The following is a 57671-nucleotide window of genomic DNA, read 5'->3' as shown; positions in this document are numbered from 1 at the left end:
GGGTACGACGTCGTGGCAGTCACCTGCATCGGGCGAACGCGGCCCACAAGGTGCATGGATGAATTGTCAACACAAGGCAATGAGTGGCTTTCGCCGCTTGAAACCTCGGCGCCAAGCGGACACTGGAGAAATAAAATGAGGTCGACACGTTCCTACGTTGCTACGAAACTGAGCGTTCTCGGTCTCCTGAGCATCGGCATCTGGGCCTGTGGTGAGGCCAATGACGGTGGTACGTCCTCGACCGGCGGAGGCGGCCCCGACGGGACCACCACCAGCAGCGCGGAGACCACGGTCGGCACGGGCGACATGGCCACCAGCGGTGCCGGAGGCGCAGCAGCCGGGAGCACCGCGAGCAGCAGCAGCAGCAGCAGCAGCAGCAGCAATGCAAGCACCGCGCAGGCCAGCAGCTCGGCCAGCGGAGGAGAAACGGTCGGCACGGGCGGTGAACCGGGCGAGTGCGTCAAGGGCCAGACCAAGGGAAATCAGGTCGCGGTCATCGGAGAATCGTTCATCGCCGCGACTCACGGCATCACGCAGCAGATCGAAAAGCAGGCCAAGGCCAACGGCTCCCTCGCCGAGAACGACCGCTATATCGACAACTCGGTCAGCGGCACGACGCTGGCCAACGATCAGATCCCCAGCCAGTACCGCAAAGCCGCGGAGAACGGCATGATCAAGTACGTGCTGATGGATGGCGGCGGGAACGACTGCTTGCTGAGAGGGGACGGCGACGCGGCCCTCGCGGCGGCGGAGTCGCTGTTCGAGACCATGGAGAAGGACAACGTCGAGAAGGTGGTCTATTTCTTCTATCCAGACCCCATCGGCAACCAGTTCGCGTCCCTCAAGACCTGCCTCGATACGCTCCGACCGAAGATGAAGGCATTGTGCGACGGGCTCACGGCGCCGAAGTGCTACTGGCTGGACCTTCGTCCGACCTGGAACGGACACAACGAGTATACGCAAGACGGAATCCACCCCACCTCTGCCGGTAGCATCGCCACCGGAGATGCAGTCTGGGAAGTGATGAAGACGAGCTGCGTCGCGCAGTAACGAGAGATCGATCTACGGGCGACCCCACCGGCCGCAGCGCTTGCTCATGCCGTCCCCGCGCGGAGCGCCGAGAGGTACCTGCGCGCGACCATGCCGTCGAAGGCGTGGACGCCGTCTTCCACCATGGCGTAGGTCGACGGCGTGTAGCCGGGCGCGCGGATCCCGCGCTGCTGCCGCTCGCAGATGGCGCGGTCTTCCCGGTTCACCGCGTCCCAGAAGGTGAACACGTCGCCCGGATCGAAGCCTTTCGTGAACGCCGCGGGGTGGAAGTACGTGTCGGCGATCACGAGCGTCCGGTCGGGCGCGCGCGGGGCGAGCCGGTATGTGAGCAGGTAGTCGGGCTGGAGGCTCGTGAGCAGGCCCGGGAAGAGCATGGCGTCGCGCACGCGCCGCCGCTCCGCCTCGGGGACGATGAGCGGCCGCGCGCCTGGCGCCGCGCTCGTCGAGACGGTGTCGGCGCCGGGCGCGAGGTCCATGACGCCGCCGAGCCACGGGCCCCCCCGACCCCAGGACACGGCGTCGTCGCACGGGGTCAGCCGCTCCAGCGCGGGGTGCACGCGCGGGAAATGGTGAGACTCCTGGAAGTTCTCCGCGCAGAGCTTCCAGTTCGCGGCGACCTCGTACTCCACCCGCCTGCCCCGCCGGAGCGAGCGCAGCCCGGGGCGCGAGAGCCAGGGCGGCGCCTCGCCGATCGCGCTCTCGAGCGGCGGCGCGCCGGGATCGAGCGTCACGAAGAGGAAGCCGAAGAGGGCGCCGGCGCGCGCCGGGAGGAGCCCGTGCGCGCCGCGGTCGAAGCCGGGCGGCGCGTGGGGCGCGGCGCGCAGCGCGCCGGAGAGCTCGTAGGTCCAGCCGTGGTACGGGCACTCGAGGTGCGCGAGGCGGCCGCACGGGCCGTCGAGCAGCGTCGCCGCCCGGTGGCGGCAGACGTTGTGGAACGCGCGGATCTCCAGATCGGCGCCGCGGAGGACGACGACGCCCGCCGGCGTGAGGGGGGCGAGCAGCCACTCTCCTGGGCGGGCGATCTCGTCCTCGCGGCCGACGCAGAGCCAGGAGCGCCCGAAGATCTCGGCCTGCTCGAAGGCAAAGACGTCCTCGTCCCAGTACACGCGCGCGGGCAGCGGCCGGGCGCTGGGGAGCGGCGCCAGCACCGCGTCGAGATCGGCGGGGGTGAGAGGGAGCTTCGGCAAGGCGGGCGATGCTACCAGAACGAGGGCGCGGATCGCGCCGCCCGGGATCGGCTCAGGGGGCCGGCTGCGGATCAGCACCCGAGGATGCTGGCGTTGCCGCACGAGTAATAACACTCGTCGCAGTTCACGCATGTGTCGTAGTCGAGATAGAGCCGCGCCCCATCCGGATGTCTGTCCATGCACGCGGTGAAGCAGGCGTCGTCCCCGTCCTCGCAGGTCACGGCGCACTGAGCGAACAGGATGCAGTCGTCGTTGAGGGTGCACGTATCGAGCTCATCGGCGCAGCTCCCCTGGACCGCGCATCCGATGCACCCGCTCGTGTCGCTGCCGCACTCGTCGAGGTCGTCGCAGGCCAGGGTGGCGTTGCAATCGGCGAGGTCCGTGCCCTCCTCGCAGAGACCGGTGCCTTCGGGCTCGTCGCACTCGCCGTTGTTCGTGGAAGCGCACGGCGCGCCTACCGCGCAGTCCGCGACGTCCGTGCCCTCCGCGCAGAGCCCGGTGCCCTCGGGCTCGTCGCAGACGCCGTCCTGCACGCGGTCGCACGGCGCGAGCTTGCAGTCGTCGACGTCCGTGCCCGCCGGACACCGGCCCGTGCCCTGGGGCTCGTCGCAGGTGCCGTTGCCGGTCAAGGGACAGGAAGAGAGGCAGTCGGCGGGGTCGGTCCCGGCCGGGCATTTGCCGGTGCCCTGGGGCTCGTCGCAGATGCCATCACCCGCGCTGGGACAGTGGCCCGTGGGATCGAGACAGCCCTGGAGGGCCGCCGCATGGACGTTGCAGACCTCCGCCAGGTGATGACCGTCCACGCACCGGCCCTCCAGCCGGACACAGTCGATGTACGCCGTGTGCTCTTCCTTGCAGCGCTCCTCGGCTCGCTTGGCGATGGCTTCCTCCTCGGCCTCGCACAGGCCCTCTTTGTCGCCAGAGCAGTCCTCGCAGGCGCAGCGGGCCTCGCAGACCGTCCCGTAGACCGGCTGCTCGGTCTTGCCACCATCGCTCCCCGAGCTGGCGCAGGCCGCGAATAGACCGGCGATCGCTGCTGTGATCATCACGTGTCGGACACGCATGGGGTCTCCTCATCCTCTGGCTGAAATGAGAGGTCGTCCGCGGAGGCGCAGGGCGCCGACGCGACGCGGCAAGGGCAAGACGACATGGCTGGCACTCGAAGCACCAGGGCACCCTTCACCTGCGCACACCGCGCTCGACCGCCTTTTGTCTCGGCTATGACTGGAAAAATTCAACCCAAAGAAAACGGCTACCTATACCAGCTCCGACAGCGGCCGGTCAATCATCGCGAGGCGACGCTCGGGTCGACAGCGGGCGGGGCAGCGGCCGCCGCTGCGCTCGTGGCGACAGGGGCGGAATGGCCAAAGCTTCACGGAACTCAGGAGGTGCGCTCGATGCGCTCGGGTTTGCCAACGAGCTGAGGAGCGGACGCCCGAAACCTCACGGACATCGGGAGGTGCGCTCCGGCTCGGGAAGGTGCTGAGGAGAAGAGAAACGCTCAGGTCGGCAAGGACGGCTCGCCGGACGGGTGGAACGGGTGAAAACGAGTGGAGAAGAGAGCGTCGCGACCTCCAAAACGCGCTCCACCAACGTGGAGCGGACGCGACAATCGCGCGCGCTCGGCCGTCGAAAAGCTGCTTCGTTCGTGGTTGGCCCGGGGCGAGGATGAACGTGGACGAGGTAGGACGCGGACAGCGCGGGCGCCCTCCGCCCGAAAGCGCCGTGAGGGAGTAAAGAGGCGTTGGCATCCGCGCCGTTTCGACAGAAGATGCGTGCGCGCGTATCGCGCTGCGGCTCCTCGCCTCCGACGGCCGGCGCCGCGTCACTGGACCCCTACCGGCTGGAGAACAGCGGATGAAGATGCGATCTTTGGTGTGTCTCTTCGTTCTTGGACTGATGACGACGGCGTGCGGCGATGACGACGCGACGGTCATCGGGACTGGGGGCGGCGGGGGTGCGGGCAGCGGCACCGGCGGCGAAGGCGCCACCTCGGCCAGCAGCACGACAGGAAACGGCGGCGGCGACACGGGCGGCGGCGGCACCGGCGGCACCGGCGGCGGCGACACGGGCGGCGGCGGTGCGGGCGGCACCGGCGGCACCGGCGGCACCGGCGGCGGCGACACGGGCGGCGGCGGTGCGGGCGGCACCGGCGGCACCGGCGGCGGCGACACGGGCGGCGGCGGTGCGGGCGGCACCGGCGGCACCGGCGGCGGCGACACGGGCGGCGGCGGTGCGGGCGGCGGCACCACCTCGAGCTCGGCCTCATCGAGCAGCGCCTCTTCGACCTCGGCCGCGGCCACCACCGGCGCTGGCGGCGACGGCGGCGGCAGCGCCTCGTCGACCTCGGCCGTGGCCACCACGGGCGCTGGCGGCGACGGCGGCGGCAGCGCCTCGTCGACCTCGGCCGTGGCCACCACGGGCGCTGGCGGCGACGGCGGCGGCAGCGTCACCTCCACGACCTCGGTCACCACGGGCGCTGGCGGCGACGGCGGCGGCAGCGTCACCTCCACGACCTCGGTCGCCACCGGCGTCGGCGGCGGCGGCGTCACCTCCACGACGGCGGTCACCACCACCGGCGCCGGCGGCGGCGAGCTCGGTGGCCCTGGCGCTGCCTGCGCCAGCGATGCGATGTGCGCGAGCGACATCTGCCTCGAGGAGAGCGAGAGTGGCTTGCCTTCCGGCTACTGTACCGCCGGCTGTGCGTCGGACGACGACTGTGGCGACGGCATCTGCATCTCGGTGGACGATACACTCGCCATCTGCATGGCCGCGTGCGCGACATCGGCGGACTGCCGCAGCGGCTATACGTGCGACGACGGGGTCTGCTGGATGGGCTGCACCAGCGATGATCAGTGCACGGAGGTGGGCTCGTGCCACGAGGCGTCGGGCGGCTGCTACCTCCCGGACGGCAGCGCTTGCGAGACGGACGCCCAGTGCGGTGGCTACCTCTGCGCCACCGAGGCCGTGGACGGCTATCCGGGCGGCTTCTGCACGGGTCTCTGCGAGGATGACAGCGACTGCGACGGCGGCACCTGCATCGCCGCAGGCTACTGCCTCGTCGAGTGCGACACGGACGCCGACTGCCGCGACGGCTATCGGTGCGACGAGGGGCTCTGCGCTCCGGCCTGCACCAGCGACGCTCAGTGCACGGGCGAGGGTGCAACCTGCGTTGTGGAGGTGGGTCGCTGCGCCCCGCCGCCCGGCGAGGGCGCCGACGGTGACCCTTGCACGGCGGACACCGACTGCGCCGGCCTCTACTGCGTCCCCGAGTCGTCGGACTGGCCCGGCGGCTACTGCACGGGCTACTGTGACGCATCGAGTCCCTGCGCCGGCGGCGGGGTCTGCGCATCGGACGACACCTGCAACAGCGCGTGCGAGACGGACACCGACTGCCGCGAGGGCTATATGTGCACGCCGGAGGGCTGCCTCCCGGCGCCCCCAGCGCCGGCCGATAGCGCCGACGGCGACGCTTGCACCGCCGACAGCGAGTGCATCAGCGGCATGTGCTACGACGGCTGGCCTGGCGGTTCCTGCACGGGCGACTGCGAGACGGACGCCGACTGCGCCGAGGGCGGCATCTGCGCCGCAGTGGACAACACCTGCAACCACGCGTGCGAGACGGACGCCGACTGCCGCGAGGGCTATGAGTGCATGGCGGAGAACGGCTGCGTCCCGCAATGATGACCCGATGACCGGCAGGCTCGCAGGCTGGTCCGTACGACCTGACGACGGACCCCTGCGGCTCCCCTGAAGCGATGAACCTCCGCGTCGCCGTGAGGCGACGACGAGGCCTCTCCCACGAAGCGCGGCGCGGCTGCTCCACCACTCCTGGCGCAGCCGGCGCGCGCCCCCTCCCCGCTCCACCAGCTCTCCACGAGGCGCCGCTCGGCGCTCAGCCCTTCCCGTGCCCGCGCGAGCGGCGGCGCAGGCCCGCGAGCGCGACCAGCGCGAGCGCTGCCGCTGCCCCGGGGCCCTGGCCGGCGGCGATCCGGCAGCCGCAGCCGCCGGCGCTCCCGGGCGCGACCCCGCCCGAGCTGGCCGCTGCCTCGGCGCTGCCCGTCGCCGCCGCGCTCCCGCTCGATACGGCCGTGGCGCCGCTCCCCCCCTCGCCTTCGCTCGCGGCGCCGCCCGCCGCCGCCGTGCTCCCGCTCGATACGGCCGTGGCGCCACCTCCGGTCGCGCCGCCTCCCGTGGCGCCCCCTCCCGCTGCGGCCGCGCTCCCGGCGCTGCTCGCCGACGACGCGGTCGACGAGCCCTCCTCGCGGACCAGCGCGATGTACGCCTCGGCGAAGCGGTCGCCGAGGAGCTGGTACGCGGCGGAGTCGAAGTGATACGCGTCGTCGGGCGATCGCGCGGTGAAGTCGTCCGTGTCGACCCATGCGACCCGCGGGTCCTCCTCGGCCACGGTCACCTGCGCCGCGCGCACGGCGTCGATGTTCGCCTCCTTGCCGGCGGCGATGGGCCCGCCGTTCGCGGGATAGAGGTTGTCGCTGACCCTGCCGAGCACGACCGGGAGCCCGGGGACGCCGAGGTCCGCGCGGATCGCCGCGATGAAGCCGCGCAGCGTGTCGCCGTAGGAGAACGCGGCCGACCACCCCGCCTCGTTCTCGCCCTGCATCCAGACGAGCGCGGCGATCTCGTACGGGTGCCCCTCCGACTCGATCCTCGCCAGGGCGCCGTCGAGCCGCGTCACCTCCTCGGGATAACGGAGGGCGCGGTCGCCCTCGTACGTCGCGGAGTCCAGCCTGCCGAGGAGCGCGTGGTAGAGCTGCGATTTGTAGAGCACCTCGGGATCCGGCGCGAGGCCGCGCCCCCAGTGATCGACGAGGTTGGTGCCCCCCTGCGCCATCTTCACGATCGCGATCCGGTCCTCCGGGTACGCCGCGGCGATCGCGCGGCCGAACGTGATCTCGGGCCCGTAGCGGCGGGCTTCGCCCTTCGGCTCGAGCGGCCCCCAGTCGGCGCTCGTCGCCGCGGCGTACGGCCCTCCCTCGCGCGCGTCGGGGTTGTAGTGGTCGTACCAGACGTCCGGCTGGCTCTGGAGCTCGACCGGGAGCTGGCGGCCCACGCCGTAGCCGACCATGTTCGACTGGCCCGCGAGGACGAACACCTTCACCGGCTGCGCGATCGCGGGAGCGGAGAGGGACAGCGCGAAAGCCGCCAGGGCGATGCAAGACCGCTTCATGGCGCTGTGTATCCCCCGCGCGCGGTGGACCGTCAACGCGGCGGGATCGCGATCGACCGGAGGGAGCGCGCGGCGCCTCGGCGCCGAGCTGATCGAGGAGCGCGCGCGGAGAGACCACGACGCACGAGGATGGGAGCCTCGTTTGTCACGCGCTCACCTCGCGTCCTCGGGGCGCGTATCGGGCGCTTGTGTGCCTGACAGGCGCGCGGTCCCGTCGAGCTCGCCTCGCGATCACGTCGCTTCGGGCGTCGACTGGTAGGCCGCGCTCGACGCCGCGTAGACCCCGTTGGTCGCATACGAGTAGCGGTGCGGCCGGACGTGGTGCTCCGAGTGGCGCGCGCACCAGAGCGCTGCGCCGCCCGTCTCTTGCCGGTGCCTCACGCACTCCGGGCAGGGCGGCTCGATCTCGGGGACCCGGCCGGCGGTCGCGTGATCCTTCGGCCGGACGATCCACACCGGGCAGCGCGCGAGCCGGGAGACGCGCTCGGCGACCGAGCCGAGGAGCAGCCGCTCGAGCCCGCGGTACCCGTGCGAGCCGACGACCACGAGGTCGGCGTCCAGGTCGGCGGCGAGCTGGGCGATGTTCTCGGCCGCATCTCCGCGGCGGAAGTGGACGACGACGCGCTTCAGCCGCCCCCCGTCGAGCTTGTTGCCCATGGCGCTCACGCGCTCGCTCGCGCGCTGCTGGAGCTGCTGGAGCGCCACGTCGGGCTTGGTGGCCACCATGGGCGCCCGCGAGAGCCCGATGCCGACCCAGCTCTCGGGCTCGACGTAGACCCCGTGCACCTCGGCGTTCTCGCGACAGCAAGCGGACTCGAGCGCCTGATCAAGCGCACGGTTGCTCGGCTCCGAGAAGTCGATCCCGACGACGACGATGAACCGATTCGTTGCGTTTGCGCTCGACATGACAGCCTCCTCAGCCTCCATGCGAGGCCCCGACCAGCAGTCGCCTCGCTCTGCCCATCTGCCCATCTGCCCCTCTGCCCCTCTGCCCAACACTCAGCACGCCGCATGCCAGGCGTTCCGGGGGCCGGAGAGGAGGGTTTCGCGCGCGCTGGCTCCCTCGCGCGAGCGGGGCTCTTCCCGCGACCTGGACGCTTTGCGCGAGCCGAGAGCGAGCTCCTCTCGCCGCGAGCGCTGGGGGCGGGCGCCTCGCGAGGCAGCCCGCAGCCGTTTGCGCCGCGGCGCAAACGGCGCGCGGGGGCGCAGACGCGACCGCGGCGTACCAGGGCCGCCGCCGCACGCCGGGGATCTCGCGGGCGTGGCACGAACGGTGCTCATCCCACAGCGCACCTCGAGCGAAGGACGCAGAGGCGAACGGGAGACGACGATGACAACCCCTGGACCTACCGGCGGAGAGCACCAGCTCCGGCACCACACGATCCGCAGCGCGCACATCGTTGGAGACGACGGCGAGGAATCGGTCGTGGCGACCGTCTACTGTCCGTTGCGGGAGCGCTCGATGGCGGCGCGAGAGTGCGAGTCGTGCAGTCGCTTCCATGCGCTGCACTTCGACAAGAGCTCGCGCACGACGTCGGTCGTCTGCCATGCCAGCCACGCGGCGCCGGGCACGGAGGAAGCGGCTCCGCTGCGCGGCGTGGGCGTCGACGTGGCCGTGAATCCGGAGGCGCCGCTCGCCGAGATCATGACCAAGAACGTCATCTGCATCCGATCGGAGGTCTCCCTCGACGACATCACGGCCCTGCTCGTCCGCCACGAGATCAGCGGGATGCCGGTCGTGGACGCGGCGGGCAGGCCGGTCGGCATGGTGTCGCGGGCCGACGTGCTCCGTGCGGCAGAGGAGCGCGGCGACACCGAGGAGTCGCGTCAGGTGGCCTCGCGGTCGGGCGAGGTCGCGCCGCTCGAGATGAGTCAGGGCTTCCATGTCTACGAGCCCGTCAGGGTCACCGCGCGCGACGTGATGACGCCCGTCGTGGTGCAGCTGCACGAGAGCGCCAGCATCCGGCAGGCCGCGTCGCTCATGGCCTACGAGGGCGTGCACCGGCTGCCGGTCGTCTCGGACGACGGCAAGGTCGTCGGCATCCTGTCGTCGCTCGACGTGCTGCGGTGGTTCGGGCGGTGCTGCGGGTACCTGATCCCGCCGGCGCGCAAGCGGGCCTGAGGGGGAGCGCCTGTCTCCAGGACAGGCATTCAGGGCCTCTCCACGAGCCTCCGCGCCAGAAACCTAAGCTCCAGCTCCTTGGGCAGGCACGGCTGAAATTTCGACAGCGGCTCTCGAGCGCACGAGGCATGCTCGTCAGCCATCTCCCTCTCCGCCCGGGCGCGGGCCCCCGAGATCGAGCACGATGTCCTCCGGGCCCTTCACCACCCCCGCCGCCGCGGCTTCCTCGGCCGTCATCTCCGCAGTGCGCGGAGCCGGGCTTGATCGTGGGTCGAACTACAGAACTGCCTGCGGTGTGAGGCACCTCCCTGCGCGGGCAAGGCTCGATCACGGCGCGCGGCGGAGCGCTCCGCGCTGCCATACGTACCGGCCACGGGAGCTGCAGATACGCCGGTAGTCGGCACGCATGCGCTGCCTCGAGGCGATGTTCCCGTCGGTGGCGCCCGGAAGGGGCTTGTTCGATGCGATCCACGGGTGATCGCACGCGGAGGTCGCCCCCGCCGCATCCTCGAACTGGATCGCGTCCCCGTCGACGCGGACGTCGAGCGCCACCCGGCAGGGGATCGGGGCGCCCGGCACGCAGTCGTCGAGGATCGCGCCGGTGGGCACGTCGAGCACAGCCCGGAGCGCGCCGCCTCGCGACGCATAGAGGACCGTGTGCGTCACGGCGGGCGTCCCCTCGGATTCCGGCTCGCGTGCGCGCGAGCACACCATGAGATCGACCTCAGGAAGGCTGAGCGCCTCGTGGCATGAGCACACGTTGAGGCGCTGAGGCGGGCTCGTCGCGAGCCTCGACCAGCACGACGCGTCGGGGCGCCACGTGACACCGCGGGCAGCCAGCCAGGCATCCTGGTCGAACGGCCTGCCAGCGGGCGCGCGCGGGCCAGTGGCCGACCCCGGGGAGGGCAATACCGCTCCTGCGTCGGCGGCCGACGGCGGCGATCCCACCCGCGGAGCCCCGGCGGTACCTGAGCCGACAGGCTGGAGACCGTTCAGCTCCCCCCCGCCCGCCAAGGCGCTCCCGGCAGGCGCTGCCGCCGCTGGCGCGCTCGCCGTACTTGTCGAGGAAGCCAGCACGCCGGTCGAGGCGTCGCCTTGGGGCAGGCGCTCTCGGTGACACCCAGGCGATCCGGCCGCGAGGGCCGCCGCGAGCGAAGCGGGGACGAGCGACCGGACGGGGCGCCTCAAAACAGGGAGTCCTGCAGGAACTGTTGAAGAAAGGTCAGGGCGAAGGGACCGGGGAGGGCAACATGGCCGCCGAAGACCGCGAATTGATGCCAGAAGCCGGGTGCCTCGCGCACTTCGGGGTGGTGGGCGGTCACGTGGTCCCAGAGCGGGTTGCTGCCGGCCTGATAGGCCTTCTGGTCCGGAGGCGTCGCCGTGACCCGCGATACAGGGCCGCCGGCGAGCTTCTCGATGCTGACCCGGATCCCCTCGTTCGCCGCGAGCTGGAAGCCGCCGCTCATCCGCAGCACCGTGTCGCTCCGCGCGTTGAACCACTGGATCGCGGCGCCCGCGTTGGCCGGCGTGCCCCGCGCGTCGAGCGCGTACACCTCGGAGACCCGTTGCTTGTTGCTGGCGAGGGCGGCCCACATGGACAGCCCGCCGGCGCTGTAGCCCATGATGCCGAGGCGGCCGAGGTGGATCCCGCCGCGGCTCCTCGCGAGTCGCTGCTCGGCCCAGAGCAGCCGGAGCGCGCCGCCGGCGAGGGCGGGGAGCGACGGGCCGGTCGCGGCGCCGAAGTCGGATCCGCTCGGCCAGGGGTGAAGGAGGACCACGGGTTTCTGGCTCCGGGCGAGCGCGTCCTCGAAGCCGGCGCGCAGCCACGCATAAGGGCTGTTGCCCTCGCCGGGGTCCGGGAGGAACTGGTCGCGCTTCCAGATACCAGCCGTCGGATCGTCCACCGGCTTGAGCAGATACCGGTTGAGCCCGAACATCGAGTGACTGGCCTCGTCGACCCGCGAGTAAGCGTAGTTCTCGGGCCGGAAGAACACGAGGCAGCCGACCCCGGGCGCCGGCGGCGCGGCGCATGCGGCCGGGACGGAGGCAAACCAGAGGAGCGGCTTGCCGCCGGTGTAGCCGAGGGCGACGAGCGCGGGGTCGCCAGGCCGGTGATCGACGACGTACTCGGACGCGTACGCGGCGTACGCCATCCAGAACGGCGTGACGTTCACGAACTCCGTCCGGATCTGCGCCAGCGCGGCGCCGTGCACGTTGGCCATCACCTTCGTGTCGACGAGCGGGTGGCTCTTGACGTAGGCCGGGATGCTCGCCGCCTCGAGCATCGTTCCCCCGGCGACGACGTCGTAGGGCTGCTCGACCTGGAGCACGGGGTGGCTCATCGCGCCCGCGCGTCCGACCGCGCCGAACGACGCCGTGAACGTGGCCTTCAGGACGACCCGCGCCGTCCCGTCGGGGATGTCGAACTCGCGCACGCCCGCGGACCTTGACGCGAGCGGCAGCGGCGCGCCGCCGGCCTCGAGGCGCACGTCGGCGCCCGACTCGGGCAGGAGCGCGTGCCCCGCGTTCGGCCAGGTGACCCTGAGCTTCAGCATCAGACCTGCTTCGTCTCCTGGAACATGGGGTCCACCTTCCCCTCGAGGGCCAGCTCGACCATCGTCGACCGGTAGACGAGCTCCTCGACGAACGGCGGCGGCGCGTCGAGGCCCGGCGCGGGCAGGTCGAGCGGGATGCTCTCGAGGAAGCGCCATACCGGGTCCAGCCGCTGCTGGAACAGCGCCTCGTGGAGCGCGTCGACCGCCGCGCGGAGCCACTCGGGCGGCGCCGGCGCGGCGGGCGCCGGCGCGTCCGGCGCGGGCGCGGGGCTGGCCGGCAGCGCGACCCACGCCGGGACCGCCTCGGGCGGCATCACGAGCGTGTCGCCGGGGAAGATCACGTCGGGGGAGCGCCCTGCGTAGCGCTCCTGGTTGAGCGCCCAGATCTCCCGCCAGCGGGCGCCGTCCCCGAGGTAGCGGGCCGCGATCCGCACCAGCGTGTCGCCGCTCTGGACCACGTACACGTCGGGTGCGATCCACAGCCCGGTGTCGATCGGCGGCGGGGCGATCGGCGGCGGCGGCGCTGGCAGAGGCTCCGGTGCGACGACCTGGAGGACGGCCTGAGCGCCCGCCGCGGCGGAGTGGAGCGCGAGCATCGCGCGCTCCTCGGCGAGGGTGAGCTGCCATGGCCCCGCGTCGTCGACCAGGGACAGCGCGGGCCACGGGGATGCCTGGGTGACGTGGACGAGGTCGGTCCGCGTCACGAGCAGGAGCGTCTGGGGCTCGGCGTCGGGGAGGATCACGGCGTCGCCGATGCGGCTCGGGACGCGTACGTGCCACGTGTCCCCCTGGGGCAGCGGCGCTGTCCGGCGCGGGCCCCGTTCCCGGCCGGCGAGCGCCCTGGCGAGCTCACCGGCGTCGGCGATCGCGGCGCTCCCCCAGCCCGCCGGCACGCCGTCGACGCGCGCGCGCCCGCCGGCGTCGGTCGGGCGCACGACCTCCCCAGCGGGCGTGCTCACCCGCAGGCTCACGCCGGCGATCGGGGTCTCGAGCTCGTCGAGCAGGACGATCTCGTAGAACGAGAGCCCCGTCTCCGACTCGCGAGGCCGCGACGCCGCCGGCGCCTCGTGAGGCGCGCGGGCTCCTGGGCCTCGCGGCGCGGCGGACGCCGAGACGCGGAGATCGCGAAACGCGACGAGCTCTCCGTGCTTCAGCGCCTGGCGCACCCGGGCGGCGACCCGATCGCGGACCGCGCGCTGGTCCTGCTGGTGCAGGCTGGACCGGCCGCTGAGGGTGAGCTCGCAGTAGATCTCTTGGAGGATGGGGAGGTCCTCGCTCCGCCGGGCGTCGATGGCGGACGCCGCAAACAGGGGCGGGAGGAGCTCAAGGTTTAGCCCGGATGGATCGGCGGGCGCGTGGTTCGCGCGCACGAGGTAGATTCGCCGGCCGAAGTCCGAGACCGGCCATCTCCAGAGCCACGAATGCATCATCTCGGGGGCGACCAGGTGATCGGCATCGATTCTATCGAGCGGTCAGGGAATACGACGAGCCTCAACGAGCCGGGACGGCGGCGCTCCAGCGGGCTGGTTTGCCGCATGAATCTGCGCCGCAAAAGCTTCCGCGGACGGCCAGGCTTCGGACTGGCGTTCGAGCTTGGGATAGCTCGTCTGCTCGTCCACGGGAGGTCCGTTGAGGAAAAAGTAGATCCAGGTCTCGATCTCCCTCTTCGGCACCAGCACGGCCACGGCTTCATCCGAGGTGCGCGGCGCGACCGCTTGCGCCTGCAGCTCCTGCTCGAGCGTCGCATGGCGCTCCTGGACGGTCAGCCGGTCCGCGTCCACGTGGACGACGAGCACCGCCTTCGTGCGGGATGCGCGGGCGCGATGCCTGCCCAGCTCGTCGGCGTACCGCTCCCGGACGTGCTGCTCGCCGGAGCCGCGGCCCTCGGCCGGATACGGGATCACGCGAATGCGATGTGCGTCGTAGTTCAGGGCGATAAGCATCCGGCGCACGAAGACCCAGGCCTGCAGGTCCTCGCAGAGCACGACGGCCTGCACGCCCTCAGGCATCGTCTTCCCACCCGCGGGCGACGGTCTCGGCGGGATCCAGGCCGGTCGCGGGCTGGAACCGCTCGACGCGCGTGGGCCCCGTGCCATCCCGGAAGAACCTCCAGCCGAAGTCCACGGCCAGAAGGTTGAGCACCTCCGGGTGATGGCTGATGATCCAGACCTGCGGGCCGCTCTTTCCTAGGGCGAGGTCGGTCATCTCGGTGAGCCACGGCTGGATCTCGCGCAGCGACACGTAGTTGTCGGGCTCGTCGATCAGGAGCGTCTTGCCGGGCCCCGCTACCGCGTACCGCAGGACGTAGAGCGCGATGAGCGCCCGCTGCCCGTCGGAGAGCTCGTCGAACCGGAAGCTCTCGCTCGCGGTGTCGTCCCCGAACCGCGCATGGAGGTAGCCGAGCCGCTCATGGAGCTCCAGGAAGCCGGGCAGCACCCTGCCGAGCGCGATCGTCGCCTTGAACATCGAGCCCGGCTTGGCGGTCAGGTAACGCAGGTACCACGCCCCGAAGTTCAAAAGGTCGAACGCGAGCCACTCTGCCGCCGGCGTCTCCACGTGCGCGCGCATTGCGCGGGGATCCGGGCGCAGGAGCCACAGCTCGAACACCCATTGCTTGAACCAGGTGAGCAGGCGATTGTCGTCGCCGGGCTCGATGGCGCCGACCCCGGAGCGCGTGCCCTTCGCCTTGAGTCGCGGCCCTGCGGCGCCCTCGTCGCCGAACAGCCGCAGCTCCCCATCGGCGAACTCCACGAGCGGCCTGTCGTCGTAGCGCAGGGTCTCCGACCCGACGCGGTTCTTCCCCGGCTCACGCTCGTGGTGCTCGACGACCAGCCGGTAGCGGTACGTGCCGCCGTTGCCGCGGATGTCGAGCTCGACCGTCTGCTGTGGGCGCTGATCCCAGCGCGTGCGGCTCGTCCCCGGGAACGCCTCGACCGACGACGCTTCGCCCAGCAAGAACGCCTGGAGTCCCCGGAGGACGTCGAGCAGGGCCGTCTTCCCGGCGCCGTTCGCGCCGAGCAGGATCGCGAGCGGGCCGGGGCGCCACTCGAAGTTCACGAAGGTCCGGATGTTGTCGAGGTAGATCCGCTCGATCACGCTCCCGCGCCCTCCCCTCCACCGGCGCCATCCGTTGTATACGCCACGGTGCGAGGCCGCTTCTTCTTTTCGACGAGGCGCCCGGCCTCGACGAGGGCGTCCACGGTCTTCTTGAGGGCGCTCGCGGAGAGGCCGAGCTGCTGGCCGAGGTCGGCGGCGGCGACGCCGGCGCCCTCGTCGCGCGCGCGGACCGCCTCGACGAAGGCGTCGAGCGCCGCCTCGTCGGCGGAGGCGCCGCGGGCGGGGCGCCCTGCCCTTGCGGGGGCGCGGGGCTCGACGGCCGGGGCACGCTCGGGGGCGGGCTTGCGGCCGCGCGCGCCGGGGCGGCCGGCGGCGCGGGCCGGGCGGCGGTAGGCGCGGGCCTCGTCGAGGGAGACCTCGAGGCGGCGGGCCTGCTCGGCCAGGTAGGCCTCGAAGGCGGAGGCGGTCTCGCCGTCCTCGTCGTGCCACTGCCGCACCCAGGGGAGCAGGTCGGCCATGGTCTGGAGCAGCGGGAGGAGCCTCTCGCGCGCGGCCGTGTCGAGGAGGAGGCCTTCGTCGGTCGCCGCGGCGGCGCCGAGCGCCTCCTCGCGATCGAGGCGGGTGGCGCGGGCCGCGAACAGCCCTTCGACCATCCTGGCCGGGGGCCGCTCGAACCCGGCCCCCCACGGGTCATCGTCGTACCAGCCCGAGAGGCTGAACACCGGCCCGGGCGCGAAGGCCGCCAGGTAGAGCATCGCGAGGTTGCGCAGCACGAGATCGCAGCGAACCACTGGCGGCAAGTCGCCGCCGTACGCTCGCCACGCCGCGTCGGCGTCGGCGTCCAGCACCCGATGCTCGTTCTCCCGGTCGATCAGCCGCGCCGTGGAGAGCGCGGCGCGATAGAAACACATGGCCTGGTCCTGCGTCGGTGCGGTGTCTTTCATCGATGCCTGGGAGAGGGAGGAGAGTAGAACGAACGCGGGCGACCTGTCGATCTTCCACGAGCGCCGCCGCCCTCCGCGAGCGAGGCGGACCCGGCGCCGCGCGACGTGCGGCTGTAGGCACCAAAATCGTCGAGAATACGTGTCCGTCCGCCCGTCTACAGCCACAGATGGGCCACCAGTGTCGCTGTAGTACCAGCCGCCCTGGCGCATCGGTGGCTCCGCCGCGCCGGTCGCCGTGCCGTCCGGCCCAGCGAACCCCCTGCGCTCCAGCGCAACCGGTGCAGGCGCGCCCACCGATGGCCGCGAGGCCGGACGTCGCCGGCGCGGCGCAGGCAGTGCATCGATCCCCTGGGGCAGCTCGCGGGCCGCGCAGACCACCGCAGCGAGAATGTCGAGCTCGGCCCGGTGGTCTGCGTCTTGCAGATTCGCATCGTGGCAAACCGAGCTCGATCGAAGGGCGCCGGTTCGATCAGCTCGAATAGAGCATCGCGGACGTCCAGCGCCAGGGGAGGCCTCATGAGCTCTTCGACCATTCGCATCCAGGACTGCATGACCCGGAGCCCACACTCGATCGGCGCCGATCAGAAGGTCGGCCTCGCCCGCGCGCTCATGCGCGGACATCGCATCCGGCACCTGCCGGTGCTGAGCGGCGGCCGGCTGGTCGGCATCCTCTCCGAGCGGGACATCTACTGGATAGAGACGCTCAAGGAGCAAGAGGGGGATGATCTCCTCGTCAGCGAGGCCATGTCGCCGTGCCCCTACGCCGTCGCGCCGAGCGCGCCGCTCTCCGAGGTGGTCCGCGAGATGGCCGAGCACAAGTACGGCTCGGCGGTGGTGCTGAACGGCGCACAGGTCGTCGGCGTCTTCACGACGACCGACGCGCTCGCCGTGCTGGCCGCGCTGCTCATCGAGAAAGAGATCTCCTGACCCGAGGCTCGACCCGCGTGACGGCGCGGCCGGCCATCGCCCGCCCCGACGGCAAACGCGCTCGGTTCATCCCCCCCAAGAACACCGGAAGAAGGCACACGATGCAGCAGACGATCACGGACTGGCGATCGCGCTTCGGCGACAAGATCAAGACGGCCGAGGAGGCCATCCGCGCGATCCCCCCGGGGCGGCGCATCCTCGTCGGCTCGGGCGCCGCGGAGCCGACCGATCTCGTGAACGCCATGGTTCAGTCCGGCGACCACCTCGCCGGCAACGAGATCGTCCACCTGATGACCGAGGGCCCCGCGCCGTATGTCCGCCCCGGTCTCGAGCGGCGGTTCCGTCACACGGCGTTCTTCATCGGCCAGAACGTCCGCGAGGCGATCCACGAGGGGCGAGCCGACTTCATGCCGGTCTTCCTCTCCGAGATCCCGAGCCTGATCCTCTCGGGCCGGGTGCGCATCGATGTGGCCCTCATCCAGGTGAGCCCCCCGGACGCCCACGGCTTCGTCAGCCTCGGCGTCTCCGTCGATATCGTCCGCGCCGCCGTCGACTCGGCGGATCTGGTCCTCGCCGAGGTCAACCCGCGGATGCCCCGCACCCACGGAGACTCGTTCTTGCACGTGGATCGGATAACCCACCTCGTCCCGGTGGACCGCGAGCTCCCCGAGCGCGCGATCGAGCCGCTCGACGACGTCGACCGCGCCATCGGCCGCAACGTGGCGACGCTCGTGCCCGACGGCGCGACGCTCCAGACCGGCATCGGCAAGATCCCGAACGCCGTGCTCGCCGCCCTGGGAGGCAGGAGCGACCTCGGCGTGCACACCGAGATGCTCTCCGACGGCGTGATGGATCTCGTCCAGCGCGGCGTCATCACGAACCGCAGGAAGACCCTCCTGCCGGGGAAGCTCGTGACCTCGTTCCTCCTCGGCAGCCGGGCCCTCTACGCCTGGGCCCACGACAACCCGGTCATCGAGATGCGCGGGTCCGCCTTCACCAACGATCCGCTGACGATCGCGAGGAACGACAGGATGATCGCGATCAACGCCGCCCTCGCCGTCGATCTGACGGGCCAGGTCGCCGCCGACACGCTGATGGGCCGCTTCTTCTCCGGGATCGGGGGGCAGGTCGACTTCATCCGGGGCGCGGCGCGGAGCGCCGGCGGCAAGCCGATCATCGCGCTCCGGTCCACCGCGAAGGACGGCACGATCAGCCGGATCCAGCCGGCGTTCGAGCAGGGCGCCGGCATCGTGACGAGCCGCGGGGACGTGCACTACGTGGTGACGGAGCATGGCGTCGCGGATCTCTGGGGCCGGAACATCCGGCAGCGCGCGCTGGCGCTCATCGAGATCGCCCACCCCGATCACCGCGCCGACCTCCTCGCGGCGGCCAAGCAGCGCCGCTATGTGTTCGGCGATCATGTCGTCTCGCGCGCGGATTACCCCTGACGAGCGCCGGGCTCAGCCACGCATGACTCGCCGCGTCCAGACGGGAGAGCTCCGCGCGAGCCGGTCGAGGCGACCGCGGGATCGCCGCGGGGAGCCCCGCACCGGGACCGCGCAGCACCCCGTGCCGCGCCCCACACGCCGGCGCCGGGGCACGCCTCGCCGGGCTCGCGAGGTGCGTCCCCGGATCCTGCCATGATATAGAGCGCCTCGCCCGTCCATGAGCCCTCTTGATCACAACGATGTCGCCGTGAAGCCCTCCGCCCTCGTGCCCTCGCTCGACGATCCGCTCGACGAGGGATCCGGGGCGCCGGCCGCGCCTGCCTCGGCGTACGACGCGGCGCTCCGGGAGGCCGAGGAGCTCCGCAGGCGCCCCTATGTCTCCGCGGGCCCGGAGAACATCATCCGGCAGCACAGCAAAGGCCGGATGACGATCTGGGAACGCATCCGGGTGCTCACGCCCGAGCCGCCGCGGGTCGTCTTCGAGAACTGGGGGCCCAACTTGGACGGCGCCTCGCTGGTCACCGCGATCCTGCGCATCGGCAGCCGCGACGTGGCGCTGTACGGCCACGATTTCACGATCCGCGCCGGGTCGATGGACGCGACGAACGGCCGCAAGCTCGCGCGGCTGTTCCAGCTCGCGGGAGAGCGGGGCATCCCGCTCATCGGCCTCAACGACAGCGCCGGCGCCTACGTCCCCGCGGGCGTCGGCGGGCTCGACGGCTACGCTGAGGCGTTCGCGGCGCTGCGCAAGATCAGCGGCGTGGTCCCGAGCATCATGTGCATGTTCGGGTTCAACGCGGGCGGCGGCTCCTACCTGCCGCGGCAGGGAAGCTTCGTCATCCAGCCGGGCGGCACGTTCTTCGGCCTGACCGGGGCGGCGGTCGTCAAATCGGTCCTCGGCGAGGTGGTCTCACCCGACGACCTCGGCGGCCCGCGCGTCCACGGCGCCTCGGGGGTGGCCGATCTCACGGTGCCAGACGAGGTGGGCGCGCTGCGCACCACCGTCCGGCTGCTCGGTTACCTGCCGAGCAACAACCGCGAGAGCGCGCCTTTCCAGCGGACGAGCGATCCGGTGGGCCGGGAGACGACCGAGATCGACACGCTCCTCCGCAGGACGATCTCGTCGCCGACGGGCTACAACACGCCGCTCGACATCAACATCATCATCCAGCGCATCTGCGATCACGGCGACTACTTCGAGGTGCAGCCGCAGCGCGCGCGCAACACGATCACCGCGTTCGGGCGGGTCGGCGGGCGCGTCGTCGGCTTCGTGGCGAACAACAGCGCGGTCGCGTCGGGTCAGATCGACGTGGCGGCCGCTTACAAGAACGCGCGCTTCATCCGCTTCTGCAACCTCTACAACATCCCGCTCCTCTTCATGGAGGACACCACGGGGTTCCTCCCGGGCAGGGAGCAAGAGGCGATGGGCATCGTGCAGGCCGGCCGGGCCATGCTCGACGCGATCATCGACGTGCGCACCCCGCGCATCCTGCTGCTCGTGCGCAACGCGTTCGGCGGCGCGTATGCCTCGTTCAACAACTACGCGACCGGCGCGGACGTCGTGCTCGCGCTCCCCACGACCCGCGTCGCCGTGATGGGCCCCGCCGGCAAGGAGTTCGTCTACAAGGACGAGCTCCGCAAGGTGCGCGCGCAGGCGAGCGCCAGGGAGAAGGCCGGCGTCAAGGAGCGGCTCGCCCGCGGCCTGGACGAGGCGAAGGCGAAGGCGGAGGCCCGCGACGAGGCCGCGGCGTGGCTGAAGGCGAGAGAGGCCGAGTTCAGCGCGCGGTACGAGCGGGAGCTCATGAACCCGCGCGAGGGGCTCAGCCTGGGCTCCATCTCGCGGCTCGTGATGCCGCGCGAGCTCCGCTCGGTGATTGCAGAGAACCTCGAGTTCCTGCTGCGGCACTACCAGCCCGGGCCGTTCACCGGTGTTCAGCGGGAGTTCCATTGATCATGGATGGATTCGAGAGCAAGCGAGGTTACGACCGCAACCCCAGGGTGGTGCGCGACCGCAGGCTCGGCCGCTCGAGCTCGGCGTGGGCGCGCTCCTTCGCCGCCGACGACGTGCGGCCGCTGATCGTCTGCCGGGGCCCGATCCGGAAAGAGGCGATGGATGTCTTCGCCCAGATGGGGATCGAGCATTACGGCATCCTCCTGTCGGAGAAGGACTCGATCGTCTACACGCACGCCCTGGCGCCGGAGCTGCGCTGCATCCACCCGGCGCACGTGCACCGCGTGAAGGACTACACCGGCGCCACCAAGGACGAGCGCGTCAAGCTGATGCAGGAGATCGTCGCGATCGCCCGGGCCGGCGGCTACACGCACGTGTTCGCGGGCTACGGCTTCATGGCCGAAGACGGGGAGTTCGTGCGCACGCTCGAGGAGGCGGGGCTCGTCTTCATCGGCCCGCGCTCGTCGGTGCAGCGCGCCGCCGGGCTCAAGGACGAGGCGAAGCGGACGGCGCTCGCGGCCGCGGTCAGCGTGACGCCCGGCATCGACGACGCGACCCGGCGGATCGTGCTCCGCAAGTGGCCCGATCACGCGGCGCTGCGCGCGGCCGCGGCAGACCGCGGGCTGCTCGGCGCGGGCGCCCCGGGCGCCGCGGGCGCGCGGCTCGCCGACGGGATCCCGCTCGCCGAGGCGGCGGACGCCCTGCTCGCGGCGGCGTACGCGCAGCGCGTGGATCTCTACACGACCGACGAGCTCTGCGAGGAGCTCGAGCGGGGCGCGGCCGAGCTGCTCGCTCGCCACCCGGGGCGGCGGATCCGGCTCAAGGCCATCGGCGGCGGCGGCGGCAAGGGGCAGCGGCTCCTCGCCGGCGTCGCGCCCGACGCGGCGCCCCTCGAGGCCGCGGCGCGGGCGCGGGCGGCCGAGGTCCCCGCGCTGGCGCGGGAGGTCCTCGCGGAGGTGAAGGCCGCGGGCGTCGGCGACAACAAGAACATCCTGCTCGAGCTCAACGTCGAGGAGACGCGGCACAACGAGATCCAGCTGATCGGCAACGGCGCGTGGTGCGTCGCGCTGGGCGGGCGCGACTGCTCGCTGCAGATGCACGAGCAGAAGCTGCTCGAGGTGGCGATGACGCAGGAGGGGCTGCTCGAGGCGATCGAGCGGGCGCGCGCGGCCGGCGAGGCGCCGCGCGCGGCGTCGCTCGAGCGCGAGCGCGCGTCGCTCGCCCGGATGGAGGCCGAGGCGGAGCGGTTCGGGCAGGCGGTCGGGCTGAACTCGGCCTCGACGTTCGAGTGCATCGTCGAGGGGGATCACCACTACTTCATGGAGGTCAACACCCGTATCCAGGTCGAGCACCGGGTGTCGGAGCTCTGTTATGGCCTCCGCTTCGAGAACCCGGCCGATCCGGCCGACGCGTTCGAGGTGACCTCGCTCGTCGAGTGCATGGTCCTCCTCGCGCGCCACGGGGAGCGGCTGCCCCGGCCGATCCGCGTCCGGCGGGAAGGGTCCGCGGTGGAGGCGCGCCTCAACGCGACGAACGGCGCGCTGGAGCCCCACGCGGCCGGCATCATCGTGTCCTGGAGCGATCCGCACCCGCACGAGATCCGCGACGATCAGGGCATCTGCGTGAAGAACCCCGACACGGGGGTGTTCATGCATTACCGGGTCGCCGGCGCCTACGACAGCAACATCGCGCTCCTCGTGACCTACGGCGCCTCGCGCGAGGAGGCCTACCAGCGGATCTGCGAGATCCTGCGCACGACCACGCTGCGCGGCAGCGATCTTCACACGAACCTCCTGTTTCATTACGGGCTCGTGCACTGGTTCCTCGCGCGGAGCGTGTGGGCGAAGCCGACGACGGGCTTCGTGGTCCCGTACCTCACGCAGGTCGGCCTGCTCGCGGTGGAGCTCGGGGGGCTCGATTTCGACGCGATGTGGGCCGAGCTCGGCGCCCGTCACGAGCGCCGCCTCGCGGCGCGGGCCGGGGCCGCGGAGGCGACCGGCGGAGGAGCGTTGAAGAAGGTCTTCACGCTGAAGGACACGCTGGTGCGCCGTCCCGTGGAGAAGATCTGCGCGGAGCCGCACCTCCTGTCGGCGTGGCTCAGCCGGAACATGGGGTCGTTCGAGATCCGGTCGGGGCGGGTGCGCTGGCTCAAGAACCCGATCGAGGTGCTCGCGGACACGTACTGGCTGCTCAACATGACGCCGCAGCCGCAGGCGCCCGCGGCCCACGTGATCTGGGATCACGACCAGGAGGTGCTCTCGCGGGCGCTCGGCTTCTACCGGCGCGTCGGCGAGCGGATGGGCCAGGCGGGCGGCGCGCCTTCGTGGCCCGAGCTGCGAGCGCACCTGTCCGGGGATACCGCGCCTCACGGCTACGACGCCGAGCTCTGGCGGCGGGTTCGCGGCTCGCACCTCGGCTTCCAGGCGGGCCTGGAGCTCCTCGACGCGCTGGTCCTCGCGGGGGACGCCGCGCGCTTCTTCGAGCTCCGCGCGCGGGAGGACGGCACGGTCGCCATCCCGGAGCGCCTGCTCGATCGCGAGCTCTCGGCCCGCATGCGCAAGGTGCTCGCGCCGCCGCCCGCCATGCGGGCCAACGAGATCGTCGCGGTCACCGGCGGCATGTTCTACGCGCAGGAGGCGCCGGACCGGCCTCCGCTCGTGACGAAGGGCAGCCATTTCGCCGCCGGCGATCCGCTCTACGTGATCGAGGTCATGAAGATGTTCAACAAGGTGCTCGCGCCGTGCTCCGGCACCATCGAGGAGGTGCTCATCGACGGCGGCGAGGGGACGATCGTGCAGAAGGGCCAGCCGCTCTTCCGCGTGAAGCCCGACGAGGTGCTCGTGGAGGAGGACTCGGCCGAGCGCGCGCGCCGCCGGCGCGAGACGACGCTGCGGTACGTGGACGCGATCTTCGACGCCGAGGGCGCCTGAGGCCGCGGCCTCGAAGCGCGCAACCACCGCGCGGACGAGGGCCCCCAGGTCGACGTCGCGATGGTCCGCGAGGCCTTGGTCACCGAGGAGAGCTCGAGCCGATCGGAGCCCACCGCAACGGTGGCGGTGAGCGTGGGAAACCGCCGCTCGACGAGGTGGAGATTCTGCCGGTCGAGCTGCCTCACCTTGCCGTGGGCGCCCCAGCGGGCCGCGCGAAAGCCGCGCGAAAATCGAACGGCTCGGGCTGCACCATATAGGAGGCGATTGTACTCTCCAATACCGGTGAGGAGGGCAACGATGTGGCCTGCCCCCGCGGGATGCGGTACCCTCGTTGCCGAGCGCGCTCGCGCGATGGGATGACCGACGAACCGAAGGTCAAGGGGGTGGCGTTTCGCTCCGTGGTGGCGAGCTTTGGCAAGCTACGCGGCGAGCCTGTCCAGAAGCGCAGCCTGGATGAGATGTGTGAACCGCTGCGCGACGGCATCCGCTACGGCAGCCTCGTCTCCACCGGCTGGTACCCGATCGCCTGGTACAAGGACCTGTTCCAGGCCATCCGGCGCACGACCGGCGAAGGCAAAGAGCTCATCCACCAGATTGGCCGCCAGTGCACGCACGACGACATGAGCGGCATCTACAAGGTCATCGCGGGCCTCATCTCCCCTTCTACCCTCTTCTCCCTCGGCCAGCGCGTCTTCTCCAACTACTATTCCGCCGGCCACGTCCGTGTCCTCGAATCCCGCCGCGGCTTCACCCGAGCTCTCTGGATCGGCTGCCAAGGCTTCGACGAGAACATGTGGACCGAAGTCGTCGGCTCCTGCGAGCAGCTCCTCGTGATCGGCGGCGCCGACCACGTCCGCCAGCGCATCATCTCCGGCGGTGGCGATAACGACGATCACCTCGAGTTGACCGCGCACTGGAGCTGAGCCCCCGTGGAGTGTACCGGACAGGTCACAGCGGTCGTCATTCACGGAGAGAACGACTCGGTGGTCGGGCCGGACAACGGCCCGAAGGCGCGCGACTTCTGGAGCAGCGCGCTGCCGAGCCGGCCCGCGCGTTCGGCCTCACCGCGGGCTGGCTCGGCGTGTGTGCGGAGGCGCTCCGGACCGGGCGGCTCTCGCTCGGCGCGTGCGTCCACCTGCCCGGGCGCCGTCCACGCTGTTCTCCACGAACATCCGTCCCCCTCTGTGCCAACAAGAGCCTGGACAAGGGTCGGTCGATACTAATCCCGGCGGGATGTCAAGACCCATCTCGCCGAGGTGTTCTGCCTCCGCCTCCGCGCTCTCGGTGACCCCGCCCCAGGCGCCTCCGGCCAGGCCGTGCGGCGGATCGTTGCAGATGCCATTCGTGAGATGGAGCGCGAGCGGCGGGAGCTCGGGGGACAAGCTTTGACTGGCGGGACCTGGCTGCGTGAGTTTTCGGCCACGCAACCCCGGAGCGCGCCAGCGCTCGCGGGCTGCATTACTTCGGGCCGAAGCGTAGCGGCGAGATCCGCGAATCGGGCCAAACTTGGCCAGTCTCAATCAAACTCGGCCACTACCGAATCCGAGGGGGCACTTCATAGTCCCGCAGAGCCCAGCGGCCCCCGCCACTACCGCATGCGGAGATCCAGTTGTTGCAGGCCCAGTCGGCATCCACATACCTATGCCCCACCAGATCCCGACACTGCCGACGTGGTCAGTTCTCCCACTCAGCGTACGAATAGTCATACACAGCCCGGCACTGGTTAGCGCATTCGGGGATCCAGCTGTTGCAGGCCCAGTCGGCATCCCAATAATTATGACCCCACCAGATCCCGACCGCGCCGACCTTCCGCGACCCCAAGTAGTGGCAATTCCAAGCCGTTTTAGATACCCACACCGCTTGCTGCGCGGTTCCAACCGCCTCCGCCGCGTCGGAGTCGATCGACTCCGCGGACCCGGGATCAGCCGCCTCCGCCGCGTCGGGCTGGTTCTCCTGCTCGTCATCGCCTTCGAGGGAAGCCTCGCCAACGCAGCCACCGAGCACGGCTGCGGCACCGAGGAGCGTCAACGGGAGGACCGTCTTGCTGAATAAGCTCATCTCTTTGCTCTCCTGAATTTTTTTTACTGGAGGGGACCGGTCGCATCCCGGTCTCTCTCGCCTGGTGGATGCTGCGGTGGCGGGCCGTCCTTCACCCGATTGTGTTCGGCCCTCACTTTTTCGAAAGCAGCCTCCTGTCGCGCTGGCGATCTCGCTCTCGTCAAGCCGGAGCTCCTCGAGCTACGCATGAGCCGGTGCGCGATGTAGCGGGGGAACAGGGCCGCGGGCGCGCCGATCGGCTCGCCGGGCGCGTGCAGCGCGACCCGGGCGCCGAGCGCCGCGAGGCGCTCGAGCTGCGCGAGGTACACCGCCATTCTGCGAGGTCTTGAGCCCATCGACAGCAGCCTTCGACCGCCAGGAGAAGATGCTCGTCTACGCGCGCGAGGGCGTGCGACACGCGTGGCTGGTCGACCCGATCACGCGGACGCTCGAGGTCCTCGTGCTCGGCGAGGATCGGCGCTGGGGCCCCCGGTGCTCCACCGGGAGGCCGCGCGGGTTCGGATCGAGCCCTTTGACGCCATCGAGCTCGATCTCTCGGTGCTGTGGGCGAAGTAGCAGATCGCCGTCACGCTGCGCTGGCAACGATGTTGCGGCCAGCGCGAAGGTAGGCGGCGCGACGACGCCGCGAGGTGATCCCTCAGCCGGGCGCGCTCGGCGCGACGACGCCGCGAGGTGATCCCTCAGCCCGCGGCAGGGGCACGGTCTCGAGGGCATCCGGGTGGCTTAAAGATCCAGCCTGAAAGACCCGCAGCCCCCGCGATTACGGCAGGTGTCGATCCACTCGTTGCAGGCCCATGTGGCATCCACTGACGTATGGCCCCACCAGATCGTGACCTTGCCGACGTACTCGGCACGATTGATGCACCACCATGTGCTATAATAAACCGCTTCCTCCGCTTGCTGCGCGGTTCCAACCGCCTCCGCCGCGTCGGGGTCGATCGAGTCCGCCGACTCGGGATCAGCCGCCTCCGCCTGGGTCTCCAGCCCGTCATCGCCTTCGAGGGAAGCCTCGCCAACGCAGCCACCGAGCACGGCTGCGGCACCGAGGAGCGTCAACGGGAGGACTCTCTTGCTGAACAAGCTCATCTTTCTATTCTCCTGAGATTTTTACTGGAGGGGACCGTTCTTATCCCGCTCTTGCCTACTGGATGCTGCGGTGGCGGGCCGTCCTTCACCCCATCGTGTGCGGCCCTCACTTTTTCGAAAGCAGCCTCCTGTCGCGCTGGCGATCTCGCTCTCCTCAAGCCGGAGCTCGCGGAGCTCCTCGAGCTCCACGGCGGGGACGCACGAGGCAAGCTCGGAGACGACGCACGCGGGGGAGGCAGAGCCCGCGCGCCCGGCGCGCGCCGCGCGAGATAAGGCTGCTTGCCCCCACGGCGGCATCGCAGTACCCAGCCGAGCATGAGCGCCCGCCCAGCCGCGTTCTCGGCGGCCTTCCTGCGCGATTTTTCAGAAGATTTTCTCTCCATCGACCCGCCCGACCTCGCCACGTTCGGCCGCGGCTGGACCAAGGCCGTCGAGCCGAGGCTGTCCGCGGTCGCCTTCCCGCGCTCAACGGCCGAGGTCTCGCGGCCACATCGGCGACGGCAGCCGTCACATCAACTCCACATCAACGTCATGCAGCCCGATCACCTCAGCTCCTGCGGCGCACCCACGAGGCGGGTCACGCGAGCTTTTCGCTCGTCAAGAGACACCGCGGGAGCATCTCCGCCGAACACGGAATTGGCCTACTCAAGAGAGACTATCTCCCCTATCCTCGCCCGGCCGAGGCGCTCGCGATCGTGAGATCCATCCAGCGGGCGCTCGAGCCCCTGAACCCCATGAACCCCGGAAAGATCCTCGAGGTCTAGGCTCTGTCGGACGGACGTCGCGAGCGAGCCGATCCCGGGGCGAGCATGCGCGGGGCTGTGTCGCTCCTCTGCGCGTGCGCCGCGCTCGCCCCTGCCGCGGCGCGCGCCGAGTGCGCGCGGTGGGCCGCGGACGTGTCGTGGGTCCGCCTGGAGGGGGCCGAGGAGCGGTGCCCCTCGGCGCCCCGGCTCCGCGACGAGATCGCGCGGCGCCTCGGGCGGGAGCTCGCCACGACGGGCGGCGGCCTCTCGATCGAGGCCGTGGTGAAGGGAAACCCCGGGGCATGGTCGGCCCAGATCCGGACCGTCGGGTGCGACGGGACGCCGCCCACGGTGCGCAAGCTCGAGAGCAGCGCGGCGACCTGCGAGGCGATCACCAGCGCAGCAACGCTGGTGATCGCCCTCGCCATCGATCCCACGGCCGCCCTCGCCGCGCCGGCCTCGCCTCCCCTGGCCGGAGCCTCGCCTCCGCCGGAGCCGCCGGAAGCCCCGCCGCCAGGAGCCCCGCGGCCGGAGCCGCCGCGAGGCGCCCCGGCAGAGCCCGCGACGCAGGTGGAATCCTCGCGCGCCGCGCCCCCGCCGCTCCCCGACGCGGAGCGCGAGCCTCGCCCTGGGGCCTCGGTCACGCTGCGCGGGCTCGCCACCACGGGCCTCCTCCCGGTGATCGGGCCCGGCGTCGCATGGGCGGCCGAATGGTCCGTCGCGCCGCGCTGGACCACCGCGTCGGGACTGCTGTGGCTCCCGGAGCAGCGCACAGCCGAGCCGGCCCTCGCGTTCGGCCTTACCGCGGGCTGGCTCGGCGTGTGCGCGGAGGCGCTCCGGACCGGGCAGCTCTCACTCGGCGCGTGCGTCCACCTGCTCGCGGGCGCCGTCCATGCTGTCATCCATGAACATCCGTCGGTGCTCCCCGTCGACCCGGGAGCCCGGCTCTGGGTCAGCCCCGGTGTGGGCACGCGCCTCGCCGTGCGTGTGGTCGGTCCGCTCCGTCTCGAGACCGGAATCGACCTTAACTTTCCGCTTACGCGATACCGTTTCCAGCTCCAGGGGAACGAGCAGCCGGTCTTCGAGCAGCCGGTGATTGCCGGCGCGCTCTTCGGAGGGGCCGGGATCGCGTTTTGATGAAGGACCCCTCGGACGTCGGCATTCAGACGAGCGTGGAGCAATGTCTGGACGCAGAGGTCCGCGCCGGACCCAGGCCGCCCCGTGGCTTCGCCGCGGTGCACGCCGAGCACGCCGGCTTCGTGTGGGCCACGCTGCAGCGGTTCGGTATCCATCCGCCGGACCTCGAGGACGCGTTCCAGGACGTCTTCGTCGTGGTCCAGCGGCGTCTCCCCGCCTTCGACTGGGCCTGTCCGGTCACGACATGGCTCTTCGCCATCTGCCGGCGCGTCGCCGCCTCGCACCGCCGGCGCGCGCAGCGCTCGCTCGTCGGCGAGGACGTCCACGACGTCGCGGATCCCGCGTCGGGCCCCGAGGAGATCGCCTCCGGGAAGCAGGCGAGAGAGCGGCTCGAGCGCATCCTCCAGGCGATGGACCTCGATCGGCGCGCCGTCTTCGTGATGTTCGAGATCGAGGAGATGCCATGCAGCGAGATCGCCGATCTGATCGGCATCCCCGTGGGCACGGTCTACTCGCGCCTTCACGCGGCGCGGAAAGAGTTTGCGGCGCTGCTGAAGAGGATCGAGGCCGAGCGCGCGCGACGAGGGGGCATATGAGCGAACCGAAGCGGTGGATCGAGGAGGATGGAGGCGCCCCGGCCGGGGCGCGCGAGCTGCTGCGTTCGGCCGTGCGCCCGCGGCCGATGACGCCCGTCGAGGCGGCGCGCACGGCGGCCCGCGTGGCACCGCTCGCGGCGGCCCCGAACGGCGGCGCCGCGCTGCCCATGTGGGCGAAGGGCCTGCTCGTCGTGGCGGGCCTCGGGGCCGGCGGCCTCGCCCTCCACGGCGCCGTTCGCCAAGGACAGCGCGACGCCGCGCTGGCCCAACCGCCGCCTCGGCTGGAGCACCTGTCGGCGGAGCGCCTCCTCTCGAGCGCGCGGGGCGCCCTGCGCTCCGTGGAAGCGGCGCCGGCTGCCTCTGCGCAGGATCTACCGTCCCTGGCCGCCGAGGCGCCCCATCCGGCCGCGTCCGCCCCTCGCCGGGAGCCGCCGCGCGACGTCGGCCAGAACGTCCGGCAGAGCGAGCCCGCGCCGCCTCCTGCGCCGACCGGGAGCGCGGCGTCCGACCGCGACGACCTGCTCCGGGAGGCGACGCGCCTGGAGCAGGCCAGGGCGCTGCTCGCGCGGTCGCCGGAGGCCTCCCTCGCGGCGCTGGACGAGCACAGGCGCGAGTTTCCGAGAGGCCAGCTCACGGCAGAGCGGGAGTTCATCGCCATCGACGCGCTGGTGCGGCTCGGCCGCACGGAGGAGGCGCACGCGCGCGCGGAGGCATTTCTCACGAGGCATGCGTCGAACCCCTATGCCGGACGGGTGCGCCGCCTCGTCGGCAGGGCCCCTGCAGGCAGCACCCATTGACACGACACGCTCGCGTGAGTTCACCGGCGAGCTCGGAGGCATCCATGCGACAGGAGACGATCTCGATGAAGCTAGCCCAGCCCACGGCGGCCTTCCGCGCGGGCGCCCCGCGATTCCTGGCCGTCCTTCTCTCGACGGGCACGGCGCTCGCGGGGTGCACCACCGAGATCGCCGTCATCGGTCGCGACCTCGGCGCCACGACCTCGTCGTCACCCGCCTCGTCCTCGTCCACCGCCGGCGGTGATGACCCCGGCACCCTCGATCCCGGCGCTGGCGGCGGCTCTCCCCAAGGCAGCGCCGGCGCTGGCGGGGACGAGCGTTGCGAGCCGAAGCTCGCGGGGGTGGTGCGCGACTTCAAGGCCTTCGGCTCTGACGGCGGGCACCCCGACTTCGAGAACTTCGCGGGCGACGGCCTGAAAGGCATCGTCGAGCCCGAGCTCGGCCCCGACGACAGGCCGGTCTATGCCCATGAGGGCGGCACGGAGCACACGACCGGGCCCGAGGCGTTCTATCAGTGGTATCACGACGACCCCACGGTCAACATACCGATCCGGTACGACGTCCCTCTCCAGGTGAGCGAAAGCGGCCTCGGGGTCTTCTCGGGAGACCAGTTCTTCCCCATCGACGATCGGGGGTGGGGCAACGAGGGGAACATCCACAACTTCGGCTTCACGTACGAGCTCCACATGACGTTCAACTACCAGCCCCGCGGCGTCTTCTTCTTCAACGGCGACGACGACCTCTGGGTGTTCATCAACAGGCGCCTCGCGATCGACATGGGCGGGCTCCACGTCCCGACCTCGGCGCTCCTCGAGCTCGACGCGCACGCCGAGGAGCTCGGCATCGAGGTCGGCAAGGAGTATCCGCTCGACTTCTTCTACGCGGAGCGCCGCGGCGGCAGTGCGGTGTTCACGATGATGACGTCGTTCAAGTTCACGAACTGCGCCCCGATCCTGAAGTAGCGCCGAGAGCGCGCTCACGTGCGCCTCGAGGCTCAGCCGCGCGAGCGGCCAGAGGGGGGCGGCACGCGGGCGCACGGCGGCCTCGCCCACCATCGGGTGGGATCAAGGGCAATTGCGCTGCCGAAACCTCGCCCCGTGAGGTTTCGACCGCGCAGCACGGAGCGCGCCAGCGCTCGCGGGCTGCACTACATCTGGCCGAGACGCAGCGGCCCGGCGTGTGGAGCACGCTGAGCGCCATCGGCACCGGCCCGCCGAGACGCACGACGTCCCCATCCGAGAGGTGGCGCGCGACGTGAGCCTTCCGTCCGGTACGCGCGGCGCGACGCCGCCGCGAGATGATCCCGCGGCACGCGCCAGGGGCGCGGTCCCGAGGGCATCCGCGTGGCTTACTCCTCACAGATACGAAGGATTAAAAGAAGGCGGGGCTGCTGGGCGGGAACGCCGCGTCGGCCAGGCGACACAGGGGGCGCAGGGAGGGAGGCAGTTTTATTGTCGTGAGGGGATCAAAAGCTACTTGGCAGCGCTGCTCAAATAGGTATCCGCAACCGTGCAGCCCCCGTTATTGCCGCATATGGAGATCCAGTTATTGCAGGCCCAGATGGCATCGGCTTTCCTATGGCCCCAGTTGATCGAGACACTGCCGACGTAGTCACCACGCAGCTTGCAATTCCATGTGGTAACGAGCGCTTGCTGCGCGGCTCCAACCGCCTCCGCCGCGTCGGCGTCGATCGCGTCCGCTGACCCGGGATCAGCCGCCTCGGGCTGGGTCTCCTGCTCGTCATCGCCTTCGAGGGGAGCCGCACCGACGCAGCCACCGAGCACGGCTGCAGCACCGAGGAGCGTCATCGGGAGGACCAACTTGCTGAACAAGCTCATCTCTTCTGTCTCCTGAGATTTTTTACTGGAGCGGACCGTTCACATCCCGCTCGCTTGCGCCTAGTGGATGCTCGGGTGACGGGCCGTCCTTCACCAAATCGTCCGCGGCCGTCTCTTCAGCGCCGGTCCCCCTCGCCCGCCGCCCGATGCACCGCTCGATCCGGTACCGGCCGGCGAAGATGGCTCCGAGAGTGAGGTTCGATGACACCTGCGTCTCTCTCTCAGCATACATCGGCGTGGTGAGCCCGTGACGATGCGGAAAATTGCGCTGCTCAGGGCTTGACCTCGCGGCCGACCCTCCGGCAGACTCCCGCGCCTCGAGCACCTATGCCGCACAAAGTCTGCGCCGCCACGCCGTTCGCGCTGGCGTCCGCCTTGCTCCTCCAGGCCGGAGCCGTCCGCGCGTCGGGCGCGCTCGAGATCACCGGCGCTCCTACGAGCGCCAACGGGCTGAACGCACGAGCGCTCGCGCGGGGACCGGAAGCCGCGTTCTTCAACCCCGCGCTCCTGCCGTACGCGGCGGCGACGACGCAAGCGGGCTTCTTCGTGCTCGTCACGCACGGCGACATCACCCTCGCCCCGCGCCCCCCTGGCGTCGACGTGCCCGAGTCGGTGTACGATGGCCAGATCCGGAATCCGGACGGCTCGACCTCTCGGCTCACCCACCGGCCCATGCCGGGGTCGAAGCTCCCGAGCCCGCGGGATGACACGCGCGACCGGCAGACCAACACGTACGCGACCGTCGGGTTCGTGAGGCCGCTCTACGAGGACCGCCTCGTCCTGGGCTTCTACGCCCTGCTGCCGCTGAGGAGCTTCCAGGAGCAGCGGGCCTTCTTCGCCGACGAGCGCGCGCAGTACTTCTCGAATCGGCTGGAGTTCGAGCTGCTGGGAGATCGGTTGTCGGTCACCAGCCTGGCCGTGTCGATGGCTGGCCGGATCACCCGCTGGCTGTCCGTCGGGGCGGGCGTCGACGTCACGATCGGCACCAGCGCGCGGACCGCCGTCCACGTGCCCGACGCGAGCGACCAGCGGACCGCCCTCATCAACCCCGACGTGGAGGTCGAGAGCGTCTTCGCCCCTTACTTCGCCTTCGCGACCAGCCCGGCACCGTGGCTGCGCCTCTCGGCCACGCTCCACCTCGCCTCGGCGTCGGACACCGACGGCGAGAACAGGATCCGCTTCTGGAACTACACCTATCCGGAGGGCGAGAGCTCGGTCCCCCAGGCCTACCGCTTGACCCTCGGCCACCAGCCGACCCGCGTCGGCGTCGGGGCCTCGATCATGGGTCCGCCGAGCGAGGACGGAGGGCGCGCGCGCGCCGCGCGCTCGAAGAGCCCGGCGCTGCCCTCCTGGGAGATCGGCGGGCACGCGCTCCTGACGCGGTGGTCAGAGTACCGCGATCGGCACGCGGAGACCCCGCCCGACCCGTGGTCGAGCACGGTGTCCGTGGGGCTCGGCGGCGCGATCGCGCTGGGGAGCCGCAGGTTCTCCGCCGACGTCGCCTTCACGCCGTCTCCCGTGCCGGACCAGACCGGAAGGACCAACTACGTCGACAACCCGCGCATCGCGGCCAGCGCCTCGTTCGAGACGCCGGTGTCGCTCTTCGGCGCCGACTTCGGCGTGGGAGCGTTCCTGCACGGCCAGCTGCTCGTGCCACGGGAGGTGTCGAAGAGCCCGTCCGCCAGGAACCCCGTCATCGACGAGGTCCCCGACAACCTTGTCGACATCGTGAGCGGCGAGCCGCTCGACGGCGCCCGGGGGCTGCAGACGAACAACCCAGGTTATCCCGGCTTCTCCAGCGGCGGCTGGCTGGCCGGCGCCGGATTCGTCCTGCGGCTGCCTGAGTGAGCAGCGCAGCGAAGCCGGCGTCCTCTCGATCGGAGGCCCGGAGGCGCTCGGTCACGCGGGACGCCGCGACCGCCGGGAGGGGCTTTACTGGAAGAGCGTGTCGGCCCTTTCCTTGATCCAGGCGCAGTCCGCGTCGTCAGGGGTACGGACCATCACGAAGGTGCTGTTGCACTCCTCCGGGTCGGGATACGTCCTCGAGGCGGCCATGGTCGCCTTGAGGCTCGGAGGATCCGTTTCGAGCACGCTCTGCTCCGACACGAACCCGAGTCGACCCTCGATGCGATAGGTCGCGACCGCCACGCCGTCGAGCTCGGTCCGTGCCCGCTCGGCCACGTAGACCGACCCGTCGATGAGCCCCTGGAGCTGAACTGTCATTCCCGGGTGTCCATCCTCGTCCTGATCGACGACGCGAGCGTCCGCCGGATCCGTGGGCAGCTCGTCCTCCGCCGGGTCGCCGAGCGCCGCCCCGATCACCTCGTGGAGCGGCCCGAGCTTGTAGCGGAGCCCCCCTTCGCTCGCGGCAAACGTGCCCTCACGGGTCACCGGCGCGAGCGCCTCGCGGAAGCTGTCCGGGATGACGGCGTGCACGATCGCGTCCGGGTCCTCGGTGTAATGGTCGCAATACGTTCCCTGCAGGGAAATGGCGTCTCCATTCTGCTGCTGCGTGATGAGCATCACGCTGACGATGCGCGTCTGGAACGGCGGGAGACCCTGCGCCTGGGTGAGCTGCGACCCGACGGCGCGGTACGCCCACGTGCCGGAGACATCGGTGACGTCCGGCGCCGCGGCCTGCGCGCAGCCCGGCGACTCCCCGCCCGCACCTCCCGTCGCCCCGGATCCCGTGCTCGTCGTCGCGCCCGTCGTCGTCGCGTCCGCGTTGTCAGCAGGATCAGATCCGCAACCCAGGAGGGGCAAGGCAAGCAATCCAACGAACAGGTTGTACCTCATTCAAAGCTCCATGCATCGCCGGCCCGCGCGTCGAGGCGGCCGTGAGGATGGCCGCCTTCGGTCGTCCATGGCCAGCTCGTCTGCGCTCGGACGACCGACGCGGTTGTTAGCATGAGCGCGCGCGCTGGAGGTGCGCCGACGCGCCGGCTCCTCATTTTTCCGCCGCATCCCGAAGCGCACGGCGAAGAGCAGCGCGAGGAACGCTGCGTAGAGCAGAGGCCCCGTCGCGTCCTTTTTGCGCCGGGGAGGTCCCGAGCGCGTTCACAGCGCCACCCCGCCACGGAGTCGTGTTTCTGGCAGTGACCACGCCAGAGCTTCGCACGCGACGCGACCTGCGCATCCAGCGACTCGCCTTCGTCATGGGATCTTCGTTCTCTCGATAAAGAGATGACCTCAGACGATTTGGCGAAGGACGGCCCGCCGCCGCGGCATTCAGAAGGCGCGAGAGACCGCCACGGCTGGGCCCCTGAGGACCGCGAGGCGGCTCATCGTAGTTCCTCACAAAAGCACCTTCGACAGCATAGACGATCAGGACGACCGCGATGAGCTCGACATCGGAAGCAATCCCGATCGGCGACGGCATGGTTCGCCCGACGCAAGTTCAGCGACTCCTCCCCACCGTTCCCCGCCCGGCCTCCAGAGGCGCATGGCTCGCGTGCTCGGCCTTGTATGTGGCGGTCGCCGTCGTCCTGATACGGGCGGTCCTCGCGGGTCTCGACGTCCCCGGGCGCGCTGCCCTCTTCGCCATCGGTCTTCTGGGGGGCTGGCGCCTGTCGTGGTTTCTTGTCAATGTCACCCGCGCTGCGCTCAACGTGAACTGGCGTTTCCCGGGGTTTCGGCGCGCGGCCGACGCGCTGGGGCCGGCGGGTCGGGCGTCGGAGGTGGTCGTTCTCATCACCTCCTATCGGATGAAGCCCGAGGTCACGAGACCTGTGTTCCACGCGCTGTTCGACGAGGCGGCCGCCTATGGCGTGCCCGTGACCGTCATGGCCTCGATGGGCAGCGCCGAGGAACAAGACCTCGTCAGGACGCTCTTCGAAGGGCGCGGGGCGCCCTCGCCCGTCCGCCTGGAGCTGTTCCTTCAGCGCGGAGCCGGCAAGCGCGAGGCCATGGCGGATGTCCTCGCCGCCATCCAGCGCCGCCCCCTGCCCGACGGAGCAGTCGTCGCCTTCCTGGACGGCGACACGCTCCTCGATCCGGGCACCTTCGAACGCAGCTTCTCCTTCTTCCGCCTGCGCCCCGACGTGGGTGCCCTGACGACCGACGAGCGGGCCATCGTGTCGGGAACGTGCCTGGCGCGCGAGTGGTTCGACCTGCGCTTCGCCCAACGGCACCTCTACATGTCCTCGGTCGGCCTGTCCGACAAGGTGCTGACGCTGACCGGCCGTTTTTGCGCCTTCCGCGCCGAGATCGCGACCCATCCCGATTTCCTGCGCATCGTCCGCGAGGATCACATCGACCACTGGCGGCTCGGACGCATCCAGCTCCTCACCGGCGACGACAAATCGACCTGGTACTGGGTGCTGCGGGCCGGCTGGTCGATGCTCTATGTACCGGATGTCTGCGCCTACACGTTCGAATCCATGCCCTCGCGGGGCTTCGTCACGCCGTCGGTGCAGCTGATGTGTCGCTGGTACGGGAACATGCTGCGCACCAATGGCCGCGCTCTCGCGCTGGGTCCGCGCCGCGTCGGTCCCTTCGCCTGGTGGTCCTTGCTCGAGCAGCGCATCTCCACGTGGACCTCGCTGGTGGGACCGACGTTCGGCCTGCTGATGCTCACCGGCAAGATTCCCGGCATGCTCGCCGCGTACCTCCTGTGGACGCTCGGGATCAAGTCCGCTCAGAGCGTCCTCGTCGGCGTACCCCGGAGGCGCGTCTCTCCGTTCTATCCATTCCTTCTCTACTACAATCAGGTGGTCGGTGCTGTGGTGAAGATCCACATGACCTTCAACCTGCACAAGCAACGCTGGACCCGCCAGGGGACGGGACAACCCCAGGTGGCGCGAAACCTGCGCGAGTGGGTCGTCTCCTCCGCCCTCACGGCGCTGTCCTATGCCGTGTTCGTCGTCCTCATCGCGGCCGTCGCCCTGCACGAGCCGCACGCCGAGGAAGCGACGACGCAAGGCCAGCTCGAGCGTATGTTGGCGGAGGCCAAGCCGGGGTCCGTCGTGCGTGTCGCGGCGCGCGCGATCCGGCTGACGAAGCCGCTCATCATCCGCCGCGACGATGTCGTCCTCGAAGGCGCCGGGAGAGGAAAGACGACGCTGGTCGCGAGCTTCTCCAGCGATGGACAGCCGACGCCGGCGATCGTCGTGGTGCGGGGCGAGCTGCCTTCGGAGGTCCAGGGCGACCGGAAGGGGCAGCTCGAATCCCCGCTCGATCCCACCTCGACGATGGTGAAGCTCACGCACCCGATCCACGTCCAGACCGGGGATTTCGTCGCGTTGCGGGCCGGCAACGATCAAACGTTCCTCGACGCCCTGAGAGCCCGCCGGTGGAACCAGCAATACCCCATCTTGCGCCAGACGCTGGGGCGCGTGACGCGGGCCGAGGGCGCCACCGTCACCCTCGAGCGGCCGGTCGGAGACACGTTCCCCGCGGGGACCGAGGTCATCGCGGTGCAATTGCGGCGCGACGTGACGATCCGCGATCTCACGATACGCTACGAGCTGAACGGCGAGCCCGCGCCCGATCTTTACGCAAATACGCGGCCGAACAAGGCCGTGGACGGGATCTTGCTGCTGGGAACGGCCGACGTGACCCTGGAGAGCGTCGAGGTCTTCGCCGCCGGCCGCCATCCCCTGAGCATCGACACCGCCTACGCCCCGCGCGTCAGCGATGCCCGGCTCGAGGGGGCCTGGAACAAGGGACCGGGGGGCAACGGCTACGTACGCATCGCCCGAGCCAGCTTCGGCACCTTCGACGATCTCACCCTGCGTGGCCTGCGACACCTGACCATCCAGTGGTCAAGCCACGACAATACGTTTGACGACCTTGACGCCGACTGCGACGTGAACTTTCACGGAGGATGGACCCGGCGCAATCGCGTGCAGGTCGCCCGCCTCGTCCCTCGGCCAGACCATCCCTGGCCGAGGATCGTGCGAACCCCGGCCACCGCCCGGTGGGCGCCGCCCGATGGGCCGGGAAATGTCGTCCTCTCCCCCTCCGGGGCAGAGCTGGCCGAGGGAACCGAAGACGGCCTGAGCTCTGACGAGGGTGACGCGCCGCCGTTGGAGGTGGGGAACTTATGACCCCTGGCAAGATCGCCGCAGTCGTCACCCCCTTGCTCTTGCTCGGCGCCGTCCAGGCGAAGATGTGGACGACGTATGCTACCCGGGCTACGCCTGCCGTGAGCGTCCCGGCGGACACCGCCACGGTCGAGGACGCCGGCGAGCGGGAGATGATCCGCGCGCCGACAGCCGGGACGCTCTATGCCCCGAAGCTCGCCCTGGGAGCCCAGGTGTCCGCCGCGGACCTGCTCTTCCGCGTCGGGCCTGATCACGAGGGTGAAGTGACCGCCAAGGGCGACGCCGAGGTGGTCGAGGTACTGGCGGGTCCCGGCACGCACGTCGGCCAGGGCGACGTCGTGATGGTGCTGCGTTCGCAGAAGCAGATGGCGACCTCCTCCCGGGACGCTTCCGCCACCGCTGAGCCCACGCTCCCCGGAACATGGTCGTCCGACCTGCTCGCCTCGGGCGAGTACGTGCCCGATCTCTCCTATGCCGGATATCGTTTCGGTGAGGTTCCCCTGCCCCGGACGAACGACAATCCGGCCACCCGCATCGACGTCACTCGTTTTGACGCGCTGCCCGACGACGATCGGGACGACACGACGGGCCTGCGCGCAGCCCTGGACGAGGCCGAGCGTCACAAGGGCCCCGTGGTAGTCCGCCTCCCCCCCGGCCGCTTCATCCTGAGCGACATCCTGTTCATCGAGCGCGGCGACATCACTTTGCAGGGCTCAGGGAGCGGAGCGAACGGTACGACAATCTACGTTCCCAAGCCCCTGGCCGAGATGCCGAAGCCCGACGTGATCAGCAAGATCGAGAAGGACATCGCCAGGCGGAACTGGCGTACCGGACACGGAGGGCTTTATTCGGCATTCGCCTGGAACGGAGGCATCATCTGGACGCGAAACCCCGACAGGTCGACTTCGCCACCCATCGGCAAGGCCCTGGAGGGAAAGCGGGGTCAGCACGACCTGCGAATGAACGACGCCAACGCGGTGACGCCCGGCGAGATCCTGAGCATCCGGTGGTACAACCGGAGCGGCGACGACTCCCCCATCCTGCGCCACATGTTCGGCGTCCGGGACCGCAGCTTCGGCGAGAAGATGGCATCCCCGTCGAACACGCCGATAGCGACGCAGGAAGCGACCGTGGTCGATGTGAAAGAGAACGTCGTCGTCCTCAAGCAGCCGCTCCTCTTCGACGTGCATCCGGAATGGGGCTCGACGGTGAGCCACACCAGCTTCCTCGAGAACATCGGTATCGAGCATCTCCGGGTGAGCTTCAAGCCCGCCCCGCAAGCGCCACACGAGGAGGAACGCGGTTTCAACGCGATTTACCTGACTGACGTCGCTCATTCCTGGGTGCGTGACGTTCGTGTCGACGATCCGGACTCCGCCTTCCTGGTGACGGACAGCGCCAATGTCACCCTCGAGGAGATCACCGTGAGCGGTCGGCCCGGACATTACGGCGTCATCCTGCTCAACGCCTACAACGTGCTCGTCAAGGACTTCGACATCGACGCCGAAGAGATCCATTCGATCAGCTTCGACTCGCGGGCGCACGGGAACGTATATACCCATGGCCGCGTCCGGCGGGGCACGCTCGAGCTGCACAGGGGGCCCAGTCACGCCAATCTGTTCGACGACCTCGTCGATGTCGAGGACCGCGACAGGGCTTTCCTGTTCAGTCAGACCGGTCAGCCTTACTGGGGACCGGCCGGAGGGTACAACACCTACTGGAACCTTCAGCTGAAAATGTCCGCGCCGCCCCTGGCTCCCCTGGATCTGGGCCCGTTGCCCGAGGCCGGGCTCACGCGCGTCGTCGGCGTTTCGGCGAACGTACCGGTCCAGCTCAAGGGCCCGGCCGCTCACATCGAGCACCTTGGCGCCGACGACCCTGCCATCGACTCGCTCTACCGCCACCAGCTCGCCAGGCGCCTGGGGCAGCCCAGCCGGACGGTCCGCGTCTTCAACGAGCTTCAGCGCATGAACGGCGAGACCCGCTGGACGGTCTGGGGCAACGGACATGTCGCGCGGAACGGCAGGTACTACTTTGCCATTGGCAATCACCAGATCGTCGATGGCAACACCATGGTCATGGAATACGACCCCGACAAGCAGACGGAGACCAGGGTCTTCGATGTCGCGAGCGTCATCGAACAGCGCCCTGGACAGAAGGGCCACGGCAAGATACACGCCGATATCGTCGAGGACGCCGACGGCTGGCTCTACTTCGCCACCTGGTGGGGCGGACGCGATCCCGATCACGAGGAGCCCGACTACGACGCGAGCTATCAGGGGTCGATCCTGCTCCGGTATCACCCGGAGCTCAGGAGGTTGGAGAACCTCGGCACCGTCGTCCGCGAGCATGGCGTCGTCACGGCCGTCTGCGATCGGGCGCGCGGGCTGATCTATTTCCGCGCCATCTCGTACCGCCGGGGCAAGAACGAGGCGGGTCTTGCGGTCTTCGACATCGCGAAGAAGAAGGTGGTGTTCACCGGCGGCGGGGCGGAAATGGGGGAACGACGCGGGCTCATGCTGGGCGGAGACGGGATGGTGTATTTCAGCGGTACCGATCTGCGCCTGCATGCCTACGATCCGGCAGAGAACAGGATCAAGACCACCGACATCGCGCCACCGAGCGTGCCGTTCCAGACGTCCTTCTCACGCAAGAACATGCTCCGGGTCGGCACACCGCCGGCGCCGAGCGGCACGGTGTACGCGACGACCCACGGTGGCATGATCTTCAGCTTGGGCCCGTCCGGCCAGACCCGTTCGCTCGGCACCACCTGGAAGCAAGGGTACTATGCGCCATCACTCGCCTTCTCGCCGGATGAGCGATGGCTCTACTACGCTCCCTACTTGCCCGGCCCCGCCGGCCAGCCCGAGCTCAAGGAGGCACCGGTCATGCGCTTCGACGTGCTCAGCGGCCAGCGTGATGTGCTGACGCTGCTGGGACCGCAGCTGGCCAGGGAGCACGGCTACATCATCGGGCAGAACTATGGGGTCGCCCTGGATGCCAGGCGCTCCCTGCTCTACCTCCTCTACAACGGGCGCGTCGCCGCGTCGGACGCGGAGGTTCCGTGCTTCGTCGTGCTGCCGGTCGCGCGGCGATAAGACAGAGCGGCTGGAGTGTCATGACTCTGCCGAGGCGCTTCGCACGATCGGATTTCGCTCCTCGACGGAGGCGCTCCGTGTGCTGATCATGCTGTCCTCCTCGGGCCGCGCAAACCTGGCGACATCAGCGAAATTTCAGGCAAGGAGGCCCTGGCTGCTCGAGCGGAGCCGAATGCGACAACTACTTCCCCCAATGAGCCCACTCAGCCCAGCAACTTCCGTTGCACGCGCTTATCCATTCGTTGCAGGCCCACTTGGCATCATAATCGTGATGCCCCCACCAGATGGTGACCCAGCCTTTGCGGGCTTCGGCACCCCCCCATGGCGCCGGATCAATACGCCAGCACGACCATGTGCTATTGCTATAATCCGTAGCCGCTTGCTGCGCGGTTCCAACCGCCTCCGCCGCGTCGGGGTCGATCGCGTCCGCTGACTCGGGATCAGCCGCCTCCGCCGCCTCGGGCTGGGTCTCCTTCTCGTCATCGCCTCCGAGGGAAGCGTCGCCAACGCAGCCACCGAGCACGGCTGCGGCGCCGAGGAGCGTCAACGGGAGGACCCTCTTGCTGAACAAGCTCATCTATTGATTCTCCTGAAAATTTTTCAATGGCGCGGACCGTTCGCATCCCGATCTCGCTCGCCGACTGGATGCTGCGGTGGCGGGCCGTCCTTCACCAAATTGTCTGCGGGCGTCTCTTTTTCGAGAGAAGCCTCCTGTCACGCTGGCGATCTCGATCTCCTCAAGCCGGACGCGGAGCTCCTCGAGCTCCACGGCGGGAGCGCGCGAGGCAGGCTCGGAGACGGCGCGCGCGATCACGGAGAGCCCCCGCGCATGGACGCGGCGTGGTCGCCGGCGTGGAATCGCCCAGAGCCCGGATGTGCGGCGACGCCTTGGTTGCGTTGGCGTGAAGCGATGCGTGGGCTTCCCTTCACCGTGCCGTCGCGTGGCCGTGCGCTCGCGGATGCCCATGCGCGCGACATTGCCGGGCTCCAGGAGGCCTGATGAAGACCGCGCATTGCGCTACACGCCGTTTTCTCACCGTGCTCATCGCGCTCGCCGCACTCGCGCTCGTGGCCCCGCGCCCGGCCGCGGCGACGTTGCAGATCCGCGTCGAGGAGGTCACGTTTCCCGTCACGCTCTCGGATGGCAACACCTATTCCATCGCCGGGCACCTCTACTACCAGCACAGCTACCGGAACATTTGAGGGTATATCTCAGAAGTCAGTACGGCACCCATTGTTCACTAACGAAACTTCCAGCATTACGCCAGAGCTCGCTGCGCTCCTCGAGCTCCTTGCGGGGGCGGCGGTGCGGCGTCCGAGACGTGCTGATTCCGGACGACTGCGCATTCAGGCTGCGCGCAGGCGCCGATGTAGCCGCTGGGGTGCGCCTACATGCTCACCAGTTCTGCACCCAAAGTTCATTGACCTGTTTCGCCGTGACGCAGTCCCCGCCCCCGCGGCGGCAATCCGCGATCCACTGGTTGCAGGCCCATAGGGCATCCGTCTGGGTATGGCCCCACCAGATGGTGACCTGGCCGGCCATCGGATTCCAATTGAAGGCCCAGCAGTGCCATGTGGTCAGACGTGTAAGCGCTTGCTGCGCGGCTCCAACCTCCTCTGCCGCGTCGGGGTCGATCGCGTCCGCTGACTCGGGATCAGCCGCCGCCACGTCGGGCTGGGTCTCGCCATCGCCTTCGAGGGGAGCCTCGCCAACGCAGCCACCGAGCAAGGCTGCGGCACCGAGGAACGTCAACGGGAGGACCCTCTTGCTGAACAAGCTCATTTCCAATCTCCTCAGAAATTCCTACTGGAGGGGCCGTTCGCATCCCCTCTCTCTCTCTCGGCTGCTGGATGCTCCGGTGGCGGGCCATCCTTCACTCAATCGTGTGCGGCCGTCACTTTTGCGAAAGAAGCCTCCTGTCGCGCTGGCAAGCTCGCTCTCCTCAAGCCGGAGCTCGCGGTGACCCTCGAGCTAGTTCCGCGCGTCGGAAATCCCGCCAGAAATCATAGCGATTTCGGTATCCTTCGGCTGTTTTGCCACCGAGGGCAGCTCCGGCGTGGCCCAACGGGCCCCCTCCGCCGCCGCGCCAGCCAATGTCCGGGCCCGCGGTATGATGGGTCGGCATCGGCACCTCGCCCCGATCGGGTCACCAAGATCGACCGGGAGGCCGTCGGCCAGCGGGACAGGAGGCTTCTTTCGCAAAAGTGACGGCCGCACACGATTGAGTGAAGGATGGCCCGCCACCGGAGCATTCAGCTCGGCAAGAGCGGGATGCGAACGGCCCGCTCCAGGTAAAATTCTCAGGAGAGTAAAAAGATGAGTTTGTTCAGCAAGAGGGTCCTCCCGTTGACGTTCGTCGGTGCCGCAGCCTTGCTCGGTGGCTGCGTTGGCGACGCTTCCCTCGAAGGCGATGAAGGGCAGGAGACCCAGTCCGACGTGCCGGCGGCTGATCCCGAGTCGGCGGACGCGATCGACCCCGACGCGGCGGAGGCGGTTGGAACCGCGCAGCAAGCGGCAAAAGCCAGTTGGACGTGCTATGTTCGTGACGATGACTGGAATTCGGGGTCGGGCATCAAAATCGCCGGCTATGTCACAATCTGGTGGGGCTATCAGCAACATGATGCCACATGGGCCTGCAACGCTTGGCGCTCGGCGTGCGGTGGGCAGTGCTGGGCAGAATAAGGCTGGTAGCCTGAAGATTCCGCCAATGTAGTTGTCGCATTCGGCTCCGCTCGAGCAGCGAGCGGTTCCTTGCCTGAAATCTCGCTGAGGTCGCCAGGTTTGCGCGGCCCGAGGCGGACAGCACCAACCGGTGGAGGCGGCCATCACGATCCGCGGGTTCCGGACGCGATCTCGCCGTTAGCACCAAACGCCCCTCAGCGCATTCACCCACGATTTCCGCCGCCCATGATCTCTGCTTGAGCCTGGCTGCTGTCGGTTGGCCCTGCGCAGGCGTGTACGGCACTCGGCATCAGCCGCGCAATCCTCTACCGGCAGACCCGGCCCGCGAAGCCGCCCGCGCTGCCCGGGCCCGCTCCGAGCCCACGCCGGGTCAGCGCCCCCGAGCGGCAAGCCGTGCTCGACGTGCTGCACAGCGACGAGCTCGTCGACCAGCCCCCGCCGGAGGTCTACGTGACAGGCGTCCGAGATCCCTCAGGGGGACAGGATGAGCACCTTGACCTGACTCGGCACGATCCGCATTCCGGCGCAGTTCGTGGAGTTCTGCAGGCTCATGCTGGTCAGCCGGGTGGCCGGCATGCCGCCGACAAGGCATGTGAACGCGGCGGTGATGTGACGGGAAGGCCCCATGACCGAGCCGGACGCGACCCCCAGGGCGACGCCGGGCTGATCGCCGACGGAGATGAGCTGCGTCGTCAGCAGGTTGTGCGCGGGCGCGCACATGAACAGCACGTTGTACGCGGCCGGCGCGCTCACCGGGCCAAAGGACATGTTCGGATAAGGGATCGGGGCAGGCACCGGCGGGGTGAGGCACACGTCCGGAAACCCCAGGTTCATCCCGCCCATCTGCGTGTTCGCGAACATGATGCCTCCTCAACCCAGGTGGATCTGCTCGCCGTCGATCTTGACGAGCTCCTGCGCGGTCACCAGCGTGTTCTCGCCGCGCAGGCTCATCGTCTTCTTCGCGACGTAATCGACCCGCTCGGCCCGGAGCTGCTCGCTCTCCTCGACGGTGCGGTAGGAGCGCTTCACCCGCTGCGAGAGCCGCTCCAGCACGGAGTCGAGGCTCCCGGCGAGGACCTTGGCCTTGCCGATCTCCGCGCGAAGGAGCGTCCCAACGAACGAGAGGCGTTGCAGCGCGACGTTCCCGTCGACGGCGTTCACCGAGAGGCCCGCCGAGACCACCGCCACCTCCTTGGCCGAGACCAGGCCGATGCCGTCCTGCGCGGCCACGCCGAGGCGACCGGCTGGCAGCTTGATGTTCAGGTCGCCGTCCGCGACGATGCTCCCGGGCGCGCCGTCCTCCCGCTCCAGCACGGAGAGCACGTAGCAACGCCCGTCGGTCGCCACGGCGACGAGCACGAGGTCGCCCGCCTCGGGCTCGAGGAGGCACCCCTTGGCGCGCTTCGCCCGGAGCTCGCCCGCGTCGGTTTCCACGACGAGCGCCGCGCCGTCGGCGCGCACCACGGTGCCGAACTCCTGAGTGACCAGAGCCCTCGGCTCCTGCTTTCTCGCCAGACTGCGCATGATTCCCTCGTCAACGTGTAGACGTCTCGACACCCACGGCCGGAGGCTCCGAGCTCCCCCGGCTGCTGCTCAAAACCCGTGATTGCCACTGCTCCGCCTCGGCGAGATCCGCGTCATCGCCGAGGGCGGCCGCCCGGTTGGACCACACGGCCCCTTCGTCCTTGATCCGATGGAGGCGCGCTCGAAACAGGGTCGCCCTCGAGAAGTCGCCGGCCGAGACGTCGGCGTGGGAGAGGTCGGCGTACGTCAGGTTGGCGCCGCTCCAGCGCGCGCCCGCGCACGCGGCCCGGGTCAGGATGCACATCTCCAGGTTGGCGCCGGCGAGGTTGGCCTCGATGAGGCGAGCGCCCACGAAGACCGACTCCTTGAGCACGGCCCCGGCGAGGCTCGCGCGGGTGAGGTTGGCATTCACGAAGAGCGCCCGGCCCGCGAGCGCGCCGTCGAGCTTGGCACCGGAGAGGTTCGCGTCCTTGAAACCGCACTGCGTCAGCGTCGCGCCGGAGAAGTCGCAGCCGCTGAGATCGGCGCCCGTGAACTGCGTCATCGTGAACGACATCCCGCGCAGGTCCTGGCCCGCGAGCTTCCCCTCCACGAGCACGACGAGCTCGAAGACGGCGCCGCCGAGGGTCGCGGTCGAGAGATCGGCGCGCACGAGCGCCGTCTGCTTCAGCACGGCGCCCGAGAGGTCGATCCGCTCGGTCCGCACGTCCAGGATGGCGGCGCGGTCCAGGTTGGTGCGCGCGAGCCGGGCGCCCGAGAGGCTCGTGTTGATCACGCTCGCGAGGGTCAGGTCTGCTCCGCTCAGGTCGATCCCGGAGAGATCGCCGCCGGTGAGCTGCGCTGCGATCAGGGAGACGCCGTCCAGCTTCGCCCCCGTGAGATCACAGTCCACCATCGCCGCAAGGTGCAGGTTGGCGCCGGACAGGCGCGCGCCGCTGAAGCTGCAGCCGGTGGCGGTCGACTCCTTCAGCCGAGCGCCCGAGAGGTCCGCGCCGGCGAAGCTCACCTTGTCGAATATCGCGCCGGAGAGGTCGGCGCCCGAGAGGTCGACGCCCGAGAGGTCGACGTCGGAGATGATCTCGCCGCCCTGGACCAGCTCGACCAGATCATTTCTGTCCATGGTTCTCCGGCGGCGCGACGAAGCGCACGTACTTTACATTGGCCCCCTTCAGGCTCGTCGCGGCGTTTCCGCGCATCTTCGCGGCGTCGACGCGGAACAGGTTGGCCCTCTCGAAGTTCGCGTCGTCGACCTTCGCCTTCTGCAGCACGGCCTCCATCAGATCGATGCCGGACAGCGAGGCGCCCGTGAGGTCTGCCCGCGTGAGCATGGCGCCCACCGCGACGGCGCGATCCAGGCGAGCGCCCGTGAGGTCGCACTCGCTGAGATCGGAGCTCCGCAGGTTGGCCTCGGTGAAGTCGCTCCCTCTGAGGCAGGTGCCCCGAAGGTTGGCCTGCTCGAGCGAAGCGCCGCGGAAGTCGGCGCCGGCGAACGACGAGCTTGCGATGATGCGGATGTTGTCGAGCTTGGCGCCGCGGAAGACGGCGCCGTCGCCCTTGCCGGTGATGAACACCGACGCGCGGAGGTTCGCGCCGCGAAAGTCGACGCCCTGCACGTTGGCCTCGATGAAGGTGCACTGCTCGAGGTCTGCGCCGGAGAGCTGGGCACCGGAGAGGTCGGCGTTGATAAGGACGAGGTTGCGCGCGGTCACGCGGCTGAAGTCGGCCCCGTCGAAGGTCGCCTCGGACAGGTCGGCGTCCGACAGGCGCGCGCCGGTCAGGTCGGCGCCCGACAGGTTGGCCTTGGCCAGCACGGCGCCGGTGAGGTCGAGCCCGCCGCCCATCTTCACGTCGCAAAGGTTCGCTCCGCCGAAGTTCGCGCCGGCAAGGTTCGCCCCGGTGAGATCTGCGCCGAGGAGATTGGCCTTTGCCAGGACCGCGCCGGCGATGTTCGCGCCGCACAGCCGGGTGCCCGTGAGGACCGCGGCCTCGAGCAGCGCGCCCTCGAGATCGATGCCCGACAGGTCGAGGTGCGAGAGATCGGCGCCCGTGAGATCGCGCCCCGCGAAGCTCTCCCCGGCCCGGTGCCCGGCGGTCACCTCTTCCCGCACGCGAGCGGCCTCCTCGCCGCCCAGCCGGGAGGCCGCCGGGTAGTGGTGTGCGAACTTCCGGTAGGCAGAGCGCATCTGCTCCTCGACCGCGAAGAGGCGCGCCACGAGCTCCGGATCACCGAGCTGCGCCTCGAGCTCGGGCCACTCGACCCCGCCGTTCCGCGCCATCTGGGCCACGTCCTCGAGCCGCTCGAGCTCCTTCTTGGCCGAGAACCGGGGCGGGCCGCCGGCTTCCTTCTGCCGCTCGCCCATGATCGCGTCGTAATCGAATCCGTGCTTCTCGCACTCGGCGCGCGCCCTCTGCTCCTCGGCCGCGCGGCGCGCCTCCGCGTCCGCCTTGACCTTCTCGGCCTCGGTCATCGCCCGCTCGACGTACGCCGGCAGCTCGTCCAGGCTGGGCTCGGTCACGTCCTCGTCCGGCGGCAGCGGGGCGACGAACGGCTCCGGATCGAGCCCCTGCGCCCGGATCTTCGCCTTGATCTCCTCGAGCTGCCGCTCCGCCTTCGCGCGGGCGCGCTTCTGCAAGAGCCCCTCCGATCGGAGCAGCCTGGTCATCTCCGCTTGAGGATCGTCCGGCAGCGGCCCCGCGCCCGGCTGCGGAGGCGGCATCAGATCCGCGTCACGCAGGAGGAAGAGGTGCCCTTTCTCCTTGTCCAGCCGCTGGGTCATGACGGTTCGGTAATGCTCGACCGGCCTGGGCTCGCCCATCGCCTCGCAGCCCGCGACGATGTGGAGCACGTCGGCCGCATCGTCTTCACGGATCTTGAGCACCCCGCGATAGACGAGGATCCCGCGCTCGTGGTGGGGGAAGAGCCGGACGGTGTCGAGGCGGGTCGCGATCTCCCGGAAGGACTCCCCCTCGCCGGTCTTCTGGTTGATGAAGCACCGCGTCGCCACCCCCGGCAGCGCCCCTTCGATCCGGGGCTTCCCGGGGTGCATGTTCTCGATGACGAACGCCTCGTCGCCCCGGAAATACCCCTCGATCTGCTGATCCGGCGGCGCGGTGTTGAAGAAGCTCCAGTCGAGGTCCTTGGCGAGCTCGGGGAAGCGCTCCTTGAGCCACGCTTCATCATACGTCCCGACCTTGGAGAAGCGCTGTGGCCAGGTCGGATCGTAACCTCCGAACCCGGCGGGCGGGGGCCGGTCGCCGGGCGACCGGACGAGGCGGCGCGGATCCTCGATGTTGGGCAACGGATGGACAGAGCCGCTCTCGCCGCGCACCGGCGCGAAGCCTTTGCCGATCGGGTTCGGCGCGTAGCCCTCGCCGCCGAAGGCGTTCTGCCATGTGATCGGCATCTCGGCGAACGGCTCCGGATCGGTCATCCCCAGGAGCTCGAAGCGGCGGTCTCCGACGACATAAAGCGTCTTGTCGATCGCCCCGAGCTGGACCCGCACCGAGCACGCGGTGCGCGGCACCGCGCCCGCGGTGAAGCAGCGGCCGTTTACGAGCAGCTCTCCCCGGAGCTTCGGCATGCACTCGTCGAGGATGGCGTCGCTCCCGAGCTCCGTGCCGGCGAACCTCCAGAGGCTCTGCTCGTAGAGCAGGTGCCTCGGCGCCTCGAACGGGAAGAAGACGAGGAGCGTGACGACGAGGTACGGCTCGCCGTCGTTCTCGAACACCTTGGTGAGCAGCCCCAGCCGGTTCGGCTTGATGGTCTTCATGAGGTTCGCTGCAGGCTCCCGGGGTCTTCTGCTCGGCGCCGCGCTAGTGGAACATGTGAAGAAAGGATTGCCAGACGTGAGCCCCCGTCGAGGTCACCTTGGCGGCGGCAGTCCTGCTGAGCGTTATCCCTGAGGTGCCGATCTTGACGGCCGAGTTCTTCATGTCGAGCAAAGTAACGTCAGTCTTGCCTTTTGAATTCTTGTAGTTCCAGCCCCAGATGATCTCCGCCTTCATCCCGGCGATGACATCCAGCTTCAATCCCACCACCAACTCCGTCCTTTGAGGGGCGACGACGTTCAGAGTGCCGAAGCCGTAGGTGAGGTTGATCAGGCCGCCGAAGGTGTTTTGAATTCTGACGCCCTGAATCTCGCGGTAGTCGGATTTGGCCTTCGCTCTGAAGTGCTCTGCCTGGATAACGTAGTTCCCCCCCGCGATGTGCTCGACGTTGCCGCCCGGGATCTCGACCTTCCAGCCATCGTTGAACTTCCCGTGGTGAAGGCCGGTGGTCTCCTCGTACCGGCCGCCCGTCGTCACCTTCGTCTCGTGATGGCCCTCGTACCTCTCCGTGACCTTCCCGTGGACGGTCGTCTCCTCGGAGCCGTGCTCGGATTTGCGCAGGTTGGTGACCGTGGTGGTCTGGGTGTCCAGATATGTTTCCGTGACGGGCTTGGTGACCGTCTCGTTCTTCGTGTCCTTATAAATCTCCGTGACGGCCTTCGTGACGGTCTCGTTCTTCGTGTCCTTATAAATCTCCGTGACGGAGCCGGTGACGGTCTCTTTCAGGTAACCGCCGACCTCGATCTCCATTTGATCGTCGACGTTATCTTTCCTCCAGGTGCCCGTCTGGATCTCGAGCGACTTGCCCGTCTTGATCAGGGCGGTGCCGTCCGTCCTGGAGATGAAATTGTGGTGATCGTTGGGCGCGCCCATGCGCAGGATCGTGTTCTCGGTCGGTGTGCTGACGGTGATGCGCTGCGAGCCCGCCTGGTCCTCGAGCTCGATGCGGTTCCTGCCCCCGGTCTGGATGACGTTCCTCGTCCTGTTGGCCGAGGTGACGGGGCTCGGCGTGAGCGCGTTGGGGGCGACGCCGGCGATGACGGGGCGGTCCGGATCCCCGCCGAGGAAGGTGCACATCACCTCGGTGCCCTTGCGCAGGGGGAAATGGAACCCCTCGGTGCCGCCGCCGTGCGGCTGGAGCATGCGCACCCAGGTCGAGGCCTTGCCGCCCCGGAGGTCGCTCTCATCGAAGCTCAGCTTGACCGCGTAGCGACCGTGCTGGTCGATCTGGGCGTACTCGCTGTCCGCCGGGCCGTCGACGACGGCGTGCTCGGTCCCGTAGATACGAGGCCACGGCGTCCGCTGCGGCGCCCGGTACTGGACGGTCGAGGAGACGGCCTTGACCTCCATCCGATACACATCGTCCCAGGTGAGCCCGATGATCTGCATCAGCTCCGGCGCCCAGCCCGTCTGGTTGCCCCAGTGCTCGACCTCGGTGGCCAGATAAACCGTATTCAACGCCGGCCTCGGATGCTCTTCGAGCTCGAACGTGTACCCGGGGCGCATGTGGAACGCCGCCCCGGCGCCGTGGTAGACGACCTGGCCCGCGAGCAGCTCCTGCGCCTTCACGGCCGCGAGGCGGCTGCCCTCGGCCGGCGTGAAGAAACGCGCGCCGTGGACGCTGATCTCGCCGAGCCCCTTCGCCGCGACGGGCGCCCTGCCGGAGATCTCGATCGCGGGATTGTTGTAATCATAGTCGCTCATGCGGACCCTGGACGGCATCGACGTGTGCCGGCACGTGAAGGTCCAGAGCACCTCTCCCTTGGCCCTGTGCTCGCTGAACTGCGGGACATACCGGACCGCCTTCTGGCCGAGCGGGACGTGGACGCCCTTGTCGTCGGTGATGATGAGCGTCTCCCCGTCGTCTCCTTGCTCGAAGTAATAATAGAGCCCCTCGCGCTCCATCCACCGCGAGATGAAGTCGAAGTCGCTCTCGCCGTACTGGCACACGTGCTCCTGCGGCTTGTAGCTGCCGATCAGCCTGAGCTCGTACTCCGAGACCCCAGCGCCCGAAAGCACCGTCTTGATGATCTCGGGCACCGTCTGGTCGGTGAAGATCCGGCTATGCAGGGAGATGGTGAGCTTCCAGAGCTGCGGCACGAGCACGGCGCGGAAGACGGAGCGCTCGCCAAACGCGTGGATGAGCTCCACCGTCGCGAAGATGCCGTTCACGAGGAAGGGAGCCCCGCCGTCCGACGGGGAGAGGCGGAGCGTCGCCTTCGTGCCCACAGCGTCGGCGAGGTCGAGATCCTGGCCCACGTAGTTCGTCATCACGAGATAAATCTCGAAGACGTACGGTTTCGACAGCCCCTCTGTCCCTCGAAAGCCAATGACCCGCGTGGCGGCAGGGAGCGCGCTGGCGCTGACGGTGAACGCATCTTGCATGGTTGGATTTCCCCGTTATCGGTGCTCGTTAGCTCCTGGCGCCGGAAGAACGTCGACTATAGAGGCGATTCATGGAAAGCAAAGCGATGATTGCATGTCACGACGGCGCGTCGCCATCGTGTGATCCGCACACCTGAAATCGCATCGCACGGATCAACCGGCCTGCGCCGCGGGGGCGTTGCTGTCCGCGGGCTGCCGCGGCGCTCGGCGCAGCATCGCGATCTCGGCCTCGACGTGCGCTCTCAGGCGCGGATCGCCGGCGAGCCGCCTGGCCCAGAGCCGCTTCATCTGCGCCCACACGGTGCGTCGAATGGCGAGCGGATCGAGCGCCGCGGCCGCACCGTCGCGCTCGGTCGCGACGACCAGTCGCGCATAGTCGGTCGGACGCAAAACGCCGCGGATGGCCTCCCAGGCGGCGAGATAGGCTGCATCGAACCGATCGCGGAGCGGTCGCTCGCGGCGTCGGGCCTCCTCCGCCATCGCCTCTTGCCATCGCGTCTCGGCCTGCTCCCAGCGCTCATCGGAGAGGCCGTGCGCACGGAGCACGTCGGCCCGGGGGACCGGCCGCTCCGCGAGCTCCGCCGCGACGATCGCGCACCGCTCGACGCTGACCTCGTCGCCCTCGCCGAGCGGCGGGAGCGGCCCCTGGACCGCGTCGCCCTCGCGTCGGAGCTCGTGAAAAGAGCGAGACGCGGCCGGCTGCCCGGACGCTTCCGAGACGAGCCCCGGGACCGCGGTGGTGTCGAGGGGAGCCTCGAAGCACGCGGGCGCCGCCGCCGTCAGCGCGGAGGTCGCGGGCCCCACGGACGCGGAAGGCGCCCGCGCAGCGCGCTCGCCGGACCAGGGCGCGCCAGGGATCGGCAGCTCGGGCGCGACGCGCGGCGGAAGCGGCGGCGCGGCAGGAAACGGCGTCGCGGGCTGACCGGTGGCCCGCGCCTCATCCTCGCTCGACAGAAGCGTCGTGCTGGTGAAGATGGCAGGGATTTGATCTGCGACCGGCCCAAGCTCGCCCTGCGACGCCGGCGCAGGGGCTGCGGGCCCGAAGGGGAGCGCCGGGGCGCGCATCGACGGCTCGTCCGGCTCCACGGGGAGCGCGAGCGTTTGAAAGAGGGACGCGGCGGACAACGGAGGATCGACGATCTCGACGTCCTCTGCGGAGAGGCTGATCGGGAGCTCCGGGGCGAGCCGCGCCTCGCCCGCCCCGTCGGGCGCGTCCTCGATCCGGGCGGTCTCCTGGGAGCCCAGGCGGAGGGAAGGTGGATGCGCCGGCTGCGCGCGCTCCTGCTCCTCGAGGCGCACGTCGGGCCATGCGATCTCCTCGCCTTCGATCTCGACGCCGGCCACGATCCGCACGGCCGCGAGGGCTTCCTCGCCGGAGACGGGGAAGACCCGGCGCCACACGACCGTGCAGCGCTGCTCGACGCCGTCGATGCGAAGCGTGTCGGCGTTGAGCTCGAGCAGCTCGCCGTCTGCCGCGGCGGAGGCGGCGAGCCCCCGGATCCGCGCCACCCCGCGCGCCCCGGGCAAGCGCATCTGAAGCCGTGGAGCCGCCGGATTCACGTGCTCGAGCACGATCCACTCATCGCCTTGCAGGAATGCGATCCGCTGGTCGGCGGGCGCCGCCTGGAAGTACGACCAGTCGAAGCCCGCGGGGATGTCGGCGTTCGGCCCCTCGAGCGCCTTGCGAGGCGTGCTGCCGAGCAGCCGACGGCGCACCGGCGCGGCGCGCGCGAGCGGCGCGAAGCCAGCGAGGCGTGCGGGATCCTGGGGGTCGAGGATGTTGGCCGGGCCATCCATCGGCTCCCCATCGAACGGATTTTCCCACCCGTTCGCGCCGCCAACCGCCCTCTCGTACACGAGGGGTATCTGCCGGAAAGGGCCCTTGTCGCGGACGAGGAGGCGCTTGTCGAGCACCCAGCCGCCGGCGCTGTAGATCGCGAGCCGCACCGGCAAGGACTGGACCTCGGTGCCGCGCGGCGCGTGCGCGTCTCCGGTGAAGACCACATCGGCGCGACCGAGGTAGGGCGCGAGGTCCCCGCTCCAGCGGATGCTCCGCGCCGGGTTTTTGCCATGGTGGACCTCGGCGCCGAGGATCTCCTGCGGATCGGTCCGCCACATCACCGCATCGATCGCAAAGGCGAAGCTCGCCTTGGCGACGACGGTGATGTAGTGCCGGCCCTGCGTGCGCCAGGCGATCGCGGCGGCCGCGGCGCCTTTCAGCGGCGTCACGGCGCCGCGCAGGAGCGCGCTCATGATCGTGCTCTCGGACGGCCGCTCCCGGCCATGGCTCGCCTCGGCACCATGAATCGCCTCCCACGTTGAGTACCCTCGCTTGTGTGAAGAGCGTGCGGCAATCTCGCAATCTATGTGTGACTTCAGCGCCCGCGCACGGCGCATCTCATCGTCGGCGGGTCGTGCCATGCGCTCCGCGGAGGCGGCCTTCCATGCCGACGGCTGGCGCGGGCGAAACCTGGCAGGATCGTGGAGGGCATCCGCTGAAAGCCTGGCATGTCGACGGCTTGTCACGCGGGCTGGATGTTCCAGTAGGTGACCCGGGGCACGCGGTCAGCCCGGCAGGCCGTGCATCATTCTCGTCAGGGGAAGGCGTGCCTCGATCCTCGGCCGCGCGAGCGGTCAGACGCGCCGCGCCCTGTCCACGCAGGCGACCGGCGGCATCGCCTCCAGCGCGGCGACGCCTTCCCCCGCAGCCTCATGCGCCTGGCGGGGATCGATGAGGAGGATCCCCACGCTCCTCACCATGACCAGGCGATCGGAGTCTTATCACGAACATAGCAGCCGTCGCCGTGATTGTAGCAGCGCGCGACCCAGTTTTGGCAGGCCCATAGGGCATCATTGGGGGTATGGCCCCACCAGATCTTGACATGGCCGACGTCGACCCATTTGCCCCACCATTGCCAGCAGATCCATTCGCTTTGGGTCACCGCTTGCTGCGCGCTTCCAACCGCCTCCGCCGCGTCGGGGTCGATCGCGTCCGCTGACTCGGGATCAGCCGCGTCCGCCTGAGTCCCCAGCTCGTCATCGCCTTCGAGGGAAGCGTCGCCAACACAGCCACCGAGCACCGCTGCGGCGCCGAGGAACGTCAACGGCAGGAAACTCTTGCTGAACAAGCTCATCTCTTTACTCTCCTGAGATTTTTTACAGAAAGAGACCGTTCGCATCCCGGTCTCTCTCGCGCCTGATGGATGCCACGGTGGCGAGCCATCCTTCACGCAATCGGGTGGGGCCGTCTCTTTTTTGAAAGAAGCATCCTGTCGCGCTGGCGATCTCGAGCTCCCCAAGCCGGAGCTCCCGGAGATCATCTCTCGTCGGGCCCCCTCCTCGCCTTGAAGCTCCGATGACAGCGCCGTGAAGTTTCAGGGGCATCAGGCCAGGGCGAACAGGGCGAGCGGAGCGCTCGGAGTCCGCGTCCGGCGCGCGATGTCGGCCGGCAATGGCGGCTCGTCAGCGGCGCGCGCCTCTGGTCAGATCTCCGCGCGCCGAGGACGCTCCGCGCTAGCGGTATCGCGGCGCGGCGGCCGACCCTCCCTGGAAAAGACCATGGTGCCGTCGTCCACCGGACCGAGCTTCATCGCGAGCAGATCGAGCACGTAGTTCTGACGGAAGTACCACGGCGCCTTCGATCCCTGCTTGGGCAGGTGGTCCACCGAGCGCCGCACGTAGCCCGACGTCAGGCCGAGCAGCGGCCGAGGATCGAGGATGGATTCGTCGGAGCGCGGCAGGCACTGCCGGTAGCCGTGGCGATCCATGTGGTTGAGCAGCCGGCAGACGTACGTCGAGGCCAGCTCGGCGCGGAGCGTCCACGAGGCGTTCGTGTATCCGAGGCAGAACGCGAAGTTCGGGACGCCGCCCAGCATCAACCCCTTGTAGATGAACGACCGACCGGGATCGAGGACGTCACCGTCGACGCCGATGCGGATGCCGCCGCAAAACAGGAGCTCCAGGCCCGTCGCCGTCACGATGATATCCGCCTGGAGCTCCTTGCCCGACTCGAGCAGGACGCCGTTCTTCGTGAAGGTCCGGATGCTGTCGGTGACCACCGAGGCGCGCCCCTCCCTCACCGCACGGAAGAGATCGGCGTCCGGCACGAGGCAGAGGCGCTGATCCCATGGATCGTAGCGAGGGTTGAAGTGTGTATCGATGTCGAAGTCGGCGGGCAGATGCCGGGCGACGCCGCCGCGGAGCATCCGCCTGGCCAGCCGCGGCGCGCGCTGGCAGACCTGGTAGATCAGCAGGCTGAGCGCGACGTTCTTCCAGCGGGCGACGCGGTGGGCGATCCGCTCCGGCAGGTGCTCGCGGATCGCGTTCGCTATCGGGTCCTCCGAGGGCAGCGAGGCGATGTACGTCGGCGAGCGCTGGAGCATCGTCACGTGCGCCGCGTCGGCGGCCATCGCGGGCACCAGCGTCACGGCCGTTGCGCCGCTGCCGATGACCACAACGCGCTTGCCCCGGTAGTCGAGATCCTCCGGCCACTGCTGGGGGTGCACGAGCTGTCCCTGGAAGTCGTCGCGGCCAGGGAAGCTGGGCGTATACCCGCTCTCGTAGCGGTAGTAGCCGCTGCAGACATACAGGAAGCTGCAGGAGGTGCGGACGCGCTCCTCGCCTGGGCCGACGTCCACCTCGACGGTCCAGCGCGCCTGCTCCGAGGACCACGACGCGGCTCGAACCCGGTGATTGAACCGGATGTGCCGGTCGATGCCGAGCTCCCGGGCCGTGTCGCGCACGTAGTCGCGGATCGACGGCCCGTCCGCGATCGCCTTGGCCTCCTTCCAGGGGCGGAACGAATAGCCGAGCGTGAACATGTCCGAGTCCGAGCGGACGCCAGGGTAGCGGAACAGGTCCCAGGTACCGCCGATCGCGCTGCGCCCCTCGAGGATCGCGTACCGCTTGCCGGGGCAGCGCGTCTGGAGGTGGTAGCCGGCCCCGATGCCGGAGAGGCCGGCGCCTACGATCAGGACGTCGAAGTGCTCGGTGGACATGCTGGGTTCCCGGGGGCGAGCGCCGTGGCGCTTGAGGACCCGAGCATAGCCTGGCGGATCACGGCTGAGCCCGACGCCACGCGCACATTTCGGGGCGCCGCGCGACGCCACGGCGAGCAGGCGCGCCAGCGCGCTGCCGGGCGCTGGCGCGCGGGTGATCAGGCCGCCGGCGCGCCGCTCGCCGCCGGCGCGGCCATCCCTGCCGCCTCACCTTCGGGCGCGGGCTTCGCCGAGGCAGCGCCCGCCGGCCGGCGGGTGAAGAGCCCCGCGACGAACCCCACGAAGGCCAGGACGCCGACGATGAACAGGCTGTCTCCGACGAGCCGCATCCAGCGCAGCGCCTCGAGGACCGGCTGCTGAAGGAACTCCGCGCTCCGCGCATACCACAGACCGCGCTCGACGCTGGCCCACGCCTGCGCCAGCCCGATCGGCAAGAGGCTCAGGAGGATCATGAGGCCGAGGCCGCCGTTCATCCCCCAGAACGCCACCCGGAGCCGCGCCTCGTTCCACACCGTGTCGGGGCGCAGGCGGCGGAGCATCACCAGCACGAGGCCGAGCGACAGGAGCCCGTAGACGCCGAAGAGGGCGGCGTGCGCGTGCACGGGGGTCGTGTTGAGGCCCTGCATGTAATAGAGGGCGATCGGCGGGTTGATGAGGAAGCCGAACACCCCGGCGCCCACGAAGTTCCAGAACGCGACGGCGACGAAGAACTGGATGGGCCAGCGATAGGCCTGCATCCACGCGCTCCGGTGCTGCATCTGCCAGGTCTCGTGCGCCTCCATCCCCACGAGGACGAGCGGCACGACCTCCAGGGCGCTGAAGCTCGCGCCGACCGCCATCACCGAGACCGGCGTGCCGCTGAAGTAGAGGTGGTGGAACGTGCCGGGGATGCCCGAGACGAGGAAGATGCAGGTGGACAGGAGCGCGGCCCGCGCCGCGCTGTCGGGCCGCACGAGCCCGAACCGGGTGAACAGGAACGCGATCGCCGCGGTGGCGAACACCTCCATGAACCCCTCGACCCACAGGTGGACGACCCACCAGCGCCAGTACTCCATGACCGACAGGTGCGTCTTCGCGCCGTAGAACAGCCCCACGCCGTAGAACATCCCGATCGCCACCGTCGCGCCGGTGAAGAGCAGCACGATGTGCCGGCTCATGTCGCGCCGCGAGAGCGCGGGCCAGAGCGCGCGCAGCATCAGGAAGAGCCAGAGCGCGAGCCCGCCGAAGAGCGCTATCTGGAAGGCGCGGCCGAGGTCGACGTACTCGTACCCCTGGTGCCCAAACCAGAACGAGTGCTCGAGCGCGAAGCGCTGCTTGACCGACAGCCACTCTCCGGCGAGCGAGCCGAAGACCACGAGGACGAGCGCCCCGAAGAGGACGTTCACGCCGAGCCGCTGCCCCCTCGGCTCTCGCCCGCCCACCGCCGGCGCGAGGAACAGCCCCGCCGCGAGGAACGCGGTGGCGATCCAGAAGACGCCGAGCTGAACGTGCCAGGTGC

The 57671-nt window shown here is 69.7% G+C and carries 42 protein-coding genes and 1 pseudogene (1 of these 43 only partly in view); 19 read left to right on the top strand and 24 right to left on the bottom strand.

Features of this window, described 5'->3' with window-relative positions; genetic code table 11:
• Positions 1 to 54 precede the first annotated feature (54 nt).
• Entirely contained in the window at positions 55 to 1050 is a 996-nt protein-coding gene (locus tag WMF12_RS17430; RefSeq protein ID WP_437872660.1) for an SGNH/GDSL hydrolase family protein, read from the top strand.
• A gap of 44 nt (positions 1051 to 1094) precedes the next feature.
• On the opposite strand, the gene WMF12_RS17425 is transcribed toward WMF12_RS17430, so the two are convergent.
• Positions 1095 to 2237, bottom strand: coding sequence for an aromatic ring-hydroxylating oxygenase subunit alpha (locus WMF12_RS17425; RefSeq protein WP_437872659.1), 1143 nt, complete (start codon positions 2235 to 2237; stop codon positions 1095 to 1097).
• A gap of 71 nt (positions 2238 to 2308) precedes the next feature.
• Positions 2309 to 3301, bottom strand: a complete 993-nt coding sequence (locus WMF12_RS17420; RefSeq protein ID WP_437872658.1) for a latent transforming growth factor beta-binding protein — start codon at positions 3299 to 3301, stop codon at positions 2309 to 2311.
• Positions 3302 to 4094: 793 nt separating this feature from the next.
• Here WMF12_RS17420 and WMF12_RS17415 point away from each other — a divergent pair.
• Positions 4095 to 5921, top strand: coding sequence for a hypothetical protein (locus tag WMF12_RS17415; RefSeq protein WP_437872656.1), 1827 nt, complete (start codon positions 4095 to 4097; stop codon positions 5919 to 5921).
• Between the two features lie 211 nt (positions 5922 to 6132).
• On the opposite strand, the gene WMF12_RS17410 is transcribed toward WMF12_RS17415, so the two are convergent.
• Both WMF12_RS17410 and WMF12_RS17405 read right to left on the bottom strand, forming a co-directional pair.
• Positions 6133 to 7425 carry a sialate O-acetylesterase gene (locus WMF12_RS17410; protein WP_437872655.1) on the bottom strand — a complete coding sequence of 431 codons (1293 nt, stop codon included), beginning with the start codon at positions 7423 to 7425 and terminating at the stop codon, positions 6133 to 6135.
• A gap of 231 nt (positions 7426 to 7656) precedes the next feature.
• The gene (locus WMF12_RS17405; protein WP_437872654.1) at positions 7657 to 8331 is read right to left on the bottom strand and encodes a universal stress protein; all 675 of its coding nucleotides are present in this window, start codon (positions 8329 to 8331) and stop codon (positions 7657 to 7659) included.
• A gap of 424 nt (positions 8332 to 8755) precedes the next feature.
• On the opposite strand from WMF12_RS17405, the gene WMF12_RS17400 reads away from it, so the two are divergent.
• Positions 8756 to 9547: a CBS domain-containing protein gene (locus tag WMF12_RS17400; protein ID WP_437872653.1), complete on the top strand. Its 792-nt coding sequence runs from the start codon at positions 8756 to 8758 to the stop codon at positions 9545 to 9547.
• Positions 9548 to 9874: 327 nt separating this feature from the next.
• Here WMF12_RS17400 and WMF12_RS17395 read toward each other — a convergent pair whose 3' ends face one another.
• From WMF12_RS17395 to WMF12_RS17370, 6 genes are all read right to left on the bottom strand, one after another.
• Positions 9875 to 10213: a hypothetical protein gene (locus tag WMF12_RS17395; protein WP_437872652.1), complete on the bottom strand. Its 339-nt coding sequence runs from the start codon at positions 10211 to 10213 to the stop codon at positions 9875 to 9877.
• Positions 10214 to 10731: 518 nt separating this feature from the next.
• Complete coding sequence (locus WMF12_RS17390) at positions 10732 to 12102, bottom strand: hypothetical protein (RefSeq protein ID WP_437872650.1); 1371 nt, start codon at positions 12100 to 12102, stop codon at positions 10732 to 10734.
• Positions 12102 to 13532 carry a LysM peptidoglycan-binding domain-containing protein gene (locus WMF12_RS17385; protein WP_437872649.1) on the bottom strand — a complete coding sequence of 477 codons (1431 nt, stop codon included), beginning with the start codon at positions 13530 to 13532 and terminating at the stop codon, positions 12102 to 12104. The genes WMF12_RS17390 and WMF12_RS17385 overlap by 1 nt, the downstream gene beginning before the upstream one ends.
• Positions 13533 to 13574: 42 nt before the next feature.
• Positions 13575 to 14111 (bottom strand): hypothetical protein, encoded by a 537-nt coding sequence (locus WMF12_RS17380; protein WP_437872648.1) that lies wholly within the window; start codon positions 14109 to 14111, stop codon positions 13575 to 13577.
• Entirely contained in the window at positions 14104 to 15198 is a 1095-nt protein-coding gene (locus WMF12_RS17375; RefSeq protein ID WP_437872647.1) for an AAA family ATPase, read from the bottom strand. Before WMF12_RS17375 ends, WMF12_RS17380 begins: the two co-directional genes overlap by 8 nt.
• Entirely contained in the window at positions 15195 to 16103 is a 909-nt protein-coding gene (locus WMF12_RS17370) for a hypothetical protein (protein WP_437872646.1), read from the bottom strand. The genes WMF12_RS17375 and WMF12_RS17370 overlap by 4 nt, the downstream gene beginning before the upstream one ends.
• A 516-nt stretch (positions 16104 to 16619) precedes the next feature.
• On the opposite strand from WMF12_RS17370, the gene WMF12_RS17365 reads away from it, so the two are divergent.
• The 5 genes from WMF12_RS17365 (at position 16620) to WMF12_RS17345 (ending at position 24282) form a co-directional block, all read left to right on the top strand.
• Entirely contained in the window at positions 16620 to 17030 is a 411-nt protein-coding gene (locus WMF12_RS17365) for a CBS domain-containing protein (protein ID WP_437872645.1), read from the top strand.
• A gap of 101 nt (positions 17031 to 17131) precedes the next feature.
• Positions 17132 to 18478, top strand: a complete 1347-nt coding sequence (locus tag WMF12_RS17360) for an acetyl-CoA hydrolase/transferase family protein (protein WP_437872644.1) — start codon at positions 17132 to 17134, stop codon at positions 18476 to 18478.
• Positions 18479 to 18695: 217 nt separating this feature from the next.
• Positions 18696 to 20429 (top strand): acyl-CoA carboxylase subunit beta, encoded by a 1734-nt coding sequence (locus tag WMF12_RS17355; RefSeq protein WP_437872643.1) that lies wholly within the window; start codon positions 18696 to 18698, stop codon positions 20427 to 20429.
• Between the two features lie 2 nt (positions 20430 to 20431).
• Positions 20432 to 23359 carry a biotin/lipoyl-containing protein gene (locus tag WMF12_RS17350; protein ID WP_437872642.1) on the top strand — a complete coding sequence of 976 codons (2928 nt, stop codon included), beginning with the start codon at positions 20432 to 20434 and terminating at the stop codon, positions 23357 to 23359.
• 356 nt (positions 23360 to 23715) lie between these two features.
• A complete protein-coding gene (locus WMF12_RS17345) occupies positions 23716 to 24282 on the top strand; it encodes a hypothetical protein (protein WP_437872641.1) in 567 nt (188 codons plus the stop codon).
• 751 nt (positions 24283 to 25033) lie between these two features.
• On the opposite strand, the gene WMF12_RS17340 is transcribed toward WMF12_RS17345, so the two are convergent.
• A complete protein-coding gene (locus WMF12_RS17340; RefSeq protein ID WP_437872638.1) occupies positions 25034 to 25417 on the bottom strand; it encodes a hypothetical protein in 384 nt (127 codons plus the stop codon).
• Positions 25418 to 25733: 316 nt separating this feature from the next.
• Between WMF12_RS17340 and WMF12_RS17335 the strand changes: the two are divergent.
• Positions 25734 to 25972: pseudogene (locus WMF12_RS17335) on the top strand (Uma2 family endonuclease); the annotation flags it as partial.
• A 168-nt stretch (positions 25973 to 26140) separates the two neighbouring features.
• Here the strand turns inward: WMF12_RS17335 and WMF12_RS17330 are convergent.
• Positions 26141 to 26503, bottom strand: a complete 363-nt coding sequence (locus tag WMF12_RS17330) for a hypothetical protein (RefSeq protein WP_437746756.1) — start codon at positions 26501 to 26503, stop codon at positions 26141 to 26143.
• A gap of 62 nt (positions 26504 to 26565) precedes the next feature.
• On the opposite strand from WMF12_RS17330, the gene WMF12_RS17325 reads away from it, so the two are divergent.
• From WMF12_RS17325 to WMF12_RS17305, 5 genes are read left to right on the top strand one after another with little or no spacing between them, the layout of a single operon-like run.
• Complete coding sequence (locus WMF12_RS17325) at positions 26566 to 27267, top strand: FAD-linked oxidase C-terminal domain-containing protein (protein WP_437872637.1); 702 nt, start codon at positions 26566 to 26568, stop codon at positions 27265 to 27267.
• A gap of 45 nt (positions 27268 to 27312) precedes the next feature.
• Complete coding sequence (locus tag WMF12_RS17320) at positions 27313 to 28383, top strand: hypothetical protein (RefSeq protein WP_437872636.1); 1071 nt, start codon at positions 27313 to 27315, stop codon at positions 28381 to 28383.
• The gene (locus WMF12_RS17315) at positions 28383 to 28979 is read left to right on the top strand and encodes an RNA polymerase sigma factor (RefSeq protein WP_437746753.1); all 597 of its coding nucleotides are present in this window, start codon (positions 28383 to 28385) and stop codon (positions 28977 to 28979) included. Before WMF12_RS17320 ends, WMF12_RS17315 begins: the two co-directional genes overlap by 1 nt.
• Complete coding sequence (locus tag WMF12_RS17310; RefSeq protein WP_437872635.1) at positions 28976 to 29776, top strand: hypothetical protein; 801 nt, start codon at positions 28976 to 28978, stop codon at positions 29774 to 29776. The genes WMF12_RS17315 and WMF12_RS17310 overlap by 4 nt, the downstream gene beginning before the upstream one ends.
• A 44-nt stretch (positions 29777 to 29820) precedes the next feature.
• Positions 29821 to 30738, top strand: coding sequence for a fibro-slime domain-containing protein (locus WMF12_RS17305; protein WP_437872634.1), 918 nt, complete (start codon positions 29821 to 29823; stop codon positions 30736 to 30738).
• Between the two features lie 510 nt (positions 30739 to 31248).
• Here WMF12_RS17305 and WMF12_RS17300 read toward each other — a convergent pair.
• Positions 31249 to 31614, bottom strand: coding sequence for a hypothetical protein (locus WMF12_RS17300; RefSeq protein ID WP_437872633.1), 366 nt, complete (start codon positions 31612 to 31614; stop codon positions 31249 to 31251).
• 327 nt (positions 31615 to 31941) lie between these two features.
• On the opposite strand from WMF12_RS17300, the gene WMF12_RS17295 reads away from it, so the two are divergent.
• A complete protein-coding gene (locus WMF12_RS17295; RefSeq protein WP_437872632.1) occupies positions 31942 to 33462 on the top strand; it encodes a hypothetical protein in 1521 nt (506 codons plus the stop codon).
• A gap of 84 nt (positions 33463 to 33546) precedes the next feature.
• Here the strand turns inward: WMF12_RS17295 and WMF12_RS17290 are convergent, their stop codons facing one another.
• The gene (locus WMF12_RS17290; protein WP_437872631.1) at positions 33547 to 34410 is read right to left on the bottom strand and encodes a hypothetical protein; all 864 of its coding nucleotides are present in this window, start codon (positions 34408 to 34410) and stop codon (positions 33547 to 33549) included.
• A 542-nt stretch (positions 34411 to 34952) separates the two neighbouring features.
• Between WMF12_RS17290 and WMF12_RS17285 the strand changes: the two genes are divergently transcribed.
• The 3 genes from WMF12_RS17285 (at position 34953) to WMF12_RS17275 (ending at position 41959) form a co-directional block, all read left to right on the top strand.
• A complete protein-coding gene (locus WMF12_RS17285) occupies positions 34953 to 37661 on the top strand; it encodes a glycosyltransferase (RefSeq protein ID WP_437872630.1) in 2709 nt (902 codons plus the stop codon).
• Positions 37658 to 40756 (top strand): hypothetical protein, encoded by a 3099-nt coding sequence (locus WMF12_RS17280; protein WP_437872629.1) that lies wholly within the window; start codon positions 37658 to 37660, stop codon positions 40754 to 40756. The genes WMF12_RS17285 and WMF12_RS17280 overlap by 4 nt, the downstream gene beginning before the upstream one ends.
• 999 nt (positions 40757 to 41755) lie before the next feature.
• Positions 41756 to 41959, top strand: coding sequence for a hypothetical protein (locus WMF12_RS17275; protein ID WP_437746744.1), 204 nt, complete (start codon positions 41756 to 41758; stop codon positions 41957 to 41959).
• A gap of 193 nt (positions 41960 to 42152) precedes the next feature.
• Here the strand turns inward: WMF12_RS17275 and WMF12_RS17270 are convergent, their stop codons facing one another.
• Positions 42153 to 42539, bottom strand: coding sequence for a hypothetical protein (locus tag WMF12_RS17270; protein WP_437746743.1), 387 nt, complete (start codon positions 42537 to 42539; stop codon positions 42153 to 42155).
• Positions 42540 to 43073: 534 nt separating this feature from the next.
• On the opposite strand from WMF12_RS17270, the gene WMF12_RS17265 reads away from it, so the two are divergent.
• Complete coding sequence (locus WMF12_RS17265; RefSeq protein WP_437872628.1) at positions 43074 to 43439, top strand: hypothetical protein; 366 nt, start codon at positions 43074 to 43076, stop codon at positions 43437 to 43439.
• A gap of 471 nt (positions 43440 to 43910) precedes the next feature.
• Here WMF12_RS17265 and WMF12_RS17260 read toward each other — a convergent pair whose 3' ends face one another.
• The 9 genes from WMF12_RS17260 to WMF12_RS17220 form a co-directional block, all read right to left on the bottom strand.
• Positions 43911 to 44300, bottom strand: coding sequence for a DUF4150 domain-containing protein (locus WMF12_RS17260; RefSeq protein ID WP_437872627.1), 390 nt, complete (start codon positions 44298 to 44300; stop codon positions 43911 to 43913).
• A gap of 9 nt (positions 44301 to 44309) precedes the next feature.
• Positions 44310 to 44963, bottom strand: a complete 654-nt coding sequence (locus tag WMF12_RS17255; protein ID WP_437872626.1) for a DUF3540 domain-containing protein — start codon at positions 44961 to 44963, stop codon at positions 44310 to 44312.
• A gap of 10 nt (positions 44964 to 44973) precedes the next feature.
• On the bottom strand, positions 44974 to 46083 hold the full coding sequence (locus WMF12_RS17250) for a pentapeptide repeat-containing protein (protein ID WP_437872625.1): 1110 nt from the start codon (positions 46081 to 46083) through the stop codon (positions 44974 to 44976).
• On the bottom strand, positions 46070 to 48733 hold the full coding sequence (locus tag WMF12_RS17245; RefSeq protein WP_437872624.1) for a DUF2169 family type VI secretion system accessory protein: 2664 nt from the start codon (positions 48731 to 48733) through the stop codon (positions 46070 to 46072). The genes WMF12_RS17250 and WMF12_RS17245 overlap by 14 nt, the downstream gene beginning before the upstream one ends.
• Before the next feature lie 43 nt (positions 48734 to 48776).
• The gene (locus WMF12_RS17240) at positions 48777 to 51176 is read right to left on the bottom strand and encodes a type VI secretion system Vgr family protein (RefSeq protein ID WP_437872623.1); all 2400 of its coding nucleotides are present in this window, start codon (positions 51174 to 51176) and stop codon (positions 48777 to 48779) included.
• Positions 51177 to 51329: 153 nt separating this feature from the next.
• Positions 51330 to 53429 (bottom strand): DUF2169 family type VI secretion system accessory protein, encoded by a 2100-nt coding sequence (locus WMF12_RS17235; RefSeq protein WP_437872622.1) that lies wholly within the window; start codon positions 53427 to 53429, stop codon positions 51330 to 51332.
• A gap of 500 nt (positions 53430 to 53929) precedes the next feature.
• A complete protein-coding gene (locus tag WMF12_RS17230; RefSeq protein ID WP_437746736.1) occupies positions 53930 to 54310 on the bottom strand; it encodes a hypothetical protein in 381 nt (126 codons plus the stop codon).
• A gap of 348 nt (positions 54311 to 54658) precedes the next feature.
• Positions 54659 to 56173, bottom strand: a complete 1515-nt coding sequence (locus WMF12_RS17225; RefSeq protein WP_437872621.1) for a flavin-containing monooxygenase — start codon at positions 56171 to 56173, stop codon at positions 54659 to 54661.
• Between the two features lie 158 nt (positions 56174 to 56331).
• Positions 56332 to 57671 carry the 3' portion of a nitric-oxide reductase large subunit gene (locus WMF12_RS17220; RefSeq protein WP_437872620.1) on the bottom strand. The gene runs 979 nt beyond the window's last position, so only the last 1340 of its 2319 coding nucleotides appear in the window; the start codon falls outside the window, past its right edge; the stop codon is at positions 56332 to 56334.

Source organism: Sorangium sp. So ce363 (assembly GCF_051520435.1).
GTDB lineage: Bacteria > Myxococcota_A > Polyangia > Polyangiales > Polyangiaceae > Sorangium > Sorangium cellulosum_B.
The sequence above is the reverse complement of the archived record's forward strand: the minus strand, read 5'-3'. Positions and strand labels throughout refer to the sequence as shown.

Coding starts and splice junctions, on each gene's coding strand:
- WMF12_RS17430 (WP_437872660.1), top strand. CDS start 55: ATGGATGAATTGTCAACACAAGGCAATGAGTGGCTTTCGCCGCTTGAA.
- WMF12_RS17420 (WP_437872658.1), bottom strand. CDS start 3,301: ATGCGTGTCCGACACGTGATGATCACAGCAGCGATCGCCGGTCTATTC.
- WMF12_RS17415 (WP_437872656.1), top strand. CDS start 4,095: ATGAAGATGCGATCTTTGGTGTGTCTCTTCGTTCTTGGACTGATGACG.
- WMF12_RS17410 (WP_437872655.1), bottom strand. CDS start 7,425: ATGAAGCGGTCTTGCATCGCCCTGGCGGCTTTCGCGCTGTCCCTCTCC.
- WMF12_RS17405 (WP_437872654.1), bottom strand. CDS start 8,331: ATGTCGAGCGCAAACGCAACGAATCGGTTCATCGTCGTCGTCGGGATC.
- WMF12_RS17400 (WP_437872653.1), top strand. CDS start 8,756: ATGACAACCCCTGGACCTACCGGCGGAGAGCACCAGCTCCGGCACCAC.
- WMF12_RS17390 (WP_437872650.1), bottom strand. CDS start 12,102: ATGCTGAAGCTCAGGGTCACCTGGCCGAACGCGGGGCACGCGCTCCTG.
- WMF12_RS17385 (WP_437872649.1), bottom strand. CDS start 13,532: ATGATGCATTCGTGGCTCTGGAGATGGCCGGTCTCGGACTTCGGCCGG.
- WMF12_RS17380 (WP_437872648.1), bottom strand. CDS start 14,111: ATGCCTGAGGGCGTGCAGGCCGTCGTGCTCTGCGAGGACCTGCAGGCC.
- WMF12_RS17370 (WP_437872646.1), bottom strand. CDS start 16,103: ATGAAAGACACCGCACCGACGCAGGACCAGGCCATGTGTTTCTATCGC.
- WMF12_RS17365 (WP_437872645.1), top strand. CDS start 16,620: ATGAGCTCTTCGACCATTCGCATCCAGGACTGCATGACCCGGAGCCCA.
- WMF12_RS17360 (WP_437872644.1), top strand. CDS start 17,132: ATGCAGCAGACGATCACGGACTGGCGATCGCGCTTCGGCGACAAGATC.
- WMF12_RS17355 (WP_437872643.1), top strand. CDS start 18,696: ATGAGCCCTCTTGATCACAACGATGTCGCCGTGAAGCCCTCCGCCCTC.
- WMF12_RS17350 (WP_437872642.1), top strand. CDS start 20,432: ATGGATGGATTCGAGAGCAAGCGAGGTTACGACCGCAACCCCAGGGTG.
- WMF12_RS17345 (WP_437872641.1), top strand. CDS start 23,716: ATGACCGACGAACCGAAGGTCAAGGGGGTGGCGTTTCGCTCCGTGGTG.
- WMF12_RS17340 (WP_437872638.1), bottom strand. CDS start 25,417: ATGAGCTTATTCAGCAAGACGGTCCTCCCGTTGACGCTCCTCGGTGCC.
- WMF12_RS17330 (WP_437746756.1), bottom strand. CDS start 26,503: ATGAGCTTGTTCAGCAAGAGAGTCCTCCCGTTGACGCTCCTCGGTGCC.
- WMF12_RS17325 (WP_437872637.1), top strand. CDS start 26,566: ATGCTGCGGTGGCGGGCCGTCCTTCACCCCATCGTGTGCGGCCCTCAC.
- WMF12_RS17320 (WP_437872636.1), top strand. CDS start 27,313: ATGCGCGGGGCTGTGTCGCTCCTCTGCGCGTGCGCCGCGCTCGCCCCT.
- WMF12_RS17315 (WP_437746753.1), top strand. CDS start 28,383: ATGAAGGACCCCTCGGACGTCGGCATTCAGACGAGCGTGGAGCAATGT.
- WMF12_RS17310 (WP_437872635.1), top strand. CDS start 28,976: ATGAGCGAACCGAAGCGGTGGATCGAGGAGGATGGAGGCGCCCCGGCC.
- WMF12_RS17305 (WP_437872634.1), top strand. CDS start 29,821: ATGCGACAGGAGACGATCTCGATGAAGCTAGCCCAGCCCACGGCGGCC.
- WMF12_RS17300 (WP_437872633.1), bottom strand. CDS start 31,614: ATGAGCTTGTTCAGCAAGTTGGTCCTCCCGATGACGCTCCTCGGTGCT.
- WMF12_RS17295 (WP_437872632.1), top strand. CDS start 31,942: ATGCCGCACAAAGTCTGCGCCGCCACGCCGTTCGCGCTGGCGTCCGCC.
- WMF12_RS17290 (WP_437872631.1), bottom strand. CDS start 34,410: ATGAGGTACAACCTGTTCGTTGGATTGCTTGCCTTGCCCCTCCTGGGT.
- WMF12_RS17285 (WP_437872630.1), top strand. CDS start 34,953: ATGAGCTCGACATCGGAAGCAATCCCGATCGGCGACGGCATGGTTCGC.
- WMF12_RS17280 (WP_437872629.1), top strand. CDS start 37,658: ATGACCCCTGGCAAGATCGCCGCAGTCGTCACCCCCTTGCTCTTGCTC.
- WMF12_RS17275 (WP_437746744.1), top strand. CDS start 41,756: ATGAAGACCGCGCATTGCGCTACACGCCGTTTTCTCACCGTGCTCATC.
- WMF12_RS17270 (WP_437746743.1), bottom strand. CDS start 42,539: ATGAGCTTGTTCAGCAAGAGGGTCCTCCCGTTGACGTTCCTCGGTGCC.
- WMF12_RS17265 (WP_437872628.1), top strand. CDS start 43,074: ATGAGTTTGTTCAGCAAGAGGGTCCTCCCGTTGACGTTCGTCGGTGCC.
- WMF12_RS17260 (WP_437872627.1), bottom strand. CDS start 44,300: ATGTTCGCGAACACGCAGATGGGCGGGATGAACCTGGGGTTTCCGGAC.
- WMF12_RS17255 (WP_437872626.1), bottom strand. CDS start 44,963: ATGCGCAGTCTGGCGAGAAAGCAGGAGCCGAGGGCTCTGGTCACTCAG.
- WMF12_RS17250 (WP_437872625.1), bottom strand. CDS start 46,083: ATGGACAGAAATGATCTGGTCGAGCTGGTCCAGGGCGGCGAGATCATC.
- WMF12_RS17245 (WP_437872624.1), bottom strand. CDS start 48,733: ATGAAGACCATCAAGCCGAACCGGCTGGGGCTGCTCACCAAGGTGTTC.
- WMF12_RS17240 (WP_437872623.1), bottom strand. CDS start 51,176: ATGCAAGATGCGTTCACCGTCAGCGCCAGCGCGCTCCCTGCCGCCACG.
- WMF12_RS17235 (WP_437872622.1), bottom strand. CDS start 53,429: ATGAGCGCGCTCCTGCGCGGCGCCGTGACGCCGCTGAAAGGCGCCGCG.
- WMF12_RS17230 (WP_437746736.1), bottom strand. CDS start 54,310: ATGAGCTTGTTCAGCAAGAGTTTCCTGCCGTTGACGTTCCTCGGCGCC.
- WMF12_RS17225 (WP_437872621.1), bottom strand. CDS start 56,173: ATGTCCACCGAGCACTTCGACGTCCTGATCGTAGGCGCCGGCCTCTCC.